This window comes from Halomarina ordinaria, from assembly GCF_030553305.1.
Taxonomy (GTDB): domain Archaea; phylum Halobacteriota; class Halobacteria; order Halobacteriales; family Haloarculaceae; genus Halomarina; species Halomarina ordinaria.
This window is the reverse complement of the sequence record NZ_JARRAH010000001.1, coordinates 2023810-2079858: the sequence shown is the minus strand read 5'-3', so window position 1 is coordinate 2079858 and position 56049 is coordinate 2023810. Positions and strand designations below refer to the sequence as shown.

Annotated in this window: 51 protein-coding genes and 1 tRNA gene (2 of these 52 cut by a window edge); 32 read left to right on the top strand and 20 right to left on the bottom strand. The window is 69.4% G+C overall.

Features of this window, described 5'->3' with window-relative positions:
- The 5 genes from P1Y20_RS11210 to P1Y20_RS11190 all read left to right on the top strand — a co-directional run.
- On the top strand, positions 1–518 hold the 3' portion of the coding sequence (locus P1Y20_RS11210; RefSeq protein ID WP_304448742.1) for a hypothetical protein. 127 nt of this gene lie to the left of the window's left edge; 518 of the gene's 645 nt are visible here — the last part of the coding sequence; its start codon lies off the left edge, out of view; the stop codon is at positions 516–518.
- Positions 519–557: 39 nt separating this feature from the next.
- On the top strand, positions 558–1109 hold the full coding sequence (locus P1Y20_RS11205; protein ID WP_304448741.1) for a poly(R)-hydroxyalkanoic acid synthase subunit PhaE: 552 nt from the start codon (positions 558–560) through the stop codon (positions 1107–1109).
- A gap of 5 nt (positions 1110–1114) precedes the next feature.
- Positions 1115–2698 carry a class III poly(R)-hydroxyalkanoic acid synthase subunit PhaC gene (gene phaC, locus P1Y20_RS11200; RefSeq protein WP_304448740.1) on the top strand — a complete coding sequence of 528 codons (1584 nt, stop codon included), beginning with the start codon at positions 1115–1117 and terminating at the stop codon, positions 2696–2698.
- Between the two features lie 137 nt (positions 2699–2835).
- The gene (locus P1Y20_RS11195; protein WP_304448739.1) at positions 2836–3576 is read left to right on the top strand and encodes a beta-ketoacyl-ACP reductase; all 741 of its coding nucleotides are present in this window, start codon (positions 2836–2838) and stop codon (positions 3574–3576) included.
- A 6-nt stretch (positions 3577–3582) separates the two neighbouring features.
- Positions 3583–4041: a TIGR00725 family protein gene (locus tag P1Y20_RS11190; RefSeq protein ID WP_304448738.1), complete on the top strand. Its 459-nt coding sequence runs from the start codon at positions 3583–3585 to the stop codon at positions 4039–4041.
- On the opposite strand, the gene P1Y20_RS11185 is transcribed toward P1Y20_RS11190, so the two are convergent.
- From P1Y20_RS11185 to P1Y20_RS11175, 3 genes are read right to left on the bottom strand one after another with little or no spacing between them, the layout of a single operon-like run.
- Positions 4038–5978 carry an ABC transporter ATP-binding protein gene (locus P1Y20_RS11185; protein ID WP_304448737.1) on the bottom strand — a complete coding sequence of 647 codons (1941 nt, stop codon included), beginning with the start codon at positions 5976–5978 and terminating at the stop codon, positions 4038–4040. The two genes, P1Y20_RS11190 and P1Y20_RS11185, sit on opposite strands and share 4 nt — an antisense overlap.
- Positions 5979–6029: 51 nt before the next feature.
- Complete coding sequence (locus tag P1Y20_RS11180; RefSeq protein WP_304448736.1) at positions 6030–7196, bottom strand: FecCD family ABC transporter permease; 1167 nt, start codon at positions 7194–7196, stop codon at positions 6030–6032.
- 1 nt (position 7197) lies between these two features.
- Positions 7198–8391 carry an ABC transporter substrate-binding protein gene (locus P1Y20_RS11175; protein ID WP_304448735.1) on the bottom strand — a complete coding sequence of 398 codons (1194 nt, stop codon included), beginning with the start codon at positions 8389–8391 and terminating at the stop codon, positions 7198–7200.
- Between the two features lie 203 nt (positions 8392–8594).
- Here P1Y20_RS11175 and P1Y20_RS11170 point away from each other — a divergent pair, with 203 nt between their 5' ends.
- Entirely contained in the window at positions 8595–9473 is an 879-nt protein-coding gene (locus tag P1Y20_RS11170) for an SDR family oxidoreductase (protein WP_304448734.1), read from the top strand.
- Here the strand turns inward: P1Y20_RS11170 and P1Y20_RS11165 are convergent, their stop codons facing one another.
- From P1Y20_RS11165 to P1Y20_RS11155, 3 genes are all read right to left on the bottom strand, one after another.
- Positions 9474–10976 (bottom strand): glutamate-cysteine ligase family protein, encoded by a 1503-nt coding sequence (locus P1Y20_RS11165; protein WP_304448733.1) that lies wholly within the window; start codon positions 10974–10976, stop codon positions 9474–9476.
- 56 nt (positions 10977–11032) lie between these two features.
- A complete protein-coding gene (locus P1Y20_RS11160) occupies positions 11033–11581 on the bottom strand; it encodes a zinc finger Ran-binding domain-containing protein (protein WP_304448732.1) in 549 nt (182 codons plus the stop codon).
- Positions 11582–11724: 143 nt separating this feature from the next.
- Positions 11725–11797 (bottom strand) — tRNA-Gln (locus P1Y20_RS11155).
- 129 nt (positions 11798–11926) lie between these two features.
- Between P1Y20_RS11155 and P1Y20_RS11150 the strand changes: the two genes are divergently transcribed.
- The 9 genes from P1Y20_RS11150 (at position 11927) to phoU (ending at position 22179) form a co-directional block, all read left to right on the top strand.
- Positions 11927–12496: an IMP cyclohydrolase gene (locus P1Y20_RS11150; protein WP_304448731.1), complete on the top strand. Its 570-nt coding sequence runs from the start codon at positions 11927–11929 to the stop codon at positions 12494–12496.
- A 2-nt stretch (positions 12497–12498) separates the two neighbouring features.
- Positions 12499–13005: a metallophosphoesterase family protein gene (locus tag P1Y20_RS11145; protein ID WP_304448730.1), complete on the top strand. Its 507-nt coding sequence runs from the start codon at positions 12499–12501 to the stop codon at positions 13003–13005.
- 462 nt (positions 13006–13467) lie between these two features.
- A complete protein-coding gene (locus tag P1Y20_RS11140) occupies positions 13468–16134 on the top strand; it encodes an alkaline phosphatase PhoX (RefSeq protein ID WP_304448729.1) in 2667 nt (888 codons plus the stop codon).
- Positions 16135–16164: 30 nt separating this feature from the next.
- The gene (locus P1Y20_RS11135) at positions 16165–16590 is read left to right on the top strand and encodes a hypothetical protein (protein ID WP_304448728.1); all 426 of its coding nucleotides are present in this window, start codon (positions 16165–16167) and stop codon (positions 16588–16590) included.
- A gap of 259 nt (positions 16591–16849) precedes the next feature.
- Complete coding sequence (locus tag P1Y20_RS11130) at positions 16850–17857, top strand: PstS family phosphate ABC transporter substrate-binding protein (protein ID WP_304448727.1); 1008 nt, start codon at positions 16850–16852, stop codon at positions 17855–17857.
- 65 nt (positions 17858–17922) lie between these two features.
- Entirely contained in the window at positions 17923–18858 is a 936-nt protein-coding gene (gene pstC / locus P1Y20_RS11125; protein ID WP_304448726.1) for a phosphate ABC transporter permease subunit PstC, read from the top strand.
- A 19-nt stretch (positions 18859–18877) separates the two neighbouring features.
- Positions 18878–20593, top strand: coding sequence for a phosphate ABC transporter permease PstA (pstA, locus tag P1Y20_RS11120; protein ID WP_304448725.1), 1716 nt, complete (start codon positions 18878–18880; stop codon positions 20591–20593).
- Positions 20594–20597: 4 nt separating this feature from the next.
- Positions 20598–21482 (top strand): phosphate ABC transporter ATP-binding protein PstB, encoded by an 885-nt coding sequence (gene pstB / locus P1Y20_RS11115; RefSeq protein ID WP_368662150.1) that lies wholly within the window; start codon positions 20598–20600, stop codon positions 21480–21482.
- A gap of 13 nt (positions 21483–21495) precedes the next feature.
- Entirely contained in the window at positions 21496–22179 is a 684-nt protein-coding gene (gene phoU, locus P1Y20_RS11110; RefSeq protein ID WP_304448724.1) for a phosphate signaling complex protein PhoU, read from the top strand.
- A 339-nt stretch (positions 22180–22518) separates the two neighbouring features.
- Here the strand turns inward: phoU and P1Y20_RS11105 are convergent, their stop codons facing one another.
- Positions 22519–23703, bottom strand: coding sequence for an aspartate kinase (locus P1Y20_RS11105; protein ID WP_304448723.1), 1185 nt, complete (start codon positions 23701–23703; stop codon positions 22519–22521).
- Positions 23704–23894: 191 nt separating this feature from the next.
- Between P1Y20_RS11105 and P1Y20_RS11100 the strand changes: the two genes are divergently transcribed.
- A complete protein-coding gene (locus tag P1Y20_RS11100) occupies positions 23895–24287 on the top strand; it encodes a hypothetical protein (protein ID WP_304448722.1) in 393 nt (130 codons plus the stop codon).
- 65 nt (positions 24288–24352) lie between these two features.
- Here the strand turns inward: P1Y20_RS11100 and P1Y20_RS11095 are convergent, their stop codons facing one another.
- Positions 24353–24988, bottom strand: a complete 636-nt coding sequence (locus tag P1Y20_RS11095) for a rubrerythrin family protein (RefSeq protein ID WP_304448721.1) — start codon at positions 24986–24988, stop codon at positions 24353–24355.
- 89 nt (positions 24989–25077) lie between these two features.
- On the opposite strand from P1Y20_RS11095, the gene P1Y20_RS11090 reads away from it, so the two are divergent.
- Positions 25078–25530, top strand: a complete 453-nt coding sequence (locus P1Y20_RS11090; protein WP_304448720.1) for a DUF6789 family protein — start codon at positions 25078–25080, stop codon at positions 25528–25530.
- 142 nt (positions 25531–25672) lie between these two features.
- On the top strand, positions 25673–27529 hold the full coding sequence (locus P1Y20_RS11085) for a cbb3-type cytochrome c oxidase subunit I (protein ID WP_368662149.1): 1857 nt from the start codon (positions 25673–25675) through the stop codon (positions 27527–27529).
- 122 nt (positions 27530–27651) lie between these two features.
- Here P1Y20_RS11085 and P1Y20_RS11080 read toward each other — a convergent pair whose 3' ends face one another.
- Positions 27652–28512, bottom strand: coding sequence for a sulfurtransferase (locus tag P1Y20_RS11080; RefSeq protein ID WP_304448719.1), 861 nt, complete (start codon positions 28510–28512; stop codon positions 27652–27654).
- 252 nt (positions 28513–28764) lie between these two features.
- On the opposite strand from P1Y20_RS11080, the gene P1Y20_RS11075 reads away from it, so the two are divergent.
- Both P1Y20_RS11075 and P1Y20_RS11070 read left to right on the top strand, forming a co-directional pair.
- Positions 28765–29550: a sulfurtransferase gene (locus P1Y20_RS11075; protein ID WP_304448718.1), complete on the top strand. Its 786-nt coding sequence runs from the start codon at positions 28765–28767 to the stop codon at positions 29548–29550.
- Positions 29551–29589: 39 nt separating this feature from the next.
- On the top strand, positions 29590–30138 hold the full coding sequence (locus P1Y20_RS11070; RefSeq protein WP_304448717.1) for a DUF1684 domain-containing protein: 549 nt from the start codon (positions 29590–29592) through the stop codon (positions 30136–30138).
- A 1-nt stretch (position 30139) separates the two neighbouring features.
- Here P1Y20_RS11070 and P1Y20_RS11065 read toward each other — a convergent pair whose 3' ends face one another.
- Positions 30140–30853, bottom strand: coding sequence for a class I SAM-dependent methyltransferase (locus P1Y20_RS11065; RefSeq protein ID WP_304448716.1), 714 nt, complete (start codon positions 30851–30853; stop codon positions 30140–30142).
- A 116-nt stretch (positions 30854–30969) separates the two neighbouring features.
- On the opposite strand from P1Y20_RS11065, the gene P1Y20_RS11060 reads away from it, so the two are divergent.
- Positions 30970–31398: a DUF2391 family protein gene (locus tag P1Y20_RS11060; protein WP_304448715.1), complete on the top strand. Its 429-nt coding sequence runs from the start codon at positions 30970–30972 to the stop codon at positions 31396–31398.
- A gap of 1 nt (position 31399) precedes the next feature.
- On the opposite strand, the gene P1Y20_RS11055 is transcribed toward P1Y20_RS11060, so the two are convergent.
- Positions 31400–32158 (bottom strand): PDDEXK family nuclease, encoded by a 759-nt coding sequence (locus P1Y20_RS11055; RefSeq protein WP_304448714.1) that lies wholly within the window; start codon positions 32156–32158, stop codon positions 31400–31402.
- Positions 32159–32274: 116 nt separating this feature from the next.
- Between P1Y20_RS11055 and P1Y20_RS11050 the strand changes: the two genes are divergently transcribed.
- Positions 32275–32703: a hypothetical protein gene (locus tag P1Y20_RS11050; RefSeq protein ID WP_304448713.1), complete on the top strand. Its 429-nt coding sequence runs from the start codon at positions 32275–32277 to the stop codon at positions 32701–32703.
- 16 nt (positions 32704–32719) lie between these two features.
- On the opposite strand, the gene P1Y20_RS11045 is transcribed toward P1Y20_RS11050, so the two are convergent.
- The gene (locus P1Y20_RS11045) at positions 32720–35062 is read right to left on the bottom strand and encodes a DEAD/DEAH box helicase (protein WP_304448712.1); all 2343 of its coding nucleotides are present in this window, start codon (positions 35060–35062) and stop codon (positions 32720–32722) included.
- A 60-nt stretch (positions 35063–35122) separates the two neighbouring features.
- A complete protein-coding gene (locus tag P1Y20_RS11040) occupies positions 35123–36604 on the bottom strand; it encodes an MATE family efflux transporter (RefSeq protein WP_304448711.1) in 1482 nt (493 codons plus the stop codon).
- Between the two features lie 143 nt (positions 36605–36747).
- Between P1Y20_RS11040 and lipA the strand changes: the two genes are divergently transcribed.
- Positions 36748–37689, top strand: coding sequence for a lipoyl synthase (gene lipA / locus P1Y20_RS11035; protein WP_304448710.1), 942 nt, complete (start codon positions 36748–36750; stop codon positions 37687–37689).
- Positions 37690–37696: 7 nt separating this feature from the next.
- Here the strand turns inward: lipA and P1Y20_RS11030 are convergent, their stop codons facing one another.
- The gene (locus P1Y20_RS11030) at positions 37697–38992 is read right to left on the bottom strand and encodes a DUF2238 domain-containing protein (RefSeq protein ID WP_304448709.1); all 1296 of its coding nucleotides are present in this window, start codon (positions 38990–38992) and stop codon (positions 37697–37699) included.
- A gap of 311 nt (positions 38993–39303) precedes the next feature.
- Between P1Y20_RS11030 and pdhA the strand changes: the two genes are divergently transcribed.
- From pdhA to lpdA, 4 genes are all read left to right on the top strand, one after another.
- A complete protein-coding gene (gene pdhA, locus P1Y20_RS11025; protein WP_304448708.1) occupies positions 39304–40404 on the top strand; it encodes a pyruvate dehydrogenase (acetyl-transferring) E1 component subunit alpha in 1101 nt (366 codons plus the stop codon).
- The gene (locus P1Y20_RS11020; RefSeq protein ID WP_304448707.1) at positions 40401–41399 is read left to right on the top strand and encodes an alpha-ketoacid dehydrogenase subunit beta; all 999 of its coding nucleotides are present in this window, start codon (positions 40401–40403) and stop codon (positions 41397–41399) included. Before pdhA ends, P1Y20_RS11020 begins: the two co-directional genes overlap by 4 nt.
- Before the next feature lie 3 nt (positions 41400–41402).
- Positions 41403–42911, top strand: a complete 1509-nt coding sequence (locus P1Y20_RS11015) for a dihydrolipoamide acetyltransferase family protein (RefSeq protein ID WP_304448706.1) — start codon at positions 41403–41405, stop codon at positions 42909–42911.
- Between the two features lie 123 nt (positions 42912–43034).
- A complete protein-coding gene (lpdA, locus tag P1Y20_RS11010; protein ID WP_304448705.1) occupies positions 43035–44459 on the top strand; it encodes a dihydrolipoyl dehydrogenase in 1425 nt (474 codons plus the stop codon).
- Between the two features lie 21 nt (positions 44460–44480).
- On the opposite strand, the gene P1Y20_RS11005 is transcribed toward lpdA, so the two are convergent.
- Positions 44481–44963, bottom strand: a complete 483-nt coding sequence (locus tag P1Y20_RS11005) for an SRPBCC family protein (RefSeq protein ID WP_304448704.1) — start codon at positions 44961–44963, stop codon at positions 44481–44483.
- 148 nt (positions 44964–45111) lie between these two features.
- Between P1Y20_RS11005 and pheA the strand changes: the two genes are divergently transcribed.
- The 3 genes from pheA to P1Y20_RS10990 all read left to right on the top strand — a co-directional run bounded on the left by pheA (position 45112) and on the right by P1Y20_RS10990 (position 47822).
- Entirely contained in the window at positions 45112–45918 is an 807-nt protein-coding gene (gene pheA, locus P1Y20_RS11000; RefSeq protein ID WP_304448703.1) for a prephenate dehydratase, read from the top strand.
- Between the two features lie 43 nt (positions 45919–45961).
- Complete coding sequence (locus tag P1Y20_RS10995; protein ID WP_304448702.1) at positions 45962–47335, top strand: serine hydrolase domain-containing protein; 1374 nt, start codon at positions 45962–45964, stop codon at positions 47333–47335.
- Positions 47336–47414: 79 nt separating this feature from the next.
- The gene (locus P1Y20_RS10990; protein ID WP_304448701.1) at positions 47415–47822 is read left to right on the top strand and encodes an Hsp20/alpha crystallin family protein; all 408 of its coding nucleotides are present in this window, start codon (positions 47415–47417) and stop codon (positions 47820–47822) included.
- 69 nt (positions 47823–47891) lie between these two features.
- Here the strand turns inward: P1Y20_RS10990 and leuS are convergent, their stop codons facing one another.
- Positions 47892–50546: a leucine--tRNA ligase gene (leuS, locus tag P1Y20_RS10985; RefSeq protein ID WP_304448700.1), complete on the bottom strand. Its 2655-nt coding sequence runs from the start codon at positions 50544–50546 to the stop codon at positions 47892–47894.
- A 196-nt stretch (positions 50547–50742) separates the two neighbouring features.
- Between leuS and P1Y20_RS10980 the strand changes: the two genes are divergently transcribed.
- Positions 50743–50958 (top strand): DUF7535 family protein, encoded by a 216-nt coding sequence (locus P1Y20_RS10980; RefSeq protein ID WP_304448699.1) that lies wholly within the window; start codon positions 50743–50745, stop codon positions 50956–50958.
- A 1-nt stretch (position 50959) separates the two neighbouring features.
- On the opposite strand, the gene P1Y20_RS10975 is transcribed toward P1Y20_RS10980, so the two are convergent.
- A complete protein-coding gene (locus P1Y20_RS10975; RefSeq protein ID WP_304448698.1) occupies positions 50960–51955 on the bottom strand; it encodes an ornithine cyclodeaminase family protein in 996 nt (331 codons plus the stop codon).
- Positions 51956–52040: 85 nt separating this feature from the next.
- Between P1Y20_RS10975 and P1Y20_RS10970 the strand changes: the two genes are divergently transcribed.
- Positions 52041–53519, top strand: coding sequence for a hypothetical protein (locus tag P1Y20_RS10970; RefSeq protein ID WP_304448697.1), 1479 nt, complete (start codon positions 52041–52043; stop codon positions 53517–53519).
- Position 53520: 1 nt separating this feature from the next.
- Here P1Y20_RS10970 and P1Y20_RS10965 read toward each other — a convergent pair whose 3' ends face one another.
- From P1Y20_RS10965 to P1Y20_RS10955, 3 genes are all read right to left on the bottom strand, one after another.
- A complete protein-coding gene (locus P1Y20_RS10965) occupies positions 53521–53961 on the bottom strand; it encodes an Ig-like domain-containing protein (protein ID WP_304448696.1) in 441 nt (146 codons plus the stop codon).
- Between the two features lie 153 nt (positions 53962–54114).
- A complete protein-coding gene (gene thsB / locus P1Y20_RS10960) occupies positions 54115–55785 on the bottom strand; it encodes a thermosome subunit beta (RefSeq protein ID WP_304448695.1) in 1671 nt (556 codons plus the stop codon).
- Between the two features lie 192 nt (positions 55786–55977).
- A protein-coding gene (locus P1Y20_RS10955) for a DUF7383 domain-containing protein (protein WP_304448694.1) crosses the window boundary here: on the bottom strand, positions 55978–56049 show its 3' portion. Its footprint extends 327 nt past the window's final position; 72 of the gene's 399 nt are visible here — the last part of the coding sequence; the start codon falls outside the window, past its right edge; the stop codon is at positions 55978–55980.

Here is a 56049-nt window from a genome sequence, read left to right as displayed (position 1 = left end):
GCTTCGAGGGGCAGGAGGAGGCCCAGCGCAACAGCGTCGAGCTGTCCCAGCGCGCCATCCACACGTACCTCGACGCCGTCGAGACGGCGATGCCCGGCGCGGGCAGCAACGTCAGCGAGGTGCGCCGTGCGGTCGACGAGCAGTTCCGCGCGCTCCTCGACGCCCACGCCGAGGCGTTCGACACGGCCGAGGAGGGCTTCGAGAAGGGCACCGAGAGCTACGACGAGTTCAGCGAGGAGTACCTCGAGGCGCTCAACGAGCAGCTCGACGTCCTCCTCGACGCCCACGAGGAGATCGAGGGCCAGACCGTCGACGCCTTCGAGCAGACGATGACCCAGTACGAGCGCCTGCAGGAGCAGATGGAAGACCAGGCCGAGGAGGCCCAGCAGCAGTTCGAGGAGCAGGCCGAGCAGTTCCAGGAGCGCTTCGAGACGCAGCTCGAACAGTTCCAGGACCAGGTCGAGCAGATGCAGCAGCAAGTCGAGACGCTCCAGCAGAGCGCCGCCGACCAGCAGTAAGACAGTAACACGGATTACCACACCCCACTACCCATGAGTATGAGCGACACGGACCCCCAGGAGATGCAGGAGCGTTGGACGCGGATGGTCGAACAGATGAACGACGCGATGGCGCGTTCGGTCGAGCAGAACCTCGAGGCGCAGGCGACGTTCATGGAGACGTGGGCCGACGCCATCGACGGCTCGATGCCCGACGAGGACACGATGGCCGAGAGCTTCGAGTCCTACGGCCGCGCCTACGAGGTGTGGATGGACGCCGCAGAGACCATGTACGAGCGCGTCGGCGACGCCGCCGGCGGCGAGGACGTCTCGTTCACGGAGTTCCGCGACATCTGGCTCCGCAGCGCCAACGAGGCGTTCAAGGAGGTCATGGGTACGACGGCGTTCGCCGCCGCCCAGGGGAACGTCGTCGAGGCCATGATGGAACTCCAGCAGGAGACCGAGGACGTGAGCCAGGAGACGCTCACGCGCATGGGCCTGCCCACCCGCGGCGACATGGACGAGGTCGGCGAGCGACTCGTCGAACTCGAGCGCCGTCAGCAGCGCGTCGAGGACAAGCTCGACCAGGTCCTCGACCACCTGGAGGAGTAATCCCGATGGCAGGCGAATCAACCTTCAACCCCTTCGCGCTCGCGATGAACACCCAGCGCGAGCTACTGGACGCGACGACCGGCGCCTTCGAGAAGGCGGACGTCGCCGACGAGCGCCTCGAGGAGATGGACTCGGTCGAGGTCGGCCAGACGCCGAGCGAGGTCGTCTACACCGAGAACAAGCTCGAACTGCTCCACTACGAGTCCCAGACCGACGAGCAGAACGAGGTCCCCATCCTCGTCATCTACGCGCTCATCAACAAGCCGTTCATCCTCGACCTCCAGCCCGACCGGTCGGTCGTGCGCCGACTGCTGGAGGCGGGCCACGACGTCTACCTCATCGACTGGAACGAGCCCTCCCGGCTCGACCAGTACCTCACGCTCGACGACTACGTCAACCGCTACATCGAGAACTGCGTCGACGTCGTCCGCGAGCGCTCGGGGCAGGACGCCATCAACGTCCTCGGCTACTGCATGGGCGGGACGCTGTCGGTGATGTACGCGGCCCAGCACCCCGAGAAGGTCAACGCCCTCGGGCTGATGGCCGCCGGCCTCTGCTTCGAGCGCTCGGGCGGCGTCCTCGAACTGTGGGGCGACGACGAGTACTACGACCCCGAGAACGTCACCGAGACGTACGGCAACATGCCCTCGGAGTTCCTCGACGTCGGCTTCGCGCTGATGGACCCCGTCTCGAACTACGTCTCGAAGTACGTCAGACTGTACGACAACATCGAGAACGAGGACTTCGTCGAGAACTTCGCCCGGATGGAGCGCTGGCTGAGCGAGGGCATCGACGTCGCCGGCGCGGCGTACGTCGAGTTCCTGGAGGACATCTACCAGGACAACAAGCTCTACAAGAACGAACTGGAGCTGGGCGGCGAACCCGTCGACATCGGGAACATCGACATGCCCATCATCCAGATCCTCGGCGAGTACGACCACCTCATCCCGCCGGGAGCGAGCAAGCCGTTCAACGAGGTCGTCGGGAGCGACGACGTGACGACCATCGAGTACCCGACCGGCCACATCGGCCTGTCGGTCTCCGGCAGTTCCCACCGCGAGGTGTGGCCGCAGGTCGCCGAGTGGTACCACGACCGCTCCGCCGAGGGGACCGCGGACGTGCTGGAGGCGACCGAGGAGGCCGCCGAGGACGCCACGGAGGTCCGCGTCGACCCGACCGAGGGCGACCTCGAGGAGGTCGCCGTCGAGGTCGAGACCGAGGACGACGGCGTCCAGACCGAACTCGTCGAGCGCGACGAGGAGGCGGTCGCGGAGGCCGTCGAGGAGGCGAGCGACGGTGACGGTGACGGTGAACCCGCAGCGGCGGCCGTCGACAGCGACGAGGACGCCGCGACCGCCGAGGACACCGCCGAGACCGCCGACCAGCCCGTGAGCGCCGCGGGCGAGGAGGCGGACGTCGAGTCCGTCGAGGGCATCGGCCCGACGTACGCCGAGCGCCTGCGCGAAATCGGCGTCGAGACCGTCGCCGACCTCCGCGAGACGGACGTCGAGACCGTCGCGGAGACGGCTGGCGTCGGCGTCTCGCGCGCCGAGCGCTGGTTCGACGCGCTCGACGAGGACGAGGAGTAGGCGAGACGAACCGTCCACTCCCCCGCGATTCTCTCACGTTCCGTCGACCAGTCGCGACCAGCTCGGACGCTCGACCGCTCCCCCGACCCCCGGTTTCGGGGCATAACGCTTTCTCCCCAGGGGCGTAGTGTGCTAACATGCTGAACGAACAGACCTGCGTGGTGACCGGTGGCTCGCGCGGTATCGGGAAGGGAATCGCCTGCGAACTGGGCGAGCGCGGCGCGAACGTCGTCGTCAACTACCGCACCTCGGAGGCGGAGGCGGCCGAGGTGGTCGACGAGATAGAGGCCAGCGGCGGGACGGCCATGGCGGCGCAGGCCGACGTCGCCGACCTCGACGCCGTCGCGTCGATGTGCGAGTCCGTTCACGACGCCTTCGGGACGGTCGACGTCCTCGTCAACAACGCCGGCATCACGGTCGACAAGACGTTCACGAACATGACCCGCGAGGACTGGGACCGCGTGATGGACGTGAACCTCGGGGGGATGTTCAACTGTACACACTGTCTGTTCGACGACCTGCTCGACTCCGACGAGGGTCGACTCATCAACATCTCGAGCGTGGTGGGCCAGCAGGGCAACTACGGCCAGGCCAACTACGCCACCACGAAGTCGGGGATGTTCGGCTTCACGCGGACCATCGCCCTGGAGATGGCGCGCTCGGGGTCGACGGCCAACTGCGTCGCCCCCGGCTTCGTCCGCACCGACATGCTGGAGCAGGTCCCCGAGCGCGTCCAGGAGAAGATCATCGAGCGCATCCCCCTCAACCGCTTCGCGGAGGTCGAGGACGTCAGCGGCATCGTCCGCTTCCTCGCCAGCCCCGAGTCGAGCTACATGACCGGGCAAATCCTCGCCGTCAACGGCGGCATGGAGTGGTGAGGCGAGGTGCGCGTCAGCGTCATCGGCGGGAGCCGAGTCGACGGGGCGACCTACGAGGCGGCCCGCGAGGTGGGCCGCCTGCTCGGCGAGCAGGGGCACACGGTCGTCTGCGGCGGCCTCGGTGGCGTGATGGAGGCGACGTGTCGCGGGGCCCGCGAAGCGGGCGGTGAGACCGTCGGCATCCTCCCGGGGACGGACCCGCGGCACGCGAACGAGTACGTCGGGACGGCCGTCGCGACCGGTCTCGGCAACGCGCGGAACGTCCTCGTGGTGCTGAACGGCGAGGGCGTCGTCGCCGTCGACGGCGCGGCGGGGACGCTCTCCGAACTGGGGCACGCCCTCGATATCGGTCGGCCGGTCGCCGGACTCGGGACGCACGAGGTGTCGCTGTCGGGGTTCGAGGCGGTCGAGACGCCCGCCGCGGCCGTCGAGTCCGTCGAACGGCGCGTCGCCGGACGCGACTAGTCGTCCGCGTCGCCGTCACCCCCCGACCTGCGGGTCGTCCGCGCGAGGAACGTCTCGGGGAGGGTCTCGAGGTCGCCGGCCTGGACGCCCCAGAGCGTCGCGTAGAGCCCGTCCGCGGCGAGGAGGCCCTCGTGCGTACCGCGTTCGACCACGCGCCCCTCGTCGAGGACGAGAATCGTGTCGGCCTCCTTCACCGTCGAGAGGCGGTGGGCGATGACGAACGTCGTGCGGTCGGCGGCGAGGCGGTCGAGCGAGCGCTGGATGAGCAGTTCCGTCTCGGTGTCGACGGCGCTCGTCGCCTCGTCCAGCACCAGGACCGCCGGGTCCTGCAGGACGACGCGCGCGATGGCGATGCGCTGGCGCTGACCGCCCGAGAGCTTCACCCCGCGTTCGCCGACACGGGTGTCGTACCCCTCGGGGAGGGCCTCGATGAACTCGTGAGCCTCGGCCGCTTTCGCGGCCTCGACGACCGCCTCGTGGGTGGCGTCGAACGACCCGTAGGCGACGTTCTCGGCGACGGTGCCGTCGAAGAGGAACGTGTCCTGGCTGACGTACCCCACCGCCGAGCGGAGGCTGTCGAGGGTGACGTCGCGCACGTCGTGGCCGTCGACGCGGACCGCCCCGCTATCCACGTCGTAGAGGCGCATGAGCAGTTTGAGCACCGTCGACTTCCCGGCGCCCGTCGGGCCGACCAGCGCGAGCGTCTCGCCGCCCTCGACCGTGAAGTGCACGTCCTCGAGGACGGTGCCCGCCGTCGCCGCGTCGGACCCGGGGGTGTCGGCGTAGCCGAAGGTGACGTCGTCGTACTCGACGCGGCCCTCGGGGTCGGTCAGCGCGACGGCGTCGGGGCTGTCCTCGACGTGGGTGGGGACGTCGTAGAGGCCGAAGACGCGCTCGGCGCTCGCGCGGGCGTTCTGCACCTGGTCGACGATGTTCGACACCTCCGCGAGCGGCGCGACGAAGCGCTGGGTCATGAACAGGAACGTGACGAACGTCCCGGCGGTGAGCGCGCCGGAGAAGGGACCGGGTGCGGTCCCGGAGAACAGCCAGTAGCCGCCGACGACGAACGTCGCGGCGAACGAGAGGCCCGCGAGCAGTTCCATCCCCGGGCGGTAGAAGTAGCTCAGGCGGAGGACGGCCATCGTGTCGTCGAAGACGCGGTGGGAGGCGTCGAACACCCGTTCGGTCTCGTAGTCCTCGCTACCGGTCGTCTTGGTGAGTTCGACCCCGCTGATGGCGTTCTCGATGCGGGTGTTGAACGCCGCGACGGCCGACTGCCGGGCGCGGTAGCGCGGCGCGATGGCGCGCATGAACCACGCGGTAAACAGCACGATGAGGGGGACGGCGACGAGCGTCACCAGCGCGAGCTGCCAGTTGAGCGTGAACAGCACGACGGCGATGCCGCCGACCATGATGACCAGTCGCGTCGAGTTCATCAGCGCGTTGTCGAGGAACACCTCGAGGTTGCCGGCGTCGTTGTTCAGGACGGCCATCACCTCGCCGGTCTGCTTGTCGTCGAAGAAGGACATGTCGAGGCGCTGCATGGTGGCGAAGGAGTCCGTCCGGACGGCGTGCATCACGTCGTGGGCGAAGCGGTTGGCCGCGACGCCGTACACCCAGGTGAACGCCGCCGTCACGGCGAACGAGCCGACGATGAGCGCCGCCGACAGCCAGAACTGCTCGGTGGCCCCCGTCGGCAGCCACGCGTCGGGGACGAGCGGCAGGGTGTAGGGGCCCGGGTCATCGGCGAACAGCGCGTCGATGGCCGCGCCGAGGACGACCGGCGGGAGGAGCGAGGCCGACTGCGCGACGAGGTTGGCGAGGACGCCGACGGCGAGCCACGCCCGGCGGGGGAGGCCGTACACCCGGAACAGGCGGAGGAGCGGGCGCTCGACGTCGGCCCGGTAGCGGTCGAAGACGCTCTCGTCAGCACGCATCGTCCGTGGAGAGCGGTGGCGGGCGCATCAATCCGCCGACCCGTCGGGCGGTCACAGCTCACCCAGTTGCTCTCGGGTGCGCATCAGGTAGAGGAAGTACGGTCCCCCGACGAGGCCGGTGACGATGCCGACGGGTATCTGCGCCGGCGAGTTGAACAGCACCTCGAAGGCGAGGCGCGCGCCCATGTCGGCGGCGGTCAGCAGCGCCGGTCCGGCGAACGCACAGCCGACGACCAGCCGCCGGTAGTCGCTCCCGACGATGGTCCGGACCACGTGGGGAACGATGAGGCCGACGAAACTGACGATGCCCGCGACGGCGACGGCGGCGCTCGCCGCGAGGACGGCCACCGACGCCAGCGCGAAGCGAGTGCGCTCGACGGACATGCCGAGCGCGGCGGCGGTCTGTTCACCGAGCAGGAGGACGTTCAGCTGGCGCGACCCGACGAGCGCGAGCGCGAACGCGAGCAGCGTCCACGGGAGCGCCGTGTGGAACTCGCCCCAGCCGACGCCGGTGAGCGACCCCGTCGTCCACGAGAGCGCCTGCTGGACGACCCCGATGTCACCCGCGAGGAAGAACAGCCCCGTCTGGATGGAGTTGAAGACGGTGCTCACGATGACGCCCGCGAGCACGAGGCGGACCGGGTTGGTGCCGTTCTTCCAGGCGATGGCGTAGACGAGCGCGAACGCGAACGCGCCCCCGCCGGCCGCGACCAGCGGCAGCACCGACGCGAGGCTGGAGAAGAGCACGAGCGCCACCAGCGCGCCGAGGCCCGCCCCGGCGCTCACCCCGAGGATGTAGGGGCTGGCGAGTTCGTTGCGCGTCACGGCCTGGAAGATGGCTCCCGAGACGGCGAGGCCGAGGCCGACGAGGACGCCGACCAGTACGCGCGGCAGGCGGAGCGTCCAGACGACGGTCGTCTCGACCGACAGCGGGTCGAGCAGGACGTCGATGGTGCCGGCGTACCCCGTCGCCAGCCGCATCCACCACTCCCCGAGGAGGAAGTAGAGCAGTCGGCGCGGGTCGGTGAGGACCGCCGGGTCGAACAGCGCGCCCCACGCCTGACCGAGCGACATCGTGTACGTCCCGAAGCTGACCTGGAGGAGCGCGCTCGCGAGCGTGATGAGGAGACTCCCGACGGCGAGCCCGAACAGCGGGTCGGTGACCCGCCCGGTCGCGCCCGGGCGCGTCCGACCGTCCGTCGCGGCGTCCCCGGCCATCTCAGAACGTCCCGGTGACGACGTCGCTCACCTCGCTCCGGTCGAACAGCTCGCCGGAGAAGGCGTCCGGGTAGTAGAGGCCCGCGAAGCGTTCGGTGAGGAACAGGTTGTGGATGGGGCCCGCGTAGATGGGTCCGCCGCGGAACACGCGCTCCTCCTGGACGGCGGTGAGTTCGCTCGCGACGCTGTCCTGTTGCATGTACGCGAGGACCGTCTCGCGGAACTCCTCCTCGGTCTTCGTCTCGTGACCGCGCACGAGGATGGAGTCGGGGTCGACCTCCAGCATCGTCTCGTAGTCGATGGTGCCGCGTTCGGTCGTCGAGAGGCCGCTGATGCCCGTTCCCTCCAGCGCGTCGTCGATGCCGAGGTCGTGGAACTGCTTCTTGTTGGTCCCCTCGCCCGAGACGCGGTACGGCGAGAACTCCTCGGGTTCGTCGGCGGCCGCGTAGGTGAGCAGGGCGTTCGGCCGCTCGTCCTCCCCCGGGAGGTTCGCCTCGACCTCCTCCAGCATCGCGTCGTGGACCGCGGCGAACGCCTCGTAGCGCTCCCCTTCCTGAAACACCTCGGCGACCTTCCCGAACGCCTCGTAGAGGGTGTAGTACTCGTAGTCGTGCCACTCGTCCGTGCGCCGGAAGATGGTGTTGCCGAAGAACGGCGCGACCTGGTCCGCGACGGCGTCGATATCGGACTGCTCGAGGCCGAACGAGCCGTTGTTCACCAGCCACTGCGGGTCCATCAGGTGGAGGTCGGCCCCGAGTTCGTAGAACACCTCGCGGTCGATGCCGTTGTCGACGAGCGCCGTGAGCGAGTCCGTGTCGACGCTCACGCCGTCGAGTTCGTCGTAGACGTCGGTGTAGTACCGTTCCTTGAGGCCGACCGAGAGCAACCCGTCGCCCCGCCCGAGCGCGACCGCCATGTCGGCGTAGCCCGGTTCGTAGGCGGCGAACGTCTCGGGGACCGCCTCGAACTCGACCTCGCCGACAGGGGCCATCGAGACGGTGTAGGGGGTCTCCGACCCGCCGGCCGTTTCGTTCTCGCCCTCGCCCGACTCGTTTCCGGTCCCGTTCGTCTCGCCCGACCCGTTGCCGCCGGCGGGGCCGCCCTGCCCCCCGAGACAGCCCGCGAGCGCACCGACCGCGAGGGTACCCGTACCAGTCAAGAACGTTCTGCGCGTCCGGTTGGTGTCGCCGTCCATAGGATTTTGGCCACCCTAAAACAGCAAAAAGGCACCGGTTTTTAGGTCGGCCGAAATCGTGTGAGTGGCCCGCACGACTCCGCTGGCGTCGTCGCGTGGGCGGGGCGAGAGCGGGGCGTGCGGGTCGCAGTGGGCGGACCGCAGCGTGTAGAGCGAGGTGGAGCGGGGCGGGCTATATGGAACCCCCCACTGTACTCGGGTGCATGGCAGACATGACCGCGGAGGAGGCGCTCGCGGAGTACGGGCCGAGCGAGATAACGGCCGACGACCTGCTCACCGTCCCCGACGAGGCGTTCACGGCGGAGAACGTGGCGCTCGTGACGGGGGCCGGCAACGGCATCGGCCGGGCGACGGCGCTCGCGCTGGCGCACAACGGTCTCACCGTCGTGGCGACGGACGTCGACGAGGAGGGACTGGAGGAGGTGGCGTCGAAACACGAGTCGCTCGACTCGCCCGGCCGACTCCGCACCGCGCCAGGCGACCTGACCGACGACGAGGAGATGGCGTCGGTGGTCGAGCGGGCGGCCGAGGAGGGGTCGCTTCGCTACCTCGCCAACATCGCCGGCATCCAGCACATCGCCTCGCTGGAGGCGTTCCCGATGGACCGGTACGACCTGATGCACCGCATCATGCTCCGGGCGCCGCTGTACCTCTCGAAGCGCTGTTTCCCCCACTTCCGCGACAACGCCGACGGCGTCGGCGCGGTCGGGAACATGTGCTCGGTCCACGGCCACTACGTCACGCAGGACAAGGTGGCGTACAACACGCTGAAGTTCGGCCTCCGGGGACTCACCCAGTCCATCGCGGCCGAGGGCGAGGGGACGGTGCGGGGGTTCTCCGTCTCGACGGGCTACGTGAAGACCGAACTCGTCGCGAAGCAGTTGCCGGACACGGCCGACAGCCGCGGCATCACGGTGGCGGAAGCGGTCGAGGACGTCCTGCTCGGGCAGGCGCGCGTCAAGGAGATGATGGAACCCTACGAGGTGGCGAACCTGTTCGTGATGGGGTTCTCGGAGCACGCGCGCTTCCTCGACGGCGGGGACGTCCTCCACGACGGGGGGATGACGCTCACCTACGAGTAGCTAGAGCCAGTCGCCGAACGACCCCTCGATGAGGGTGTCGCGCTGCTTGCGGATGTAGGCGGCCTGCATCCCCCAGATGGCCTCGGCGAAGGGGACGCCCGCGTCGACGGCCGCGCTGACGTGGTCGTGCTTCCAGCGGGCGGGCGTCATCTTCTCGTCGACGCGGTCGGCCAGCGGGCCGACGTAGCGGTCCACCTCGGCGTCGGAGAGGCCGCGCAGCGAGAGGCCGTCGCGGGCGTGGGCGAGCAGGTCGTCGTAGACGACGGCCGGGTCGGACGTCTCGTCGCCCGCGCCGGTGTACCAGGTGAGTTCGGCGTCGATGCCGTCGCGTGCGGCGGCGTAGAAGTTCTCCTCGGCCGTCTCCCAGGGGAGCGCGGCGACCGGGTGTTCGCGCTTCGGGAGGCTCTCGAGCAGGCCGGCGTACACCGCGAGCAGCGAGATGGTGTCGTGGACGGTCGGCTGGCCGGGAAGGGGGCGGAACTCGATGCGGGCGTTGGCCGCGGACCGGGTCGCCCCGTCGAACACCGGTCGCACCCACCGCCAGTAGGAGCCGTGTTTGTGCCGGAAGTGCGCGAAGCGGTCGTCGTAGCGCCCCGAGTCCTCGACGTGCATGGGGATGACCGTCGTGTCGGCGGCGATGTCGTCGATGGCGTCCTCGACGCTGTCGACGTCCGGTGGGAGACACACCTTCTCGCGGCCCTCGGCGTTGAAGATGGACTCGAAGACGGGGATGCGGTTCTCCATCCAGCACTCCTCCAGGACGACCTCGGGGGACTCGTCGTAGAGGTCCGGCGGGAAGAACGGCGAGTTGACGCCGAGGGCGAGCAGCGGGCCGGCGATGCGGACCGCGTACCGGAGGTACTCCGGGAGGTCGGCGGCGTGGGACACCTGGTAGTGGGGCTGGATGGACGTGATGAGGCTCTCGGGCATCACCGTCTTGGCGTCGAGGGCGACGTGGGGCACGTCGAGGCTCATCTCGATGCGCTCCTCGACGTTCGCCATCGCGTGGTAGCGGACGGCGTCGCTCATGTTGGTGGCGATGCGGACGCCGTCGTCCTCGACGCTGTCGGCGAGGTAGGAGGTGGCCGTCTCGCCGACCGGCGGCACCGTCCAGATGCCGTCGCTGACGAGGTGGATGCCGTGTGCGCGCGTCTCGCGGAGGGCGGCGTCGAGGCGCGCCTGCACCTCCGCGGCCTGCGAGCGCAGGCCGTACGTCGAGAACGGCTGGGGAGTGGTCTGCATCTCCGCGTTGTGCAGGCCGAGTTCCTTCTCGAAGCCGATGTACTCGAGCAGCGGGCGGGGGACGCGCTTCAGCGCGTCCGTCTCCGTGTCGACGCCGTAGAACTCGTACTCCAGCCCGAGGATACCCTGCGGGTTGTCGAACGTCCCCTCCTTGACGGCCGCCTTGAGCGCGTCGACCTCGTCGTCGACGCGCGCTTCGAACGCCTCCGGGTCGGCCGAGAGCATCGCTGTCACGCGGTCGGCGAGGTCAGCCCCTGACATAGCTACCCCCACGCCGCGGAGGGATTTCAACCTCGGGGTTCGGACCGAAGCCGCGGTCAGAAGCGGTCGACGCGCCCGCGCGTCCCGGCAAACATGAGCGCCGCCCCCACCGCGAGGACGACGACGCCGGCGAGGACGAGCAGGCGAGCGTTCGGCGGGAGGCGGCCGGAGGCGACGGCGGCGGCCGTCCGCGTCCCGATGAGGCCGCCGTAGAGGACGACGGCGCCGCCGACGACCGCCAGGAGGAGGCCCGCGATGGGGAGCGCCGCCCGGCCGGTCGAGAGCAGACGTCCCCGGAGGCCGACGGTCGTCTCGGGCGGGTCGAGGACGACGGCGACGCGTTCGAGCGTCGGCGCGCCGCAGCGGCTACACGGCACGGAGTTACGTGGGTGGTGCATCGAACAGTGAGGGCAGCGCCACTCGATGACGTCGGGAATCGGCGGGGGACGCCCGGCGGGGGTGACGTGGACGTCGTCGTCCGGCGGCGGGGGTCGACCGGCGCGTTCGTCGGACGGCCTCGACTCGGTGCGACGGCGCTCCATCGGTACAGACAGGACGGCCGCGACGATGAGTCGTTCGGTCGCGTCGGGCCGCGGCGGACCCACCGCGATGCGGTCGTGTCGAGGGCACCGTATCAGGTATCGTATATGACGTGAGGGCGTCGACCGGCGACACCGAACGACCCCTTCGTTTCGGGTGGAAACCGCCGGGCTACGGCTGTACTCGGGTGGAGACGAACCGCGAAGAGTAGTTCCACCAGGATTCGAACCTGGGTCGTCGGCCCCAGAAGCCGACAGGATTGGCCGCTACCCCATGGAACTGTGGCTGCACTGCGTGCGTACATCGTGGGGGTACTAAAACCTCGTGATTCCACGCAGTCGCTCGAACAGGGGCGCGTCGGGGACACCGGAGTAGAAAGAGGTAGGGGGCTTCCGGCCCGCCTCCCGCGTATGTACGTCGGTCGATTCGTCGTCGTCGGACCGGGTATCGGCGCCTACCGTGTCTCCTCGCGGTCGTTCCCCAACCGTCGGGTCGTCGAGCGCGAGGGGGCGCTGACCGTCGCGCCGACGCCGGACGCACCGGAGACGGACAACCCCTACATCGCCTACAACTGCCTGCGGACGGTCGGGGAGGAGGCCGTCGTCGGCAACGGCTCGCACGTCGACCCCGTCGCGGAGAAGCGCGCCATGGGCTATCCGGCGCGCGACGCGCTGGCGCTCTCGTTGCTCGCGCTCGACTTCGAGAAGGACGACTACGACACGCCGCGCATCGCGGGTATCGTCGCCGAGGACGAGGCGTACGTGGCGACGGTCCGCCGCGACGCGCTCGTCGTCGAGCGCGTCACCGAACCGACGCTCGTGGCGACCTACGAGGAGGACGGCCCGACGGCGTTCGACCTCGACGCGACCGACGCCGCCGGTGCGGCGCGGGCCGTCTACGACCACGAGTTCGAACACGCGGTCTGCGCCGTGGGCGTGACCGTCGGGGAGGGTGTCGAGACGGCCGTGGTCAACGACTGACGGTGCGCGTCGGCCTCCTCGCGGACGTCCACCACGACCGGGTACTCGCCGCCGGCGCGACGTTCGAGAGCGCGGCGGCGGGCGCCGGTCTCGACCACGCGCGGGCCGTCCTCAACCGCTCGCACGTCGAGTGGCTGGGCGCGCTCCCGGCGACCCTGCGGGCGTTCGACGGCCGGGTCCGCGTCGTCCACGGCCACCCCGACGACCCCGACCGGTACGTCTACCCCGACCTCTTCTCCGCGGCCCTGCTGGGCGAGGAGCGCGTGCTGGTGACCGGCCACACCCACGTCCAGGGGGTACGTCGCTTCCCCGAGGGCGTCGTGGTCAACCCGGGGAGCGTCGGCCAGCCCCGTGACGGCGACCCCCGGGCCGCCTACGCCGTCCTCGACCTCGACCGCGAGCGGGTGGACCTCCGGCGGGTGACCTACGACGTCGACCGAGTGAGGAGGGACGTCCGCCGGGCGGGTCTCCCCGAGTCGGTCGCCGGCCGACTGGAGCGCGGTCGGTGAGCGCGGAGCGACGTCCGTCGGCCCCGCAGTCGACCCCCGTACCGAGTGAAGGGTACGGGGATAACTGACAGGAATCGAGTACGAACGGCCGTCCGAACGCCCTGACGGTCGGGGTCGGAGGTCGGTTCCCGCGGCGCGACGCGGCGTCACCACACCCGTCGTTCGTCGGAACCCGCTCTACCGGCCGCCAGCGCGTTCCTCCTCCGGGGCCGTCGGAGCCGACGACCGAGGCGCAAAAGTTTATTTTTTAAAGATAGTGTCCGGACGAAGAATGAAAGAACCGTCAGAGTGTTGACCGGGAGCGGTAGGGTTCACTCAATAACGCTCTGCTAGCTCCGGTGTCGTACGTATTTTTTGACTGTCACCGAGTTCTATTTTCAAGTCAGTATGAATATTAGAAAAACCTTTTAACCGCAACGGAAGTGCCTAACACGCATCATGGAACTTACCAGGCGGAAGTTGATGGCTTCCTCGGTAGCCGCCGCGCTCGGGGCCAGCGTGGTGGGCGTTGCGAGCGGTGAACACTCGACGGAGGTCGAGGAGTCGGACACGCCGGGGGCGCCGAGCGTGAAGGGACACCTCAAGCGGTTCTCGACGACGGCGTACGGCGCCGAGGTGACGGGACCGTTCGTCTTCGAGGACGGCGGCCTGCTGTACAGCCTGCAGCACCCGAGCGAGGAGAACCCGGAGCCGTTCGACCGGGCCGGCATCGGCTACTTCAGCGGCTTCCAGTTCGAACTCGACGGCGACAACGACGACTTCGCCGAACTCTCGACCCCGCAGACGAGAGACGAACAGGGCGTCGTCCGGGCGGGCAACGGCGAGTACGTCCTGCTCGCGCAGGGCCGAGAGCCCATCAACGGCGGCGAGGAGCGCCTCGGCGTGACCCAGACGCCCGACGGCACCGACATCATCCGGGAGGACGCCCTCGACCCCCAGCGGGACGAACAGCCGTTCTTCCGGGGCACGCAGTACGGGCTGGCCGCGAGCAACCCCGACTGCAACCAGTTCGTCGCGACGAACGACGAGGGCACCGAGGGCTACCTCTTCACGAACTGGGAGAACAGCCCCGGGAACGTCTCCCGAATCCCGCTCAGCCAGGACGACGACGGCGAGTGGGAGGCCGACCTCGACGACGCGATCAACCTCGCGAACACCGACGCGTTCCGCGCCCTCGGCGGCACGCGAATCAACTGCTACGGCGACCTCTCGCCGTGGGGGACGATGATCTCCTCCGAGGAGAACTACGCCCACCCGCGCGTCTCGCTCACCCACACGGTCGGCGACATCGTGGAGGCCGGGAGCGGCGAGGGCCTCGTCGCCGCCAGTCAGTTCTGGAACCGCCCGAACCCCTCGGAGATTCAGGAGGCCGTCGACGGGTACTACGGCGACGACGCCTGGTCCGTCCAGGGCTACTGGGCGCTGACGGGCGTCGAGTTCCTCGCGTACTACCTCGGTGCCGAACCCGTCGACCAGGGCGAGGACGACGAGAACACCCAGACGCCCATCGGCGACGTCTACCCGAACCCGTATCGCTACGGCTACCACGTCGACTTCCGCGACCCGGCTGCCGACGAACCGCAGCCCGTCAAGTACTACGTGATGGGCCGCGCCTCCTGGGAGTCGCCGGACATCCTGACCGACGAGCGGACCGCCTACGGCTGCTCGGACGGCGACAGCAAGGGCATCTACAAGTTCATCGCCGACGAGCCGATTCCGAGCTACGACGACCCGATGGACGTCGAGGGGTCCCTCTACGCGCCGAAGATAACCAACGACGCGGCCTCGGTGGCCGACTCCGGGGAGCGGCACTCCCCGGCCGACGTGAACCTCGAAGTCGAGTGGCTCGAGATGGGCCACGCGAGCAACGCCGAGATAGAGCAGTGGATTTCGACCTACGACGACGTCACCCAGGTCCACTACCTCGAAGCGCACGCCGAGACCGACTGGCGCGAGGACCTCGAAACCGCCCTGGAGGAGGCCGACCGGGCGGTCGTCGAGGGTGGCAACCGGAGCTACATCTCGAACGACGAAATCGTCGAGTGGGCCGCACAGGTCGAGGAGCACGGTCCACGCGGCGTCGACGAGGACCTCCGGAAGGTGCCGTTCCTCGAGACCCGCGCGGCCGCCAAGGAGATGGGTGCCTCCATCGAGTTCAACAAGGCCGAGGGCGTCGACAGCGTCGACGGGGCCCAGCCCGGCGACTTCGTCTACTTCGGTATCTCCGAGTTCAACGACGACCTGGCCGACGACACGGGCGACATCCAGATGGACCGCGTCGACGGCGGCGTCGTCTACCGGGGCGAACTGGAAGCCGACTACAACGTCTCGACGCTCGAACCGGTCATCGTCGGCCCCGACTTCACCGACCCGCCCGAGGACGCCGACGACGCGCTCCGGAACATCGACAACGTCTACGTGATGGACGACGGCCGCGTCCTCTGCTGCGAGGACGGCTTCGGCGGTCCCGCCCGCTCGTACCCCAACGACGGGCTGTACGTCTACCAGCCGAACGTGCTGGTCGACGTCGAGTCGGTGACCGTCGCGCGCGGCGGGTCCGCCACCGCCGACGTGCGGGCGTCGTCGCTGCCGGCCGGGTTCTCCGGCGCGCGCCTCACCGTCAGCGTCGCCGACCCCAACGTGGCGGCCATCGGCGACGTCTCCTTCCCCGAGGAACTCGGTCTCGCGGAGGCCGAGGTGGCGAAGAGCGGTTCCTCGGCGACGTTCCGCGTCGCCGACGTCGGCGAGCACGTCCAGCCGGGCGGCCGCCGGGTCACGCTCGCGTCGCTCGACGTGCACGCCCGGGGCGCCGGGACGACCGAACTCGAGGTCGAGATACACGCGATGGACGACGAGGACGGCGACGCCATCGACGCCGAGGCGCGGACGGGCGTCGTCGCCACCGGCCCGCCCGCGGTCGTCGGCGACCACGCGCCGACCGACCCCGACGGCGACGGCCACTACGAGGACGTCGACGGCGACGGTGACGTCGACGACGACGACGTGCAGGCGCTGTTCGAGAACGTCGACGCGGAGGGCGTCACCGAGAGCGACGACGCGTTCGACTTCAACGAGAACGGCGACGTCGACTACGACGACGTCGTCAGCCTCGCGGAGGAGAGCGACTGAGGTCGACCACGACCCCACCACACCACCCACATGTCACAGTCAGAGAACCCGAGCGCCGACGGGCGAGACGAGTCGACCCACCGCGAGTACATCCTCGGCGTGCGCATCGTCGAGACGGCGTCCCCCGCCGGCGAGACCACCTACCGGTTCGAGGCGCCGCACCACGAGGGACGCACCTTCGAGAGCTCCGACCTCGCGGAGCTGTACGCCGACGTCTACTTCGACGTCAACGGCTTCGAGGAGGCCGGTACGGGCGACCGGGGCGTCCCCCCGACCGTCATCCAGGCCGGACGGGACACGCTGGTCGCGTACTTCCTCACCCAGCCGAACACGGACGTCTACTGGATCGCCTCGTTCTACGGCGAGAAACCCGAGAAGATAGAACGGTACGTCTCGCGCGTCCGCAAGCGCGCGAGGAAGATTCGAGCGGGCGCGAGGGACCGCGGCATGGAGTGAGTCCGAGCGGTAGCCCCGCTCCCGGAACCGACTCGCGGTCGACGCCGACGCCGAAGCGTCCCCGAACCCGCGCCGACCGGCGCCCCCTCCCTCCTCTCGCGTACTCCTTCTCGCACCCGGCCTGCGGCACACTCCCATAACGACCCCTCAATAGCGGTACGTAGCTCACTATATTGCTACCGCAAGAAAGCAGTAAATACGAATAAAATATATACTGAATTCGGAAGCTTCATATCGTGAACGGTGGGATACCCACGTGATGGCAGACGACTCCATTCGCGGCATCTCACGGCGGAAGTTCATCGCGGCGTCGGGCACCGCAGGCGCACTGGCACTCGCCGGCTGTACCCAGCAGAACACCGGTGGTGGCGGCGGTGGGGATGACAACGGTAGCGGTAACGGCAGTGGCGGCGGGTCGCTGTCGGGCGAGGTCATCATCACGGGGAGTTCGACGGTCTTCCCGGTGTCCAACGAGTTCGCGGAACTGTTCATGGACGAGCACCCCGACGTGAACGTGACCGTCGACTCGACGGGGAGCGGTGGCGGCTTCGAGAACAACTTCTGTCCCGGCGACTCGGACATCAACGGGGCGTCGCGTCCCATCACGGACGAGGAGGTCGAGAACTGTGAGTCGAACGACGTCACCCCCGTCGAGTTCCAGGTGGCCAGCGACGCGCTGACGGTCGCGGTCAACAACGAGGCCGACTGGGTCGACAGCATGACCTTCGACGAACTCTCCCAGATCTGGCGCGACGACGGCGCCCAGATGTGGTCGGACGTCCGCGACGACTGGCCCGACGAGGAACTCGAACTGTTCGGACCGGCGTCCACCTCCGGGACCTACGACTGGTTCAACGAGAACGTCATCGGCGAGGACTACCAACACACCGCCGAGCACGAACCGACCGAGGAGGACAACCTCATCGTCCAGGGTATCCAGGACTCCCAGTACGCGATGGGCTACTTCGGCTACGCCTACTACAGCGAGAACGAAGACTCGGTGAAGGCCGTCGAGATCCGCGAGGAGGAGGGCGACGACCCCGTCGCGCCGAGCCTCGACGCCGCCAGCGAGGGGACCTACCCGCTGGCCCGCCCGCTGTTCATCTACGCGAGCGAGGCGGCGGCGGAGCGCGAGGAGGTCGCCGCGTTCCTCGAGTTCTACATCGAGAACTCCGGGAACGACACCGTCGCCGAGATCGGGTACGTCCCGGCCGGCGACGACGTCATCGAGGAGAACATGGAGACGCTCGAGGAGATCTCCGGATAGCCTACGACCGTCTCGGCGGTCAGAATCGAGCCAATTACATATTTCCCTACGTCATGGACGACCAGATGAGTAACGAATCGACGCGCCTGCAGTTGACCGGCGGCGAACGGAGTCGCGTCGCTCGCGAGCGCGTCTACCGACTGGTGCTGTTCCTCTGCGCCGCGCTCTCCGTCGTGGTGACGGGGACCATCATCGTATCGCTCGCCGTCGACGCCGTCTCGTTCTTCCGGATGGTGAGTCCGGTCGAGTTCTTCACCGGGACGGAGTGGATAACCGCCAGAGAGCAGTACGGCGTCCTGCCGCTCGTCTCGGGGACGCTCCTCGTGACCGCCGTGTCGGCGCTCGTCGCCATCCCCATCGGGGTGGCGTCCGCGATCTACCTCAGCGAGTACGCGAGTCCGCGCGCGCGCTCGGTTCTGAAACCCGGCCTGGAGATCCTCGCCGGCATCCCGACGGTGGTCTACGGCTACCTGGCGCTCGTGTACATGACCGACCTGTTGCGCGCCGTCGGGTTCGACCTCGGGACGTTCAACGTCCTGAGCGCGTCGATTCTGGTCGGCATCATGATAATACCGATGGTGTCGAGCCTCAGCGAGGACGCCATGAGCGCGGTGCCGGACTCGCTCCGGCAGGCCGGCTACGGCCTCGGTGCGACGAAGTACGAGGTCTCGACCGGTATCGTCGTTCCCGCAGCACTCTCCGGCATCTTCTCGTCGTTCATCCTCGCGCTCTCGCGCGCTATCGGCGAGACGATGATCGTCGCGATGGCGATGGGGCTCCGGCCACGCCTGTTCGACTTCACCGACCCCATCGGGAGCCTCTCGCAGTCCGGTCAGACGATGACCTCCGCGATGGTACAGGCGGTCACGAGCGACGTCGGTGCCGCGTCGCCGACGTACAAGAGCATGTTCGCGCTCGGTCTGACGCTGTTCGCTATCACCTTCGCCATGAACCTCATCAGCAACCGAATCGCCGCACGGTATCGGGAGGAGTACCAATGAGTACCGGGGGGGGAGACTGATGGCGAGCGAAACCGTCTCCGAGACGACCACCAGTGACGCCGGCACCGAGCAGATAAGCCGGCTCCGGGGAACCCTCTTCGAGGGAGTGACCCTCGGCGCGACGATGTTCGGCATCCTCACCGTCGCCGGGTTGCTACTGTACGTCGCGAACGACGCGATTCGGCCGCTGAGCGCCGACCCCGGCTGGCACCTCGTGTTCTTCCTCACGCTCGTCGTGCCGTCGCTCGCGCTCGTCACGTACTTCTACACGCGTGACGGCAAGGCCGTCGACGTCGCCTACGCCAGCCTGGGCATCCCCGTCGTCGGACTGCTCGTCGGCGGCGGACTCGTCGTCCTGTTCATCGAGATAATATCGGCAGCGGAGTGGTTGGGGCTGGCGCTCGGTCTGCTCGTCGGTGCCACGCTCGTCTACGCTCACCGGCGCTTCAGGCCCGAAGCGGCCCTCGAACGACTGTTCGTCCTGCTGGCCGCGCCGCTGCTGGCGGTGGTCGGTATCCCGGCACTGTCGGTCGACTTCACCTTCGTGACGCCGGTGACCCGGACCGAACTGTTCGGCATCGCCTTCTCGACGCCGCAACTCCTGCCGGGGGTGCCGGACCTGTTCCTCGCGCTCCCGGTCCTCCCGCTCGACTGGATGATGCTCCTCGTCTCGGTGACGCTCCCGGCCGCGCTCGTGGCCGGTCGAGCCATCGCCGCCCGCCGCAACGACGAACGCGGCCTCGTCGAGACGGTCGTGGCGACGCTCGTCGTCGTCTCCGCGGGCGCGTACGTCACCCCGCTGGTCGGCCTGAGTTCGGAACACTGGGTCCTGCTCGCCACCGTCGTCCTGCTCCCGCTCGGGTTCTACCTCGAGGGCGTCGTCCGACGGCGCGAGGGACTGAGCGGACTGCTGTTCCCCGTCGTGGTCGTTGGAGGGGCGCTGCTGGGCGCCGTCCTCGCCGAGACGTTCGGCTTCGCCGGCCCGGACCCGTGGATAGACTGGGGCTTCCTCACGAGCGCGACGTCGACGACCCCGGAGGACGCCGGCATCTACCCGGCGCTCGTCGGGTCGGTGCTGATGCTCGTCGTCATCATCGCCTCCGCGTTCCCGGTCGGCGTCGGCGCGGCTATCTACCTCGAGGAGTACGCCCCCGACACCGGCCTCGTCGGGAAACTGGTGACGCTCATCGAGATAAACATCGGCAACCTCGCCGGCGTCCCGTCGGTCGTGTACGGTCTCCTCGGCCTCGCGATATTCGTCCGGGCGATGAGTCTCGGGTCCGGGACGGTCATCGTCGGCGGGTTCACCGTCGGGCTGCTCATCCTCCCCATCGTCATCATCTCCGCCCAGGAGTCGATTCGGGCGGTCCCCGACTCGATGCGGCAGGCGTCCTACGGGATGGGCGCGACGCGATGGCAGACGACCCGGAACGTGGTCCTCCCCGAGGCGCTCCCGGGGGTCCTCACCGGGACTATCCTGGCGCTCGGGCGGGCCATCGGCGAGACCGCACCGCTCCTGATGATCGGTGCGGCGGCGAGCGTCCGGACGACCCCCAACGGGTTCTTCTCCCGGTTCAGCGCGATGCCTCGTCAGATCTTCTCGTGGTCCTCCGAACTGCAGCCCGAGTTCCGATACGGCGTCCTCGCCGCCGGAGTGGTTACGTTGCTGGTCGTGTTACTGCTGATGAACGGGACGGCGATCGTGATTCGGAACAAGTACCAGCGAGGGAGCTAACACAATGTCAGAGAACATGTCAGAGGAAGAACGGACCGCACTGGACGACCGAATCGAGACCGCCGAGTCGAGCGACGAGGAGAAGCTCATCGAGACGTCGATTTCGACCGGCGAGACGACGACCACCGGGACGGTCGAGGAGGAGATCATCGAGGCCCGCGACATCGACGCGTACTACGGCGACCTGCAGGCGCTCCGGGGCGTCTCGATGTCCATCCCGACCAATCGCGTCACCGCGATGATCGGGCCTTCGGGGTGTGGGAAGTCGACGTTCCTCCGGTGTATCAACCGGATGAACGACCTCGTCGACACCGCCCGCGTGGAGGGTGAACTCCTGTTCGACGGACAGAACGTCTACGACGAGACCGTCGACCCCGTCGCGCTCCGACGGCGCATCGGCATGGTGTTCCAGTCGCCCAACCCCTTCCCCAAGAGCATCTACGACAACGTCGCCTACGGACTGCGCGTCCAGGGGAAGACCGACGACATGGACGAACGCGTCGAGCAGGCGCTTCGCGACGCCGCGCTGTGGGACGAGGTGAAGGACCAGCTCGACAAGTCCGGACTCGACCTCTCGGGCGGCCAGCAGCAGCGCCTCTGTATCGCGCGCGCCATCGCCGTCGACCCGGAGGTCATCCTGATGGACGAACCGGCGAGCGCGCTCGACCCCGTCGCCACCTCCCAGATAGAGGACCTCATCGAGGAACTCGCCGAGGACTACACCGTCGTCATCGTCACGCACAACATGCAGCAGGCCGCACGCATCTCCGACAAGACGGCCGTCTTCCTCACCGGCGGCGAACTCGTCGAGTTCGACGACACCCAGAAGATATTCGAGAACCCCGAGAGCGACCGGGTCGAGGACTACATCACCGGCAAGTTCGGGTGACTCGACGGCCGCGATGGCACGCGAAGACCTGCAGCGCCGCCTCGACGCCCTCGACGACGAGGTGGCCGAGATGGCCGACCTGGTCTGCGACCGCCTCCGACTCGCGCTCGACGCCCTCGTCGAGGACGACCCCGCAGGCGCGCGGGCGGTCATCGACGGCGACGGCGTGGTCAACGAGCGGTACCTCGACCTCGAACGCCAGTGTATCGACCTCGTCGCCCTCCAGCAACCCGTCGCGGGCGACCTGCGCTTCGTCGCCGCCTCGTTCAAGATCATCACCGACCTCGAGCGCATCGGCGACCTCGCCACCAACCTCGCCGGCTACGCGCTGGACGCCGACCGCGAACTCCTCCCAGAGGTGAACCTTGCGGACATCGGCGACCTCGCGGTCAGCATGGTCGAGGACGCCGTCGCCGCCTACGCCCGCCGCGACGACGGCTGGCTCTGTCACGAGGTGGCCGACCGCGACAACGAACTCGACGCGCTCTGCTCGCACGCGAGCACCGTCGTCGTCCGCGCACTCATCGACCACGAGGCGACCGACGGGGGAGGCCGCGACGAGGCCGAGGCGCTCATGCACGACGTCTCGGTCCTGTTGCTCACCGTGCGGGACCTCGAACGCGTCGGCGACCACGCCGTCAACATCGCCGCCCGCACCCTCTACATGACGACGAACAGCGACGAACTCATCTACTGACCTACCTTTCGCGGTGCGGACGGCGCCGCCGCTCCCTGACGGACCTGGACGAAAAGCACGTCGTCACCCCCTCGGTCGCTTCGCTCCTTCGGGGGGTCCTCGGCCCGCTCGCTCCCTCCGGTCGCTCGCGGTGAGAGAACGTTCAAGTCGGGAGAGGTGAGCGATGCTCGAAGGACTCGGCCACCGACTACCGAGCACACAGTAGCTCCATAGAGAGGTCTTAGCGAGGTATTTATCCTCGACGGGAGGACGCTAGGATGGCGCGTGCGTCCCCGACGGTCCGTCCACACTGTCGTTCCCTCACAACTCGGGTCGGCGCGCCTCCCCCCCTTCCCTGTCCTACGCGACGAACTCCTCCTGGATGATACGCAGCGCGTCCTCGCGGTCCTCCCAGCGGACGAACAGCGCGACGCTGGTGGCGCTCGTGATGACGTCGTGGATGTTGATGCGGGCGTCGGAGACGGGGTCGACGATGTGACGGACGATACCGGGGCGGTTGGGGAGTTCCCCGCCCGTGACCCGGATGACGGCGACGCCGTCGTCGACGGTGACGCTGGAGAGCGTCTCGTCGGCGACGACCTCCTCGTGGAGCACCGTCTCGGCCTGTTCGGCGACGTCGCGCTCGACGTAGTAGGTGATGGAGTCCATCCCGCTGGCGACGGCGTCGATGTTGATGCCCGCCTCGAACAGCGCCGTCGAGAGGCGCGCGAGCACGCCCGGTTTGTTGCGCATCGCTCGTCCCGCGATGGTGAGACAGGCGAGCGGTTCGTCCTTCAGGTCGATGAGGTTCTCGAACTGTCCCTCGATGCTCGTCCCGCCGCCGAGGAGGTCGCCGTGCTGGTAGTGGACGACCCGGACTCCGAGGTGCTCGGTCTTGTAGCTGAGCGCGCTCGGCGCGACCACCTCCGCCCCCCGGAACGAGAGGTTCCGGAGTTCGTCGACGGTGATCTGGCCCACGTTGCGCGCCCCCTCGACCACCGAGGGGTCGCCGGTCATGACGCCCTCGACGTCGGTGACGATGACCACCTCGTCGGCCTCCATGTAGTTGCCGAGCATGACCGCGGTGGTGTCGGAGCCGCCGCGTCCGAGCGTCGTCGTGTTGCCCGCGTGGTCCTGTGCGAGGAACCCCGTGACGACGGGGACGACGTCGCCGAGGCGGTCGGCGAGCGCCTTCGCGCGGCGCTTGGTCTCCTCGACGTCCACCTCCCCCCGGGCGTTGGTGACGACCGGCCAGTGCTCGCTACCCGGTTCGACGAACATCGCGTTCACGCCGCGGGCGCCGAGCGCCGCCTTCAGCATCCGGACGGAGGTACGCTCGCCCATGCTGACGATCTCGGCGCGGTCGGCCTCCTCGATGTCGAACGTGATGGAGTCGAGGAGGTCGTCGGTCGTACTCCCCATGGCGCTGGCGACGACGGCCACCTCGTGGCCCGTGTCGACGGCGGCCGCGATGGAGTCCGCCGCGCGGTTGATTCGGTCGCCGTTGCCGAGACTGGTCCCGCCGAACTTGGCTACGACGCGCACGGTACCCCCCCTCGTGCCCGCCGAGCGTTCGTGTGACTCATTGGCGTGGCTCTAGGCTGGCCCGGGCATAAACTGCGGGTATTCACCGAAGCCTTGCCGGTCCCGATAGTCACCGACGGCGGCAGGGCGGAAGCGACGGCGCGACGGCGACGGACCGGGGGTTTATCCTCGTGCAGTGTGGTACCACGAGTATGGACGTGCGGGACGCAGTCGAGGCGGACGCCGCTCGCCTCGCCGAACTCACCGAGTCGCCGGAGGACGTGATGCGCAACCTCGTCCACGACCGGACCGTTCGGGTGAGTGTCGAGGACGACGGCGACGGCATCGTCGGGTTCGTGAGCTTCGACGCGCAGGCCGGGACGGTCTACGTCACCCAGCTAGAGGGGCCGCCGGCGGCCTGTAGCTGCCTCCTCGAGGAACCGCTGCGCTTCGCCGAGAACGAGTCGATGGCGGTCGAGTTGCTCGTCGCCGCGGACGACCGCTCGACGCGCGACGCCGCGCGCGACGCGGCGTTCGAGGAGACCGGCACCGGCCCCCGCTTCGAGGGCACCGAGACGGTCCGCTACCGCTGGTCGCCGTCGTAGCGCGGGCCCCGCCGGCTCGCGCTCGCTCGAGCGCCGGCCGAGGGCGACGCGAGGGGAGCGGTCCCTCAGCAGACCGGCTTGGGGTTGACGCCGAGGTCGTTCAGCCGCTCGGTGTACTCCTCGTAGGCGGCCTGAATCGCGCCGCTCGCGGCCTCCAGCGCGCTCCCCCAGTCCTCGTCGCTCTCACAGAGTTCCGCGAGCAGGTCGACGCCCCGGTCGAGCTGGTCGTCGAGGTCACCGCCCATCTCGCGGAACGCCTGGCTCGACTGCGGGTCGGCCTGTCCGACGAAGAAGCCCACCAGCTGGTCCTTCGACTTCTCGGCGGCGACCGTCCGGCCGACGAACCCGCCCGCGCGGTCGAGGGTGTCGTCGAGGTCCCGGAGGTACCGCTGGATGGCGGGCGTCTCGTCGAGGTAGGGGTCGTCCCCGTCGAGGCGGGCGACGACCCGCTCGTAGTGGTCGCGCTCCTCGCTCGCGGTGGCGGCGAACGCCTCGCCGGCCGCGCCGTCTTCCTCCTCGGCCCACGTCTCGAACGTCTCCATGGCGGCGTGTTCGGCCGTGGCGGCCGCCCGCAGGACGGGAGCGACGTCGATGTCGCCACCGGTGTCGGCGTAGAGCGCCTTCGAGGAGCCGAGACGGGAGAGCGCGGTGCGGTTCTCCGAGCGGACGCGGTCGAGGAAGTCCTCCGACGTCGAAGTCATGGACGGGCGTACGAGTCGGGGGGGCTTGTAGCTTGTACTCGCCGCCGGGGGGCAGACCTTTCTCCCCCCGCGGCGTTGGGTCAAGCGATATGGAGACGAATCGGGTGACCGGCGCCATCGCGGGCGGGGTCGCGGGGACGGCGGTCCTGACGCTCCTCCTGATACTCCTCGAAGTGCAGACGCGAGAGCAGATACAGGCGTTCGACGTCATCGCTCGCTTCGTCGGGACGCCGGGCCAGACCACCGTCGGGTTCGCGCTGTTCGTCGTCGCCGGCGTGGTCGCGTGGCCCCTCGTGTTCGTCGCGATACGCGACTACATCCCGCGCGGTCCCGACCCCGCGGCGCAGGGGGCTATCTTCGCCATCGTGCTGTGGGTCGCGTTCGCGGTCGCCGGACGTGGCGACCTCTCGGGCCCCATCCTCATCCTCTACGCGGCGTACACGTTCTTCGCGCACCTCGCGTACGGCTTCACGATGGGCATCGTCTACGGTCACTTCCGCGGAGGGTCGCAGACGTCCCGGGAAGTGTACGCCCAGCAGTGAGCGAGGCGGGACGGCGACGCGGTGGCGGGTGGCCACGACACGCCTCCCGCACGGCGATTGTCGTTCCGAAACGGCGCCGCCTTAACGTATTTCCCGCTACGGTTCGAAGGGTGTGTACGGGTCCCCCGGACTCGACGCACTCATGGTATCCATCGATTCTATACCCGGCGTGGTACTCGGCGGTGTCCTCCTCGCGGCGCTCGTCGCGGTCGGATACCTCCGACGGCGGCGACGCACGATGGCCGACGGCGGCTACCCCACACCGAGCGAGCGCGAGACCGAACTGGAGACGGAGAAGCCGTTCGGCCTCGTGCGATGGTTCACCACCGTCGACCACAAGGACATCGGCATCCTCTACATCGTCTTCGGCGTCGTCGCCGCCCTCTGGGGCGGCACCGACGCGATGATGCTGCGCACGGAACTCATCACGCCCGGGAAGACCATCTGGGGGACCGAGACCTACAACGGGCTGTTCACCACCCACGGCGTGACGATGATCTTCTTCTTCGCGCTGCCGGTGTTCTTCGGCATCGCCAACTACTTCCTCCCGATGCTCATCGGCGCCGACGACATGTCGTTCCCGCGTATCAACGCCATCGCGTTCTGGCTGCTGCCGCCGTCGCTCGTGCTGGTTCGCGGCGGCCTCATCACCGAAATCATCGGGAAGCTACTGGAATCCGTCGGCCTCTCGGCGCTCGCCTACCCCCTGCTCGCGCTCACGCCCATCGACATGAGCTGGACGATGTACACGCCGATGTCGTCGTCACTGGCCAACCCACAGATAGACCTCGCGTTGCTCGGCCTCCACCTGAGCGGTATCGCCACGACGATGGGCGCCATCAACTTCATCGTCACCATCTTCGCGGAACGGGCGGACGACGTCGAGTGGGCGAACCTCGACATCTTCAGCTGGACGATGCTGACCACCTCGGGCATCGCGCTGTTCGCGTTCCCGGTGCTCGGCAGCGCCATCATCATGCTCTTTCTCGACCGGAACTTCGGGACCACCTTCTTCGCGCTGGAGGGCGGCGGTGCCATCCTCTGGCAACACCTGTTCTGGTTCTGGGGCCACCCCGAGGTGTACATCCTCGTCCTCCCGGCGTTCGGGCTGACGAGCCTCATCCTCCCGAAGTTCTCGGGGCGGAAGCTCTTCGGGTTCAAGTTCATCGTCTACTCGACGCTCGCCATCGGCGTCCTGAGCTTCGGCGTGTGGGCCCACCACATGTTCACGACGAGCGTCGACCCGCGCGTGAAGGCGTCGTTCATGGCCGTCTCCATCGCCATCGCCATCCCGAGCGCGGTCAAGACGTTCAACTGGATGACGACGATGTGGAGCGGGAACATCCGGCTCACTGCGCCCATGATACTCATCATCGGCGGCATCGGGACGTTCATCATCGGCGGGGTGACGGGCGTGTTCCTCGCGTCCATCCCCGTCGACCTCGTCTTCCACGACACCTACTACATCGTCGGGCACTTCCACTTCATCATCATGGGCATCATCGCGATGTCGATGGTCGCCGCCAGCTACTACTGGTTCCCCATCCTCACCCGGCGGATGTACGACCAGCGCCTCGCGCAGGTGCAGGCGGTGTTGCTCATCGTCGGCGTCACCGTCTCGTTCACCGCGATGCTCGTCATCGGCTACCTCGGCCTGCCCCGGCGCTACGCCTACTACCCCGCCGAGTTCACCCTGCTCCACCAGGTCGCCACCGCGGGCGCGTACATCATCGCGCTCAGCGTCTTCCTCTGGATCGTCAACTTCGTCCAGTCGGCGCGGACCGGCCCGCTGGTGATGGACGCCGACGTCTGGAACCTGAAGGAGAGCGGCCAGTTCACCCGCGAGTGGCAGTGGTTCGAGCGCCAACTGCAGGAGCGCCGCGGCTTCGAACGCAGCACGCCGCGGACGCCGGTGGCCGAGGACGGCGGTAGCGGTGGCAGTAGTGACGTCGGTGACGGCGGCGAGGGTGGCGGCGGGAGCGACGGACGCGACGACTGACCCCTCGGTTCTCCCCTCGTTCACCCGTGCGACCCGCGAGGGCGAGCGGCCGCCAAGTACCGTCCGCCGGGCGAGCGCCGCCGCTGGGGGCGGTGATAAACGGGAGGGTGAGAGACCGCAGTTCAGTTGCCGTCGCCGGTCTCGATGGGTGCGTTGACGAGGTTGCCCCACTCCGTCCAGGAGCCGTCGTAGTTGCGCACGTCGTCGTAGCCGAGCAGTTCGTGCAGCGCGAACCAGGCGATGGAAGAGCGCTCGCCGATGCGGCAGTAGGCGACGACCTCGCCGTCGCCGTCGACGCCCTCGCTCTCGTACAGTTCGCGCAGTTCGTCGGCGGACTTGAACGTGCCGTCGTCGTTGACCGTGGCGGCCCACGAGATGTTCGACGCGCCGGGGATGTGGCCGCCGCGCTGGGCGGTCTCCTGCAGTCCCGGGGGGGCGAGGATCTCGCCGCTGAACTCCTCGGGCGAGCGGACGTCGACCATCGGGACGCCCTGTTCCATGGCCTCCTCGACGTCGTCGCGGTAGGCGCGGATGGACTCGTCGGGTTCGTCGGCGGTGTACTCCTGCTCGGGGAAGTCAGGGGCCTCCTCGGTGAGCGGGTAGTCGTTGTCGAGCCAGTAGTCGCGGCCGCCGTTCATGAGGCGGACGTCCTCGTGACCGAAGTACTTGAACTGCCAGTAGGTGTAGGCGGCGAACCAGTTGGAGTTGTCGCCGTACAGCACCACGGTCGAGTCGTTCGAGATGCCGTGACTGCCGAGCAGGTCCTCGAAGTCCTCCTTCGAGAGGACGTCGCGCTGGGTCTGGTCCTGCAACTGGGTCTCCCAGTTGAACCCGATGGCCCCGGGGGCGTGACCCTCGTCGTAGGCCTCGGTGTCCACGTCGACTTCGACCAGTCGATACGCGGGGTCGTCGCTCTGGAACTCGTCCAGGTGCTCCTCTACCCAGTCGCAGGAGACGAGCACGTCTTTGGCGTATTCACTCATAATACGTGCGTGCATAACGCCACCAGCCGTATATCCGTATTACTGCCGGTAGGTTCCGCCGGACGTTGCCCCTCGCGGCAATACTTTCTCGTATCTCCCGAAGCACGCCTCGGCCGTGCCGAGCGAACCACACGCGGTGACGTATCGAGAGCGTGACCTGTCGCAGTCCGGAGAATCAAGGGGAAACGGTTGCCGTTATCTCCGAGCGGCCGGGTCTGCAGGCTTAAAGTGCCGCTCCGCGATAGCCCCGACATGGACATGCTCGTAGACCCGGAGTGGGTCGCGGAGCGACTCGACGAGGAGGGGGTGCGTGTCGTCGACGTGCGCGAGGCGTGGGAGTACGACGGCATCGGTCACCTGCCGGGCGCCGTGAGCGTCCCGTTCGACGCCTTCCGGTCGGCCGACGAGGGGGAAGCCGGAATGCTCCCCGGCGCGGCGGCGTTCGCCGACCTGATGGGGGAGGCGGGCGTGCGCCGCGAGGACCACGTCGTGGCCTACGACGACACCCACGGCGTCTTCGCCGCGCGCCTGCTCGTCACCTGCGAGCTGTACGGCCACCCGCGCGAGAAGCTCCACCTGCTGAACGGCGACTACAGCGCGTGGAGTCGCGAACAGGAGGTGAGCCGGGAGGCCCCCGAGGTGGCCGAGGCGAACTACGACGCCGCGTTCGTCGAGGACGGCCCGCTGGTGGGTATCGACGTCGTCGCGGCGGCCATCGACGACCCCGACGCGGTCATCGTCGACACCCGCGAGGAAGGGGAGTTCGACGCGGGCCACATCCCGAGCGCGGTGCGCCTCGACTGGCTGGAACTCGTCGACGAGGCGAGCCGCGGGCTGAAGTCCGACGACGAGCTACGAGCGCTCCTCGAGGAGCGCGGCGTCGTCCCCGAGAAGCGGGTCGTCCTCTACTGCAACACCGCCCGACGTATCAGTCACACCTACGTCGCGCTGCGCCACCTCGGCTACGAGGACCTCGCGTTCTACGAGGGGAGTCTCACCGAGTGGGAGCGCGAGGGGCGCGACCTCGTCACGGAGTGAGCCGCGGGGTCTTAGGCCCCGGCCCCCGAACCGCCGGGCATGACCGACGACTTCGACGAGGACGACTGGCGCGAGCAACTGGACGCGCTGCGCGAGGAGAAGGACGCGTTCTTCGCGGACCACCCGCAGTCGCCGGTTCCGCCCGAGCACCGCGAGGGGTTCGAGGGGCTCGCGTACTTCGACCCCGACCCATCGTACCGCGTCGACGCGCGCGTCGAGCGCCACGACGACCCCGAACCGGTGACGATGGAGACGACGAACGGCCCCGAGGTGCGCTACGAGCGCGTCGCCACCCTGCACTTCGACCTCGGGGGCGAGGAGCGGACGCTCGGTGCCTACCGGCAGGACCCGGACGACCAGCTGTTCGTCCCCTTCCGCGACAAGACCACCGGCCAGGAGAGCTACCACCGGGGGCGCTACATGGAACTCGACGTCGAGGGCGAGCTGCCCGAGCGCGTCCCGCTCGACTTCAACCTCGCGTACAACCCCTTCTGCGCCTACTCGGAGACGTTCGCCTGCCCGCTCCCGCCGGAGGGAAACTGGCTCGGGACCGTCGTCGAAGCGGGCGAGCGCGACGTCAAGTTCTGAGTCAGGGGACGACGCCCACCGTCAGGAGCGTCCCGTACACCCGGTAGCGTTCGACCATCGCCTCGCGCGTCTCCCACCCCTCGTGGGGGAACGCCGACTCGGGGGGTATCTCCGTCTCCTCGTCGGGGATGGTGTCCTGTTCGGCGACGTGAAAGCCCGCCTCGCGGAACGCCTCGCGGTACTCCGCGCGCGACCAGCGGGTCATCTCCACGTCGATGTCCTCCTGCCAGTCGTGGGAGTGGACGTTCTCCTCGTAGTAGTTCACCGCACAGAAGAACGTCCCGCCGGGTCTGAGGACGCGGCGCAGTTCCGAGAGGGTGAACGCCGGGTCGCCCGCGTAGTAGAACGCCTCCATGCTCCAGGCGTGGTCGAGGCTGTCGTCGGCGAACGGGAGGCCGACCGCGCCGGCCTCGCGTCGTGACTCGGGGACGCCGAAGTCGGCGACGACGTACCCCACCGCCGAATCGTCGGTGTACGAGCGGGCGTTGCGGGCCATCTCCGGCGCGCCGTCGAGGCCGTAGACCCGGCCGGCGCCGGCCGTCTCGCGGAGGGCGCGTCCGGCGTAGCCGCTGCCCGTCCCCAGGTCGAGGAGGTGGTCCCCCTCCTCGACGGGCATCCGCGCCAGCGCGTGCTTCGCGGTGTGCCAGTGGCGCTCTTCCATCCCCCTGTCCCGGCCGTCGGCGGCCCACGCGTCGAACTCGCGTCTGACACTCATGGTCGGGACGGCGCGCGCGAGGGGCAAAGGGCGACCGGTTCGGCGCGGGGGCGCGCGGAGAGCGAGCACGGGAACCGGAACGGGAGCGTTATGCCCGATAGCCGACTCGTCCCGGTATGGTCGGACCCGCCCGTCGTTTCAAGACCGCGGACGTCGCCCAGCAACTGGTCGGCGGCTTCCTCCTCGCGGGACCGTTCGTCGTCACCGAGGAGGTGTGGGTGCTGGCGGAGAGCATGAGCACCCTCCAGGGGTTGCTGACGACGGCCATCGTCTTCGGCATCGGCTACGGTGCGCTGTACAAGGCCGACACGCGCGACCCGGACCGGGAGGTTGACGTGGCGGGGATTCCGGCGCGCTTCCTCTCGCTGATGGCCGTGTCGTTCGGGTCGGTCATCGTCCTCGCGCTGGCGTTCGACGCGCCGTCGACGTTCCTCTCGGGACTGGACGTCGAGCGCGGCCGCTGGCTGGCCGTCACCGCGAAGGCCGTGAGCGTCGGGTCGGTGTTCAGCGTCGTCGGGGCCGCCACCGCCGACTCCGTCTTCTGAGTCAGGGGCCGGCGAACGTGTTACCCCCTGGCCGGTCGCACGTCGCGTCCAGACAGCGCACGCCGGAGGGCGTCTCGAACGCCGGGAGTCCGCAGGGACACGTCCCGCTCACGACCCCCTCGGGAATCACGAACGCCGTCTCGCAGTCGGGGTAGGCGTCACAGCCGGCGAGCAGGCCGCCGCGCCGGAGGACCCTGAGGTCGGTACCGCAGTCGGGACAGTCCCACGCGCGGTCGAAGGCCTCGCGGACCGCGTCGTCGAGCGACTCGCAGGCGCGGTCGACACACACCTCGAAGACCGCTCCACGCTCGACGCGCATCCGCGGGAGGCCGCAGTCGCAGCGCGCGTCGAGGACGACGGCGTCCGCGGGGAGGCCGTAGCGCGCCCCCGAGTCGAGGTTCACGACCGCGCCACGGGTGCGGACGAGCGCCCCGCCGTCGGGGGCGGTCCCGACGGGGGCGCCGGCCGGCCCGGCGGGGACGGTGTAATCGGCGAAGGACTCGTGGACCGTCACGCGGAGGAACTGGTCGCCGTCGCGCGCCTCGACGACCAGCGGGTCGTGCGTCACGGAGCGGGACTCGGGGCGTGTGAGCCACGCCACCGGCTGGTAGCCGTCGGCGTCGTGGACGAGGACGGTGTCGTCGGGTTTGAGCAGGCAGACGACGCAGCCGCGCTGGACCTGCTCGCGGGTGCCCTCGAACTCGGTGGTGCAGTCGCCGGCGACGATACGGACGGTCGAGGCGGGGTCGGACGGTGACACGGGGTCGCTGGTCCCGTTCTCGTACAAGAAGGCTCGCACCGAGGCGGCGGGACGAACGGAACCGGGCGACCGATTCCGACACGAAAGTTCAATTACAGGGACAGTCTCGTGACGGTATGAACCGACGTTCGTACCTCGCCGCCGTCCTCGGCGTCGGTACCGCGGGGAGCGGCTGTCTCGCCGGCGTCGGGGGTGAGACGGCGCGCATCGCGGACCTCACGCTCCTGAACCTCGACGACCGGACGCACCGCATCACGGTGGCGGTTGGTCGCGGGGACGAGCGACTGTACCGCGAGTCGTTCTCGGTGGCCCCGGTCGGCGAGGGCGAGGGCGACGACGGCGTGCTCGTCGAGGAGGCGTGGATGGACGACCCCGGGCGGTACGTGGTCCGCGCCTGGCTCGACGACGCGGAGACGCCCGAGGAACGGCGCGTACCGAGCGAGAACCGGGGCGGGAACTGTTACGGCGTCGTCGTCCGCGCTCGGGAGGGCGGGTGGCTCGACGTTCCGATGGAGGACGGCGCGGCCGGTTGTGGGGACGGGTAGCCAGTCGCTCCCTCGTTCACTCCACGCGCACGGTCCGCGAGCGGGTGACGGGCACGAGCGGCAGGTCGGGGAAGGTGACGGTGACGACGTACTCCATCTCGTCGGCGCTCCCGCCGAAGACGCCGACGGGGACCGTCGTCTCGCCGAGGTAGGTGGTCGAGTCGGTCATCTCGACGCCGTTGACGGTGACGGCGACGGCGGCGCGCGCCCCGCCCGCCGCGGAGCGCACGCGCACCTCGCGCATGTCGTTGCGGCCGCGGGCGACCGAGTCGGGGAAGTCGCCCCACGCCACCTCGACGGCGGGGAGACCGCGGGCGCTCTCGACGACGCGCTCGGCGACGCCTTCGGAGAGACCCGCCGCGACGAGGGCGTCGACGCCGGCGTCGACCACGTCGGCGGGCGTGGTGAGCCCCTCGCTCGCGAGCTTCTTCGCCCGGCCCGACCCCACGCCGTCGATGGCCGTCAGGCCGACGGCGTCGGCGCTGATGGCGTTCTCGACGCGGGCCTCGACCCGACGGGTGAGGTTCGCGGCGACGGGCGACTCGAAGCGTTCGAGGAACGCCCGCAGGGCGGCGAGCAGGCGGAGGGCGTTCTGCCTGATGACCCAGGCGTCGCTCTGGAGTTCGCCGGGCGTCGTCCCCGCCATGCTCGCGCGGAGGATGGCGAGGACCTTCCGGTGGCCCGCGTCGTCGACGTCCGCCGCCCGGCCGGTGAGGACGGCGTCGACGGCGTCGCGCTCCGACTGTCGGCAACTCACGCTGTCGAACTCCGCCGCGCCCGCGACGGCCGCGAGCACGTCCATCTCGCCGATGTCGTCGCTCCGCGCGAGGCGGGCGAAGCGCTCGGCGGTGTCCAGTCGGAGGTAGAACCGCGAGGTGAGCTGGCCGAGGGCGGTCCCCTCGACGCGCAGTTCGCTGTCCGTCTCGACGAACCCGCCCTCGACCAGCCGCGAGAGCGTCTCCCTCACTCGCTCCCGGAGACGGCCGCCGAAGTCGTAGGCGTCGGGGGCGCTGCGCGCGCGGGTGGCGTAGAAGGTGGTGTCGAGCCAGTCCATCACGTCGTCGAGGTCGTCGATGGTGCCCAGCGCGATTTCGGCGTTGAGGTGGGCGTCGAGGTCGGCGGCGAGGCGCGACTCTATCTCCTTGCCCTCCTTCAGCAGGCGACGGTAGCGGTCGGCGTCGGCGGCGTCGCAGACCACCCAGGCGTAGCCGGCGTCGTCGTACCCCGGGCGGCCCGCCCGGCCGAGCATCTGGAGGACGTCGAGGGGGCTCATGTCCACCTCGCCTTCGAGCGGGTCGTGGAGCTTCGTGTCGCGGATGACGACGCAGCGCGCCGGGAGGTTCACCCCCCACGCGAGCGTCGACGTCGAGAACAACAGTTGGATGTCGCCGCGTTTGAACCACGCCTCGACGCGGTTCTTGTCCTCCCGGGAGAGGCCGGCGTGGTGGAAGCCGACGCCGTCGAGCACCGACTGCCGGAGCGTCTTGTTCTGGAGGTCCGTCGCCTCGGTGTGGAAGTCGTAGTCGCCACGCGCGCCCATCGGGACGTCGCGACCGGCGAGTTCGTCGCGCGCCTTCTCGGCCGCCCGCACCGTGTCCTGTCGGGAGGCGACGAAGACGAGCGCCTGGCCCTCCTCGCGGATGTGAGGTTCGGCGATGTCGAGCGCGCGGTAGAGCCGGCGGTACTTGTCGGCGAAGGGGTTGTCGCCGTGGGCGTAGGTCCGGACGCCCGCCTCGAGGGGGACGGGGCGGTACTCGTCGCCGAACTCGAAGGTGGTCTCGGGGACGGCGTCGAGCCACGCGGCCACGTCGTCGACGTTCGGCATCGTCGCCGAGAGCGCGACGATGCGGGGGTCACAGATGCGTCGCAGGCGCGAGACGGTCACCTCGAGCACCGACCCCCGGCGGTCGGAGTCGAGCAGGTGGACCTCGTCGATGACGCAGCAGTCGACGTCGCGGATGAAGCCGTAGCGCGTCGACTCGTGTTTCCGGGTCGCGGAGTCGGCTTTCTCGGGCGTCATCACGAGGATGTCGGCGCGCTCGGCGCGCCGGGGGTTCAGGTCGCGTTCCCCGGTGACGACGTACACCGAGTAGCCGAGCGACTCGAAGCGCTCCCACTCGCTCTCCTTCTCGTTGGTGAGCGCACGGAGGGGGGCGAGAAAGAGCGCCGTCCCGTCGCGTTCGAGGGTCTTGCAGATGGCGAGTTCCGCGAGCGCCGTCTTGCCGCTGGCGGTGGGTGCGCTGACGACGACGTTCTCGTCGCGTTCGAGGATGGCGGGGAGCGCCTCCGACTGCATTCGATTGAACGACTCGAAGGGGAAGGCGTCGGCGAACTTCGGGAGGCGCTCGGTGACGTGCACAGGGGATGGGAGGGGCGAGCGATGAAAGGGGTTTCTCTCCGCGACAGTCGACTCGCCCTGTCAGTTCGGCGCGGCGCCCTCCGGCTCCGGGTCGAACCGGCCGTTCTCGGCGGAGTAGTAGTAGTAGAACGCGAGACCGAGGGCGGCGGCGACGTTCGAGAGCGTCACGGCCCAGAAGACGGCCGAGACGCCCCACGCGAGGGCGAGGCCGCCGACGAGCGCGAACGGCAGGCGCACCCCCCAGTACTGTGCGAGGCTGGCGAGGAAACTCGTCCGCGTCTCGCTCGCGCCGTTGAACCCCGCCTGGAAGAGGTAGGCGGCGCCGATGGCGGGGTAACCGAGCGCGAGCACGCGGAGGTACTCGACGGTGAGCGCGACGCCCGCCGCGTCGAGTTGCGGGGCGAGCACGACGACGATGAGTTCCGGGACGACCCACTGGACGACCCCGAGGAGGCCGAGGACGGTCACGGCGATGCCCGCCCCGTGCCACGTCGCCGTCCGGGCGCGGCCGACCAGCCCCGCGCCGAGGTTCTGGCCGACGACGCTCTGTGCGGCCTGCTGGAGGCTCAGCGAGGGGATGACCGCGACGCCGGCGACGCGGAAGCCGACGAAGTAGGCCGCGAGCCCCGCCGCGCCGCCGAGCGAGAACGCGAGGACCACCAGCGCGAGGTCGGCCACCTGCTTCGCCACCTGCTGGCCCGCCATCGGCAGACCGATGTCGAACAGTTCGCGCTGCTCGGCCAGGTCGATGCGGAACGCCGACCGCGAGGTCATCCCGCCGTTGCGGCCGGCGAGCAGGAGCGCCGCGCCGAGGAGGAAGCCCACGCCGTAGCCGACCCCCGTCGCCAGCGCCGCCCCCTCGACGCCGAGGCCGGCGAACCCGGTCGCGGCGTAGAGCGAGTCGGCGACGCCGCCGAGGCCGAGCAGGGCGAAGGCGGGGTTCTCCTCGAAGCCGAAGATGAAGATGGGGTCGAGGACGGCGTTGAGACCGATGGCGAGCACGTTCATGTAGAGCGCGACGCGGGAGTCGCCCCAGCCGACGAAGGCGGCCTCCGTCGTGTCCGAGAGCGTGATGAGCGGGAGGACGAGCATCAGGACGGAGAAGTAGGCGACGGCGAGCGGCCCGACCGACTCGCCGACCCCTTCCGGACGGACGCTCGTGATGAGGTCGATGAGCGCGGGGGCGAGGAGGATACCGACCACGCCGACGCCGACGCCGAGACCGAGCGCCGCGAGGAGCCCCGACCCGACCCCCCGGCGGGCGCCGACGACGTCGTCGGCGCCGATACGCTGGGAGACGAGGACCTGCGTGCCGACGAAGGGGATGAAGACGGCGAACCCGAAGACGAGCGCCTGGAGGGGGACGACCAGACCGACGGCCGCCACCGCGTCGCCGGCGTTGTCCAGGCGGCCGACCCAGAAGAGGTCGACGACCTGCTGGAAGACCTGGACGACGTTCTGAGCGAGCAGCGGTGCTGCGAGCACGAGCAGTGCACGCAGAACCGGCCCCTCGGTGATGTCGTCTGGCGAGAGGTCGAACATCTATCCCGGTTTTCACCGAGCAAGTATTTAATTTTTGCAATTTAAGTTTTGGAGACACCACCGACGGCGAGGGGGACGGGGCCGCCGTCGGGCACAACGGGACGAACCGCAGGCTTTAGTCCGGTGGTACCGAGATAGCGTCTATGAGTCACACGCGCAAGCCCGACTGGCTGAAGATGCGGCCGCCGTCGGGACAGCGCTTCACCGACATCAAGGGGGTGTTGCGTGACCGGAACCTCCACACCGTCTGTGAGGAGGCCAACTGCCCGAACCTCGGGGAGTGCTGGAGCGGGCGCGACGGGCCGGGGACGGCGACGTTCATGCTGATGGGCGACCGCTGCTCGCGGGGGTGTAACTTCTGTGACGTGAAGACCGGCGGGATGGAGCCGCTCGACGAGGCCGAACCCGCGAACGTCGCGGCGGCCGTGGCCGAGATCGGCCTCGACTACGTCGTGTTGACGAGCGTTGACAGGGACGACCTGCCCGACCAGGGGTCGCGCCACTTCGCGCGCACCATCCGCGAGATAAAGGAGCGCGACCCGGGGGTGCTCGTCGAGGTGCTCATCCCCGACTTCCGGGGCGACCCCGACTGCGTCGACCGGATAATCGAGGCCCGCCCGGACGTCATCGCGCACAACGTCGAGACCGTCGAGCGCCTGCAGTGGCCGGTGCGCGACCGCCGGGCGACCTACGAGCAGTCGCTCTCGGTGCTCGAACGGGTCGCGGAGCGTTCGTCCATCTACACCAAGACGTCGCTGATGCTCGGCGTCGGCGAGTACGACCACGAGGTGTACCAGACGCTCTCGGACCTCCGGGAGGCGGACGTGGACGTCGTCACCTTCGGACAGTACCTCCAGCCCTCGCGGCGCCACCTCGAGGTGAGCGAGTTCGTCCACCCCGACAAGTTCGACACCTGGCGCGACGTGGCCGAGACGGAGTTCGACTTCCTCTACTGCGCCAGCGGCCCCCTCGTGCGCTCGTCGTACAAGGCGGGGGAACTGTTCGTCGACGCGCTGGTGCGCGACGGTGCGAGCGTCGAGGAGGCGCGCGAGCGGGCGCGGACGGCGACCCAGGCGAGCGACTGAGTCGCCCTCAGCTCCGGCCGGCCGACCGACCGCCGAGCGACGACGCCAGCGCCCCCGCGACCCCCCGGAGCCGCGACGTCCCGAACAGCGCGACGAGGACGCCCCCGACCGTGTTGAACGTCAGGTCGAGGACGATGTCGCGCGCGCCGTACTGCGCGAGGACGGCCTCGCCGCCGACGAGGCTCGACAGGCCGCCGGAGGCGAACTCGAGGACTTCCCAGACGACGCCGAAGGCGAGGACGAAGACCACGACGAACGCGAACATGAACTCCGGCGGCACGGTCAGTCGGTCGTAGTGGAGGTCGAGCGCCCGCGCGCTCGCGTAGCCCGCGCCGGCGACGACCGACGCCGAGAGCGCGTGCGTCACCGAGTCGTACCAGCCGAACCACTGGTAGGGGCCGAGCGCCCCGACCGCGTGGAGGAACACCGCGAGCGTTATCCAGGCGGTGAGGCCGGCGTTCATCGGCAGGCCGACGTCCCGCTCCAGCGCGCCCGGGAGGAACGTCACCGCGAGCGGGATGCCCGCGTTGATGACGAGGCCCCAGCGGAAGGTGACCAGTGCGAACAGCGTCACCCCGACGAGCGCGACCTGCATCGCCCGGACGGCGAGCATGAGTCCCCGCCGGTCGTCGCCGTCGTCGTCGGTATCCGGGTCCCCGTCGTCCTCAGCGACGCCCTCGTCGTCCGAGCCGTTCGTCCCGTCCTCGCCGCCCGCGACGGCGTGGTCGTCGACCCCGAACCCGGCGGTCCCAGCCGACTCGTGGGAGGCGAGGTACGCCCACGCCAGCCCCCCGGCGAGGACGCCGACCGCCGTCGCCAGCGTGATGTCCCACATCAGCGCGACCTTGCCGACGAAGCCGGTGCCGAGGAGCGTCGCGACGGCGTAGCGAACGACGGTCCAGACGCCGGTCGCGGCCATCGTCAGCAACACGACCAGCGCGACGGCGACCCGCGGCGTCAGTTCGACCGACGAGAACACGTGGAGTTCGACGACGACGAGCAGCGCCAGCGCGGCGAGCGCGAGGTACGACGCCGCCTGGGTGACCGCCGCCGGCGCGCCCACGGCGAGGAGGAGCGCGGGGACGGCGACGACCGCCAGGACCTCCCACGGCGGCATCGCCGAGGCGTCCCGGTACGCGACCGCCGGGACGACCGCGACGGCCACGCCGGCGAGCGCGAGGACGCTCCAGAGCGGTTCCCCGAACCCGAGGCTCACCGCCGCCGCCAGCGTCAGGCCGGCGACGAGCGCCCAGGCCGTGGCCGCGTTCGTGCGGTCGTCGTCAAGCACCGTACTCAGCGCCATACCGCCTCCGCCCCCCGAGATGGCTCGAACACGCCCTGACCCTCACGACCGACGGGCATCAGCGTTACTCTGGGAGGGGGCACATCCATAACGGACAATCGTCCAGGAACGTCCCCGAGAACGAAAGCCGAACTGGAAGATTTCGACCGGTCGTCCGAGTCGTACCGTATTCGACCACCGATACCCGGAGATGTGGGACAGAAGTCGACCCCGTCGGGTCGCGGGTGGCAAGAATCAGCAGTAGAGAAACCTTTTTACGAAACTACTATACCGTCAGCCGCGGCAGTCGTTGGTATGTCATGGAGGGCGGTATGAGTACGCTCCAGCGTGACCCCCGCGAGCGCGTGCAGGTCCTCGACGAGGAGGGCCGCGTGCTCGAGGGGGCCGAGGTACCGGACCTCGACGCCGACTCGATGGTCGAGATGTACAGGCAGATGCGCGTCGCGCGCCACTTCGACCAGCGCGCGGTGAGTCTCCAGCGCCAGGGACGGATGGGGACGTACCCGCCGCTGTCGGGCCAGGAGGGTGCGCAAGTCGGTTCCGCCTTCGCGCTCGACGACGACGACTGGCTCGTCCCGAGTTACCGCGAACACGCCGCCGCCTACGCCCACGGCGTCGACTTCGCCGAGACGCTCCGCTACTGGATGGGCGACGAGCGCGGCAACCGGATGGCCGAGCAGAACGTCTTCACCATCTCCGTGCCCATCTCGACGCAGATACTCCACGCGATGGGGATGGCGTGGGCCTCGAAGCTCAAGGGCGAGGAGAAGGCGTTCATCTGTTACTTCGGCGACGGCGGCACCAGCGAGGGCGACTTCCACGAGGGGCTCAACTTCGCGGGCGTCTTCGACACGCCGAACGTCTTCTTCTGTAACAACAACCAGTGGGCCATCTCGGTGCCCAGAGAGCGCCAGACCGCGAGCGAGACCATCGCCCAGAAGGCCGTCGCCTACGGCTTCGAGGGCGTCCAGGTCGACGGGATGGACCCCCTCGCCGTCTACCAGGTCACCCGCGAGGCCGTCGAGAAGGCGAAGTCGCCGGGCGAGGAGCGCCGGCCGACGCTCATCGAGGCGGTGCAGTACCGCTTCGGCGCGCACACCACCGCCGACGACCCGACCGTCTACCGCGACGACGACGAGGTCGAGGAGTGGAAGCGAAAGGACCCCATCCCGCGTCTGGAGGCCTATCTCCGCGACGAGGGCATCCTCGACGACGAGCGCGTCGAGGGGATAACCGAGTCGGTCGAGCGGGAGGTCGCCGAGGCCATCGACACCGCCGAGTCCATCGAGCGCCCCGACCCGGCCTCGATGTTCGCCGACGTCTACGCCGAGATGCCCCGCCGCCTCCAGCAACAACTCGACTACCTCGAACAGCTCCGCGACCGACACGGCGACGAGGAACTCCTGGAATGAGCCAGCAACCACAGCAGACACAGAACCTCACGCTCGTCCAGGCCGTCCGCGACGGCCTCGCCGGCGAGATGGAACGCGACGAGAACGTCATCGTCATGGGCGAGGACGTCGGGAAGAACGGCGGCGTCTTCCGCGCCACGCAGGGCCTCTACGACCAGTTCGGCGGCGAGCGCGTCGTCGACACGCCGCTGGCTGAGTCGGGCATCGCCGGCGCCGCCATCGGCATGGCCGCCTACGGGATGCGCCCGGTCGCGGAGATGCAGTTCTCCGGGTTCATGTACCCCGCCTTCGACCAGATAGTGAGTCACGCCGCGCGCCTGCGCACCCGCTCTCGCGGGCGGTTCTCCTGCCCGCTGGTCGTGCGCGCCCCCTACGGCGGGGGCATCCGCGCGCCCGAACACCACTCCGAGTCGAAGGAGGCGTTCTACGCCCACGAACCGGGACTGAAGGTCGTCATCCCGAGTACGCCCGCCGACACGAAGGGCCTGCTCGCGTCGGCGATTCGCGACCCCGACCCCGTCATCTTCCTCGAACCGAAGCTCATCTACCGCGCCTTCCGCGAGGCGGTCCCCGACGAGACGTACACCGTCCCGCTCGGCGAGGCCGCCGTCCGCCGGGAGGGGACCGACGTCTCGGTGTTCACCTGGGGGGCGATGACCCGCCCCACCCTCGAGGCCGCTGAGACGCTCTCGGAGGGGGGTATCGAGTGCGAGGTGGTCGACCTCCGGACGCTCTCGCCGCTGGACGACGAGGCCATCGTCGAGTCGTTCAAGAAGACCGGGCGCGCCGTCGTCGTCCACGAGGCGCCGAAGACGGGCGGCCTGGCCGGCGAGATAACCGCTACCATCCAGGAGGAGGCGCTGCTGTACCAGGAGGCGCCCGTCACGCGCGTCACGGGCTTCGACGTCCCGTACCCGCTGTACGCCGTCGAGGACTTCTACCTGCCCGAGGCCGCCAGAATCGAGGACGGTATCCGGGAGGCCTACGAGTTCTGAGCCATGGGCATCCGAGAATTCAAACTCCCGGACGTGGGCGAGGGGCTCACCGAGGCGGAGATCGTCGGCTGGCTGGTCGAGGAGGGCGACGCGGTCAGCGAGGACCAACCGGTCGCGGAGGCCGAGACCGACAAGGCCGTCGTCGAGATTCCCTCCCCGGTCAACGGGACGGTCAAGGAGATCCGCGCCGAGGCCGGGGAGATGGTCCCCGTCGGCGACGTCATCATCGTCTTCGAGACGGAGGGCGGTGACGACGCCCCCACGGAGACGACGACGGCGGAGGCGGAACCCGTCGAGGCCGAGGAGACCGCCGCGGCCGAACGCGCCCCCGACGAGGAGGTGCCGACGCCCGAGGGGCGGGTGTTCGCCGCCCCGAGCGCCCGGCGCCTCGCGCGCGAACTCGGCGTCGACATCGGCGCGGTCGAGGGCTCCGGCCCCGGCGGGCGCGTCAGCGACGCCGACGTGCGCGCCCACGCCGAGGACGACACCGACGACGACCCCGCCGCAGTGGAAACGGAGGGGGTGAAGTCCGCGACGCGGAAGGTGACGGACGACGGTGCGGAGGCCGCGAGCGCGGACGCGGAGACGGGTACGAGTGCGGGGACGGTCGCGGGCGAGGCCGCCGACAGGGAGCGGACGCTCGCGGCGCCGGCCACGCGCAGACTCGCCGAGGAGCAGGGCGTCGACCTGAACGCCGTGCCGACCGACGAGGAGCGCGACGGCCAGCCGTTCGTCACGCCCGAGCAGGTCACCGCCTACGCGACGGCCCGGCAGGACGCGCAGGCGGCCGACGCTGCAGCACTCGGTGTCGCGGGCGAGGACGAGCGCGTCCCCTACCGGGGTATCCGGCGCACCATCGGCAAGCAGATGGAGCGCTCCAAGTACACCGCCCCGCACGTCACCCACCACGACGAGGTGGACGTGACGGCGCTCGTCGAGGCCCGGCGCGACCTGAAGGAGGTGGCCGCCGAGCGCGGCGTCTCGCTCACGTACATGCCGTTCGTCATGAAGGCCGTCGTCGCCGGGCTGAAGGAGTTCCCGTACCTGAACTCGACCCTCGACGAGGAGGCGGAGGAAATCGTCCTCAAGGGGGCGTACAACCTCGGCGTCGCCGTCGGCACGGACGCCGGTCTGATGGTGCCCGTCGTCGACGGCGTCGACCGCAAGGGGATGCTCCAGCTCGCCTCGGAGATGAACGACCTGGTGGAGAAGGCCCACGAGCGTAGCATCTCGCGCGAGGAGATGCAGGGCGGGACGTTCACCATCACGAACTTCGGCGCCATCGGCGGCGAGTACGCCACGCCCGTCATCAACTACCCCGAGACGGCCATCCTCGGGCTGGGTGCCATCAAGGAGAAGCCGCGCGTCGTCGACGGCGAGGTCGTCCCCCGCCACGTGATGACGCTCTCGCTCTCCATCGACCACCGCGTCGTCGACGGGGCGCAGGCCGCCGCCTTCACCAACCGGGTGATGGAGTACCTGGAGAACCCCTCGCTGCTGTTGCTGGAGTAGTCGGCCCCCGCCCCCGTTTCTCGTTCGCTCCGCGTCGGACGGCGAGCGGTGAGTACGTCCAGACGCGAGACCGCGCACCCGCAAACCCATACAGCCTTACCACGCGCGGCAAATATCGCGCGTATGGTCGTCGGAGACATCGCGACAGGTACGGACGTCCTCGTCATCGGCGCCGGGCCGGGCGGCTACGTCGCCGCCATCCGCGCCGCGCAACTGGACCTCGACGTGACGCTGGTCGAGAAAGAGACGTATGGAGGGACCTGCCTCAACCACGGCTGCATCCCCTCGAAGGCGTTCGTGACGGCGTCGAGCATCGCCCACGACGCCCGCGAGGGCGAGGCGATGGGTATCCACGCCGACCCCGCCGTCGACATGAAGGGGATGCGCTCGTGGAAGGACGACGTCGTCGACCAGTTGACCGGCGGCGTCGAGAAACTGTGCAAGGCAAACGGCGTCAACCTCGTCGAGGGGCGCGCGGAGTTCGCCGACGCGAACAAGGTCCGCGTCGCCCACGGGGGCGAGGGGCAGGGTTCCGAGTCCATCGAGTTCGAGCACGCCGTCGTCTCGACCGGGTCGCGTCCCGTCCAGATACCGAACTTCGAGTTCGACGGCGAGCACGTCCTCTCCTCGCGCGACGCCCTCGCGCTGGAGACGCTCCCCGAGAGCCTCGTCGTCGTCGGGGCGGGCTACATCGGGATGGAACTGGGCACCGTCTTCGCCAAACTCGGGACGGACGTGACCGTCGTCGAGATGCTCGACGGCGCCCTCCCCGGCTACGAGGACGACGTCGCGCGTATCGTCCGCAAGCGCGCCGAGAGCCTCGGCATCGACTTCCACTTCGGCGAGGCCGCCCAGGGCTGGGAACCCGCCGGCGAGGGCATCACCGTCCGGACGGAGGACGCCGACGGGGAGGTGAGCGAGTTCGGCGCCGAGAAGGTGCTCGTGGCCGTCGGGCGCACGCCCGTCACCGACACGCTCGACCTGGAGGCGGCGGGCGTCGAGACCGACGAACGCGGGTTCGTCCCGACGGACGACCGCGCTCGCACCAACGTCGAGCACGTCTACGCCGTCGGCGACGTCGCCGGCGAGCCGATGCTCGCGCACAAGGCGATGAAGGAGGGCCACGTCGCCGCCGAGCACATCGCGGGCGAACCCGCGGCGCTCGACCACCAGTCGATACCGGCGGCGGTGTTCACCGACCCCGAAATCGGCACCGTGGGTCTGACGGAGGCCGAGGCCGAAGAGGAGGGGTTCGAACCCGTCGTCGGGACGATGCCGCTCCGCGCCAGCGGGCGTGCGTTGACGCTCGACGACACCGACGGCTTCGTCCGTCTCGTGGCGGACGGCCCGAGCGGGTTCGTCCTCGGCGCGCAGATCGTCGCGCCGGAGGCGTCCGAACTCGTCGCGGAGGTCGGCCTCGCCATCGAGATGGGCGCGACGCTGGAGGACGTCGCCGCGACGGTCCACACCCACCCGACGCTCTCGGAGGCGGTGATGGAGGCGGCGGCGAACGCACAGGGGCACGCGATTCACACGCTGAACCGGTAGCTCGAATCGACGGCCGCTCGCTCACGCCGACTCGGCGAGGTAGCGGCGCCAGTCGTCGGACTCGGCGGCGTCTCGCACCGCGCGGTCCAGTCGGTCGAGGCCGTCCCGGAAGAACCGTTCGAGGTAGATGGCGTCGGCCGCCTCGCCCAGCCCACCGAGCGGCGACTCGAAGGTGAGGACGTCGCGCACGAGTGTCCCCCCGTCCTCTGGCTCGAAGAACCGGTCGTGGATGAGGCGCTCGAACGGGCCGTCGACCATCCGCTCGCGGAAGTGTCGCGGACGGTTGTACGTCGCGAGGCGCATCGTCAACGCGACGGACATACCGAGGAGGCGGGTCTGCCAGACGACGGACGTCCCGGGCGACAGGAGGTCGTCGCCGACGCCGGCGACGGCGTGGAGGTGGTTGTGCGTGAGGGCGTCCTCGCGGAGGCTGACACACCGGGTGAGGTCGAACACACGTTCCGGCGGCGCGGCGACGAACGTCTCGGCCCGTATCGTCGTCATCGCGTGCTGGCGGCCTCCGTCGGGGAGGGGAGCGTGAGTAATATCCCGGTCAACGTCGGAGTAACACCCCACACGGGAAAAAGCGTTCCGCCGGAGATAACAGGGTGACGACGACGCGCTTTTGCCGCCCACCGAACAACGGAGGGGCATGAAGGCACTCACGCTCGGCCCCGAGGGGACGTACTCACACCGGGCCGCGCGGGCGGTCGCCGACGAGGTAACGTTCACCGAGTCGGTGACCGACATCGTCGAACGGGTCGCGGCGGGACAGGTCGACCGCGGCGTCGTCCCCATCGAGAACAGCATCGAGGGGAGCGTCACCGAGAGCCTCGACGCGCTGGCGACCCGGGACGTCGCCGTCGTCGAGGAGATCGTCACCCCCATCCGCCACGCACTGCTCGCCCAGCGCGAGGACTTCGAGGTGGTCGCCAGCCACGCCCAGGCGCTCGCACAGTGCCGGAGCTACCTGGAGGAGAACTACCCGCACGCCGTCCGCGAGGCGGTCGCGAGCACCGCCCGCGGCGTCGAACAGGCCCGCGAGGACCCCGCCGTCGCCGGCATCGGCCACCCCGACAACGCGGGCGAGGGCCTGCGCGTCCTCGCCGAGGACATCCAGGACCGCACCTCGAACGCGACGCGGTTCGTCGTCGTCGCCCCGGAGGCCGAGCGCAGCGAGGCCGGCGGGAAGAGTTCGCTCGTCGTCTACCCGAACACGAACTACCCCGGCTTGCTCCTCCGACTGCTCGAACCGTTCGCCGAGCGCGACATCGACCTGACGAGCGTCGAGTCCCGCCCCAGCGGCGAGCGGCTCGGCGACTACGTCTTCCACATGGACATCGCCGCCGGCCTCTACGAGGAGCGGACGAAGGAGGCCGTCGCCGCCATCGAGGGCGTCGTCGAAGAGGGGTGGGTGAAACGGCTGGGGTCGTACGACACCCGGCACGTCCTGTACTGAACGCTCCCCCGACAGTTTTGTCGTGACGGTATCACGTCACGGTATGGCAACTGAGGAGGGCTCCCTGCCCCCGTCGACCGTGCGGGCCGTCGAGCGGTTCCTCGACGACTGGCTGGTCGAGGGGGGCGTACCGGGCGTGAGCGTCGCCGTCGTCGACCGCGAGGGGGTGCTGTACGCGAACGGCCTCGGCGCACGGCGCACCGACCCCCGACTGCCGGCGACACCCCGAACGGTGTACGGCGTCGGGTCCATCGCGAAGGTCGTCACCGCAGTCACCGTCCTCCAGTTGACCGAACGCGGGGCCGTCGCACTGGACGATGCCATCGCGAACCACCTGCCGGTGCTCCGGGACGCGCCGGGCGACCCGGTCACGGTCGGGGAACTGCTGTCGCACTCCTCGGGGCTGCCGCGCGGGTTCTTCGCCGAACGTGACTCCGTCGCGGACCGCGAGGACCTGTTCCGGCACGTCGACGGGGTCGCCGACGGGCGACTCACCGACGAGGGGCGCTACATGTACTCCAACGCCGGGTTCGCGCTGCTCGGCGAACTCGTCGCCGCCGTCGACGGGCGCCCGTTCCCGGTCTACGCCGAGGAGGAGGTCCTCGCCCCGCTCGGGATGGACCGTTCGACGTTCGACCCCGGGACCCTCCCGGACGACGACCTGATGACGGGCTACCACCCCGACGGTGACCCGACGAGCGTCGAGGGATTCGCGGACGAGTTCCGACACGCCGGTTCCTCGGGCGGCCTCCTCAGCACGGCCGAGGACCTCGCAACGCTGGTTCGGTGTCTGCTGAACGGCGGCGAACACGACGGAACGCGAGTGCTCGGGTCCGAGCGCGTCGCGGCGATGTGCACCCGCCAGTCGCCGCCCCTGCCGACCGCGGACGGGACGGCACCCGGCTACGGCTACGGACTGGAGGTGAGCGAGTTCCTCGGCGAACCCCTCGTCGGTCACCGGGGCGGCATCTACGTCTCCGGCGGGTACGTCGGCTCCCTCCCCGAACGGGGCTACGGTGTCGCCCTCGCGTTCAACACGACGGGGCAACCGGTCGTCTCGACGGGAAAAGCGGTGCTCGCGCTCGTCTGCGGGGAACGTCCCGAGGAGGCCGTGGACCTGCTCGACGCCCGCGAGCGCGTGACGGCGGTGACGGGTACCTACGGGACATCCCGTGGGGAGATGACGGTTCGCGTCGAAGCCGGGCCGCTCGGAACCGTCCGGGTGACGGTCGAGGAACGGGACCTCTCGTTCACCGCCTCGCCGGACGGGGATCGACCGGGGCGCTCGTTCTCGACGGCGATGGGCGGCGGTGTGCGGTGGCGGGCCGACTTCCGCGAACGCGAAGGGGCGACCGGACGGGGAACGGACCTGTTGCTCTCGACGGGGAAGTGGACGGTACGGCTCACGCGGGAGTGACGCCCACGTGCCGACGGTTCACGCCCACCACGCGCCCGCGGGCCGGCAATTTATTTCCGATGCCGCCGTACCGTCGCCCATGACGCGACGAAACCCGTTCGAGGACATCGAGCGCATGTTCGAGGAGATGAACGAGGGGCTTCGCGCCTTCGACACCGGCCTCACGCGGGGCGTCCCCGTCGACGTCGTGGAGACCGACGAGGGGTACGTCGTCACCGCCGACCTCCCCGGCTACGAGAAGGAGGACATCGACGTCCGCCTCTCGGGGACGACGCTCACCATCTCCGCCGAGCGCGCCAGCGAGGAGGAAGAACAGGACGGCGAGTACGTCCGCCAGGAGCGCAGTCGCGAGTCGGTCACGCGCTCGGTCCGCCTCGGCAGCCGCCTGGACGGCGGGTCGACGGACGCCACCTACAACAACGGCATCCTCACCGTCACGCTGGCGAAGGAGGACGCGAACGGCGGGGAGTCCATCCCCATCAACTGAGGGCGACTCGGTCCCGGTCGCGTTTTCGTTTTCGCACGATTCGTCCGGCGAGCGCGGCGGTTCGGCGGCTCAGTCTATCTGAATCGCCGGCCGACCCGGTCGGGCCTTCCCGGCGAGGTCGTCGCTCGCGTCCTCGCCCCGGGTGACCCGCACGTCGGCGCCGAACTCGCGTTCGAGCAGCCACGCGGCGCGTTCGAGCGTCTCGCGCTCGCGGTCGGGCGTGAGCGCGGGGGAGAGCGACTGGCGCTCGTCCTGCAGGTCCTGCCCGTAGGCGGCGGCGGCGTCGCCCTGCTCGCGAATCGACGCCTCCTGCATCAGTTCGGAGATGACGTTCGGCGCGTCGCTCTCGACGGCGATGTCGAGCGCGCGGTGCTTCCACGCGGGCGCGACGACCACCTCGATGCGTTCGGGGTCCTCGATACCGGCCACGTCGATTATCTGGCGGACGTCGCCCCGGGTGTTCTCGACCAGTCGGCGCTCACGCTCGTGGTCGGCCGTGTCGTCCGCCGGTTCGGGGAACGGCGCCTCGGCGACGAAGCCGTCCTCCCCCAGTGCCGCCCACAGTTCCTCACAGAGGTGGGGCGTGACGGGAGCCAGCAGGCGCACCGCGACGCGCAGGCCGCGCTCGAACGTCTCGCCGTGGACGGCGTCGGCGTACTCGCGGTAGTTGCGCAGCAGGCCGACCAGTTCGCGCGTCTCGCGCAGCGCGGTGTTGAACGTCAGCGTCTCGTAGTCCTCGCGGGCGACGGCGACGGTGGCGTCTATCTCGCTGTCGACGTACTCGGCGACGGCGTCCCGCGCACCGTCGGCGGCCGCGGCGTCGAACGACTCGACCGTCTCGTGCAGGCGCTGGAGGAAGGCGTACGCCGACTGGACGCCCTGGTCGGTCCAGTCGAAGTCGCGCTCTGGCTGGGCGGCCTCCATCGTGAACAGCCGGGCGGTGTCGGCGCCGTACTCCGAGACGATGGCCTGCGGGGAGACGACGTTGCCCTTCGACTTCGACATCGCCTCGCCCTCCAACTGGACCATCCCCTGTGCGAGCAGGTTGGTGAACGGTTCGCGGTGGTCGAGGCCCTCGTGGTCGGCCAGCACCTTCGTGAAGAACCGCGAGTACAGCAGGTGCATCACGGCGTGTTCGATGCCGCCGACGTAGCGGTCGACGGGCATCCAGTCGTTGGCCCGCTCGCGGTCGAACGGTGCGGTGTCGAGGTCCGGTGAGACGTACCGCAGGAAGTACCACGAGGAGTCGACGAACGTGTCCATCGTGTCCGTCTCGCGGGTGGCCTCGCTCCCGCACTCGGGACAGGTCGTCGCCTTCCACTCCTCGGCGGCGTCGAGCGGGTTGCCCGTCGTGTTGATGAACGCGGGGAGTTCGACCGGCAGGTCGTCCTCGGGGACGACGACCGGGCCGCAGTCGTCGCAGTGGACGACCGGGATGGGCGTCCCCCAGTAGCGCTGGCGGGAGATACCCCAGTCGCGCAGGCGGTACTGGGTCGCCTCCTCGGCCCCCTCCGTCCCCTCGGTGATGCGTTCGCGGGCCGTCTCGCTGTCGAGGCCGTCGTACGCCCCGGAGTTGACGAGGACGCCGTCGTCGGTGTAGGCCGCCTCGCTCACGTCGGGGGCCTCGGGTGCGTCGCCCTCACCCTCGCTGGCGGGGGCGACGACCGGCACGATGTCGATGCCCATCTTCGTGGCGAAGGCGTGGTCGCGGGTGTCGTGGGCGGGCACGCCCATCAGCGCGCCCGTCCCCACGCCCGAGAGGACGAAGTCGGCGACGTAGACGGGTATCTCCTCGCCCGTGACGGGGTTGGTCGCGGCGAGGGCCGTCTCGACGCCGTTGGGTTCGTCGCCCTCCGGGTCGGCCTCGTGTTCGACGAACTCGCGGACTGCCTCGTCCGTCTCGACCAGTTCCTGCGTGATGGGGTGGTCGGGCGCCAGCGCGAAGAACGTCGCGCCGAAGGCGGTGTCCGCGCGCGTGGTGAAGGCCTCGACGGTGCCGTGGCTGCCGATTTGGAAGGGCAGGCGGGTGCCGTACTGGCGGCCGATCCAGTTGCGCTGCATCCCCCGCACGGAGTCGGGCCACCCCTCCAGTCGGTCGATGTCGTCGACCAGTTCGTCGGCGTACTCCGTTATCTTCAGGAACCACTGCGAGAGTTCCCGCGTCTCGACGGGCGTGTCGCAGCGCCAGCAGAGTTCGGCCTCGCCCTCGACCTGTTCGTCCGCGAGGACCGTCTCGCAGGAGGGACACCAGTTGACCTCGGCGTCGCGGCGTTCGACGAGGCCCTCCTCGTGGAAGCGGGCGAACAGCCACTGGTTCCAGCGGTAGTACTCGGGCGTGCAGGTCGTCACCTCGCGCTCCCAGTCGTAGCCGAAGCCCATCGACTCCATCTGCCCCTTCATCGTCTCGATGCAGTCGAAGGTCCACGTCGCCGGGTCGGTGTCGCGCTCCTTGGCGGCGTTCTCGGCGGGGAGGCCGAACGCGTCCCAGCCCATCGGGTGGAGGACGCTGTCCCCGCACATCCGGCGGTAACGGGCGTAGGCGTCCGTGATGGTGTAGTTCCGGACGTGCCCCATGTGGAGCTGTCCCGAGGGGTAGGGGTACATCCCGAGGACGTAGGTGGGGTCCTCGGCGTCGTCGGGGACGTGGTACACCCCGGCGTCCGTCCAGCGGTCCTGCCACTTCTGTTCTAGCTCGGTGTGGTCGAAGCCTCGTTGTTCCTGCATAGGGAGAGGGAGTTGCCTAGGCTACTCGGCCCGAGGTTCTTTAAGTTGTCATTCGACCCGGGGGTGACAGGTCGGGGACGAGCCGCGTCGCGTCGGGGCGGACACGGCGTGTGTCGAACGGTTGGACCGACGTAGTGGGGACCAGGCAGCCGGGCGCAGCGTGCAGGCTATATCCGTGCGTTGCCTCCCGTCAACTATGAGCCAGGAACCCGAGAGCGACGGGCTGGCGACGCGCGCCATCGACACGGTCACGCCCGGGTACTTCGGACGGCGAGACGTCGAGATGGACGCCATCGGCTGGGCACTCTTCCTCGGGCTGGTGATACTGCTCGTGCCGCTGTTGCCGTTCCTCGTCATCGTCTGGGCCATCTCGAAACTGTTCGAACAGGGGGCGTCGCGGCGGACGGGGTGACCTACCTGAGCCGGGTGTCGACGAGGTCGAAGGGATAGCCGGCGCCCGCCTCCTCGGCGTGCTCGTAGACGACGTGTGCGGTGGCGACGTCCTGGATGGCGAGGCCCGTCGAGTCGAAGACGGAGATACCCGTCTCGGGCGTGCGCCCCTCGCGTTTCCCGGCGACGATTTCGCCGACCTCGGCGTCGATGTCGTCGTCCGTCAGGACGCCCTGCGAGTAGGGGACGTTGATCTCCCCGGAGTGCGTCGTCTGGGAGTGGTCGTCGATGACGAGCGTCGCGTCCAGCAGGACCGCGTCTTCGAGTTCGTGCTTCCCGGCGGCGTCGGCCCCCATCGCGTTGACGTGGGTGCGCTCGCCGACCCACTCGCGTTTCACGATGGGGCTCTCGACGGGCGTCACGGTGGAGAGGACGTCGCAGGCGGCGGCCTCCTCGATGCTCCCCGCCCGGACGTCGAAGTCGTCGCCGAAGCGGTCGCGGAAGGCGGCGACCTTCGACTCGTCGAGGTCGCTGACGACGACGCGCTCGATGGGCCGGACCTCGCTGATGGCCTCCAGTTGGGTGTACGACTGGACGCCCGCGCCGACGATGCCGAGCGAACGCGCCCCCTCGACGGCGAGGTGGTCGGTGGCGACGGCGGCCGCCGCCCCCGTGCGCAGGCGCGTGACGCTCGTCCCGTCCATCACGGCCAGCGGGAAGGCGTTCGTCGGGTCGGAGTAGATGATGGTGCCGAGGACGGTGGGCAGGTCGTACGACGCCGCGTTGTCGGGGTGGACGTTGACCCACTTGATGCCGGCGGCGTCCCAGTCGCCCGCGTCGAGGTAGGCGGGCATCGACCGGAAGTCCCCGTTGTACTGGGGCAGGTCGATGTACGACTTCGCCGGCATCTGTGCGTCGCCGCGCTCGTAGGCGGCGAAGGCGTCCTCGACCGCACCGATGACCTCGGACAGCCGCGCGTTCGCCACGACGTCCTCGGGGTTCAACAGCAGCGTCTCCATGGCGGCAATACTTTCCGCCCGCTACTTAACGTGTCTGAAGCGTCCGGCGGGCAAGACTTTTCTCGAACGGTACGACAGTACGTCCATGCGACAGGTCCTCCTCCCCCTCTCCCTCGCCCTCCTCTGCGTCCTCGCCGGGTGCAACGGCCTCGCGCCGGGACTCGGCGACGGCGGCGAGGTGCCGGACGTGGAACCCGCCGACGTCCCGCGCGACATGTACGGCGGCACCGTCGCGCCGGGACTGACCGAACACGAGGTGGTGAACGCCTCCGCGCTGATGCGAGCGCACGCCTCGGTCGTCGAGAACCGGTCCGTGACCGTCGACCAGCGACGGTACTGGGCGCGGGGCGACGAGGTCCGACAGAACTCGACCGTGACCTATCGGTACGACCCCGACGCGGAGCGCCAGGCGGTGGAGAGCGACCGGATGACGGGTCGAGGCTCCGACGTCGGGATACGGCTCTGGACCAACGACTCGACGACGGTCGTCCGGGAGCGTCGTGGCGGCCGGACTCTCGAACGCCGACAGAGCCGCGACGGCGGGTGGCACTTCCCCAGCGGGCACACGGGTCAGTTGTGGAGCGTCCTCGACGGCGCACGCGACGTCTCGGTCAGCGCACTCGCCACCGAGGGCGAGTACGACCGCTACCGCGTCGACGTACTGGACGGGCGAGAGGGGACCACCGAGTTCGTCGTCGACGAGCGCGGGTTCGTCAGCGAGTACACGGTGAACCGGTCGACCAGGGCGGACGAGGTCGACCGCACGAGCGTCGAACTCACCGACGTCGGCCGGACGGACGTCGGCCGCCCCGGGTGGGTCGACGACGCGCTCTCGACCATCGCGGCCCGCGAGTACGTCGCTCCGGGGGTGGTCGAGGACCGCGTCGTCGACACGAACGCGCTCAGGCAGGCACACCGTGAGTCGCTCCGAAACGAGTCGGTCACCGTCGTCCGGGAGGACGTCCGCCGGACCGTCGACGGTGACCTCCTCGACCGGACGGCCGAACGCGACCGCCTCAGTGCCGACCGGGAGCGCTACTACCGCAACCGGACCAGCACGAGTCGCAACCGGACCTGGGAGACGCACCACTGGTCGAACGGGTCGGTCGGCTACTCCCGACAGGTGTCCCCCGAGGGAGACGTCAGTTACCCCGAGGAGGTCATCGGGAACGCACGGAGCGCTCCCACGCCGTCGTTCTCGACCTGGCTCCCGTACGCCGAGGAGACGACCGTCACCGAACTGGACGACGGTCGGTATCGCGTGGAGGCGACCGGCGTCCCCGGGTACGATACCGGGGCACGTCCCGCGGCGTCCTCGGACGCCAGCGTCTCGTTCGTCGTCGGCGAGGAGGGCTTCGTCGAGACGTACGAGGAGTCGTACGTCCGCGACGAGGGCGACCGGACGATTCGCGGGCGGGAGGAACTCCGCTACCGCGACCGGGGCGAGACGACGGTCCCCACCCCCGGGTGGCTCTCCGAGGCCGCGGACGAGCGTCCCGTCGTCGTCGAGGACGACCCGGAGCGCGTGAGCGAGAACGGAACGAACGGGGAGCGCGAGCGATGAGTCAGGACTCCTCGGCGACGAAGTCGATGGCCGGGACGCCGTTCGTCTGGACGACGACCCGGACCGTCCGGCCGCCGTCGCGGTCGAGGACGACCGCCTTCCGGTAGGGGTCGCCGTCCACCTCGACGGTGAACCCGAAGTCGGTCAGGCCCGTCGGGCGAAACGGGAGCGTCTCGACGTAGCGCGTGCGCTCGCCGCCGTCGAGGGTGAGCGTCGTCTCGAAGACCGTCGCCCCGTCGGCCTCGACCTCGACGCGCAGGTCGTGACGCTCGGCCGCGGCGTTCACGAGCACGAGCGTCGCGCTCCGCTCGACCGACTGCGCCGCCGGTTCCGCGTCGGCCGTCGACCCCGACGACGGGTCGGTCGGCGAACCGACACAACCGACGACGCCGAGCGCCGTCGCCAGCGAGAGCGAGACGAACGTCCGGCGAGAGGGGGACATGCGACCCGTTACTCCACGGGGTAGCATATGTATTCCTACTGGACAGACATCAGAAAAACGAGTTCGGGTCGCCCGACGGGGCGAGCGGTCGGCGGTCGGTGCGGTGCGAGTGGGTGCGGGTCGTGGAAGGCGTGGGTGGTGACTACCCGAGCGTCACATCGCGCCGCCCATGCCGCCCATACCGCCCATGCCACCCATGCCGCCGGGGGCGCCGCCCGCTTCCTCGTCGTCGTTGCCGCCGGTCGAGAGGTCGCCCGCCGCGATGATGTCGTCGATTTTGAGGACCAGGTTCGCCGCCTCGGTGGCCGAGGAGAGCGCCTGTTCCTTCGCGTGGGCGGGTTCGACGACGCCCGCCTCGAAGGTGTCCTCGACGTCGCCGCTGAAGACGTTCAGGCCCGCGCGGACCTGCCCGTCCTCGTGGGCGGCGCGGAGGTCGACGAGCGTGTCGATGGCGTCGAGGCCGGCGTTCTCGGCGAGGACGCGCGGGACGAGTTCGAGCGCGTCGGCGAACGCCTCGACGGCGAGCTGTTCGCGGCCCTCGACGGAGTCGGCGTAGTCGCGCAGACGCCGGGCGAGTTCGACCTCGATGGCACCGCCGCCGGCCAGCACGCGGCCGTCGGAGACGGTCTGGGCGACGACGTCGAGCGCGTCGGTGATGCCGCGCTCCAGTTCGTCGACGACGTGGTCGGTCGAGCCGCGCAGCAGGAGCGTCACGCCGTGGCTGTCGTCACCCTCGACGTAGAACAGCTCGTCGGCCTCGTCGCGGCTGACGCGGCCCTGGCCGAGGTCCTCCTCGGAGGCGCTGTCGAGGTCGCTGACGACGCGCGCGCCGAGGACCTCCTTCAGGAACTTCACGTCGGACTTCTTCACGCGACGGACCGCGAGGATGCCCTCCTTCGCGAGGTAGTGCTGGGCGAGGTCGTCGATGCCCTTCTGGCAGAAGACGACGTTCGCGCCCGTGGCCTTGATCTGCTCGACCTTCTCCTTCAGCTGTTTCTCCTCGTTGTCGAGGAAGCGCTGGAGCTGGTCGGGGCTGTCGACGGAGAGCTGCGTGTCGACGTCGGCCTCCTCGATCTCGATGGGCTCGTTGATGAGCATGACCCGGCCCTCCTCGACGGAGTCGGGCATGTCGGGGTGGACGGGGTCCTTGTCGATGGCCGCGCCCTGGAGGAGTTCGGACTCGCCCGCGGCGCGCCCGGTCTGGGTCTCGAGGTTGACGTACTCGAGATCGACGACGTTCTCGCCGTCGGGCCCCTCGACGGTGACCTGCTGGACGGCCTCGACGATGAGCCGTCCGAGGAGCTCCTTGTTGAGTTCGGCGCCCTTGCCGGTCATGGAGGTCTCCGCGACCTTCCGGAGGAGTTCCTCGTCGTCGGTGTCGACCTGCTCGGCGATGTCGTCGACCTCCTCGCGGGCCCGCTGGGAGGCGAGGTGGAAGCCCTTGATGATGGCCGTCGGGTGGATGTCCTGTTCGAGGAGGTCCTGGGCGTTCTTCAGGAGCTCGCCCGCGATGGCGACCGCGGTGGTCGTGCCGTCGCCGGCCTCGTCCTCCTGGGTCTCCGCGACCTCGACGATCATCTCGGCCGTCGGGTTGTCGATGTCCATCTCCTGCAGGATGGTGACGCCGTCGTTCGTGACGGTGACGTCGCCCATCGAGGAGACGAGCATCTTGTCCATCCCCTTCGGACCGAGGGTGGAGCGTACCGCCTCCGCGACCGCCCGCGCCGCCTGGATGTTGTGAGACTGCGCGTCGCGGTCTTTCATCCGCTGGGCGTCGTCGCCGAGGATGATCATCGGCTGACCCATTCGCTGTCGCTGGCTCATAATCGAGTCGAACGTTGTTTGTGCTTCTATATAAAAGCACGCGTTTTCGGCTCGCGTGTGCTATCACGATGCACGGTCCGAACCCACTCGAAACCCCCCTCGACGTCCGACACCGCGTTCCTTCTGCCCGTGACCGAAACTCGACGTACGCCGGGACGAACCGTCCGTAGCCGGCTCTTTAAATAGTGAAACTCACTCGACCGGCTCGCGCCAGGTGACGCGGACCGTCCCCACGGCGAAGGCGTCGTCCGAGTCGGGGTCGCG

Coding starts and splice junctions, on each gene's coding strand:
- P1Y20_RS11040 (WP_304448711.1), bottom strand. CDS start 36,604: ATGTTCGACCTCTCGCCAGACGACATCACCGAGGGGCCGGTTCTGCGT.
- pstA (WP_304448725.1), top strand. CDS start 18,878: ATGGCGAGCGAAACCGTCTCCGAGACGACCACCAGTGACGCCGGCACC.
- pdhA (WP_304448708.1), top strand. CDS start 39,304: ATGAGTACGCTCCAGCGTGACCCCCGCGAGCGCGTGCAGGTCCTCGAC.
- P1Y20_RS10990 (WP_304448701.1), top strand. CDS start 47,415: ATGACGCGACGAAACCCGTTCGAGGACATCGAGCGCATGTTCGAGGAG.
- leuS (WP_304448700.1), bottom strand. CDS start 50,546: ATGCAGGAACAACGAGGCTTCGACCACACCGAGCTAGAACAGAAGTGG.
- P1Y20_RS11075 (WP_304448718.1), top strand. CDS start 28,765: ATGGACATGCTCGTAGACCCGGAGTGGGTCGCGGAGCGACTCGACGAG.
- P1Y20_RS11050 (WP_304448713.1), top strand. CDS start 32,275: ATGAACCGACGTTCGTACCTCGCCGCCGTCCTCGGCGTCGGTACCGCG.
- pstB (WP_368662150.1), top strand. CDS start 20,598: ATGTCAGAGAACATGTCAGAGGAAGAACGGACCGCACTGGACGACCGA.
- pheA (WP_304448703.1), top strand. CDS start 45,112: ATGAAGGCACTCACGCTCGGCCCCGAGGGGACGTACTCACACCGGGCC.
- P1Y20_RS11100 (WP_304448722.1), top strand. CDS start 23,895: ATGGACGTGCGGGACGCAGTCGAGGCGGACGCCGCTCGCCTCGCCGAA.
- P1Y20_RS11165 (WP_304448733.1), bottom strand. CDS start 10,976: ATGTCAGGGGCTGACCTCGCCGACCGCGTGACAGCGATGCTCTCGGCC.
- P1Y20_RS11070 (WP_304448717.1), top strand. CDS start 29,590: ATGACCGACGACTTCGACGAGGACGACTGGCGCGAGCAACTGGACGCG.
- phoU (WP_304448724.1), top strand. CDS start 21,496: ATGGCACGCGAAGACCTGCAGCGCCGCCTCGACGCCCTCGACGACGAG.
- thsB (WP_304448695.1), bottom strand. CDS start 55,785: ATGAGCCAGCGACAGCGAATGGGTCAGCCGATGATCATCCTCGGCGAC.
- lipA (WP_304448710.1), top strand. CDS start 36,748: ATGAGTCACACGCGCAAGCCCGACTGGCTGAAGATGCGGCCGCCGTCG.
- P1Y20_RS11170 (WP_304448734.1), top strand. CDS start 8,595: ATGGCAGACATGACCGCGGAGGAGGCGCTCGCGGAGTACGGGCCGAGC.
- P1Y20_RS11205 (WP_304448741.1), top strand. CDS start 558: ATGAGCGACACGGACCCCCAGGAGATGCAGGAGCGTTGGACGCGGATG.
- pstC (WP_304448726.1), top strand. CDS start 17,923: ATGAGTAACGAATCGACGCGCCTGCAGTTGACCGGCGGCGAACGGAGT.
- P1Y20_RS11020 (WP_304448707.1), top strand. CDS start 40,401: ATGAGCCAGCAACCACAGCAGACACAGAACCTCACGCTCGTCCAGGCC.
- P1Y20_RS11150 (WP_304448731.1), top strand. CDS start 11,927: ATGTACGTCGGTCGATTCGTCGTCGTCGGACCGGGTATCGGCGCCTAC.
- P1Y20_RS11065 (WP_304448716.1), bottom strand. CDS start 30,853: ATGAGTGTCAGACGCGAGTTCGACGCGTGGGCCGCCGACGGCCGGGAC.
- P1Y20_RS10975 (WP_304448698.1), bottom strand. CDS start 51,955: ATGGAGACGCTGCTGTTGAACCCCGAGGACGTCGTGGCGAACGCGCGG.
- P1Y20_RS11185 (WP_304448737.1), bottom strand. CDS start 5,978: ATGCGTGCTGACGAGAGCGTCTTCGACCGCTACCGGGCCGACGTCGAG.
- P1Y20_RS11135 (WP_304448728.1), top strand. CDS start 16,165: ATGTCACAGTCAGAGAACCCGAGCGCCGACGGGCGAGACGAGTCGACC.
- P1Y20_RS11015 (WP_304448706.1), top strand. CDS start 41,403: ATGGGCATCCGAGAATTCAAACTCCCGGACGTGGGCGAGGGGCTCACC.
- P1Y20_RS10970 (WP_304448697.1), top strand. CDS start 52,041: ATGCGACAGGTCCTCCTCCCCCTCTCCCTCGCCCTCCTCTGCGTCCTC.
- P1Y20_RS11195 (WP_304448739.1), top strand. CDS start 2,836: ATGCTGAACGAACAGACCTGCGTGGTGACCGGTGGCTCGCGCGGTATC.
- P1Y20_RS11095 (WP_304448721.1), bottom strand. CDS start 24,988: ATGACTTCGACGTCGGAGGACTTCCTCGACCGCGTCCGCTCGGAGAAC.
- P1Y20_RS11005 (WP_304448704.1), bottom strand. CDS start 44,963: ATGACGACGATACGGGCCGAGACGTTCGTCGCCGCGCCGCCGGAACGT.
- P1Y20_RS11085 (WP_368662149.1), top strand. CDS start 25,673: ATGGTATCCATCGATTCTATACCCGGCGTGGTACTCGGCGGTGTCCTC.
- P1Y20_RS11180 (WP_304448736.1), bottom strand. CDS start 7,196: ATGGCCGGGGACGCCGCGACGGACGGTCGGACGCGCCCGGGCGCGACC.
- P1Y20_RS11090 (WP_304448720.1), top strand. CDS start 25,078: ATGGAGACGAATCGGGTGACCGGCGCCATCGCGGGCGGGGTCGCGGGG.
- P1Y20_RS11080 (WP_304448719.1), bottom strand. CDS start 28,512: ATGAGTGAATACGCCAAAGACGTGCTCGTCTCCTGCGACTGGGTAGAG.
- P1Y20_RS11130 (WP_304448727.1), top strand. CDS start 16,850: ATGGCAGACGACTCCATTCGCGGCATCTCACGGCGGAAGTTCATCGCG.
- P1Y20_RS11060 (WP_304448715.1), top strand. CDS start 30,970: ATGGTCGGACCCGCCCGTCGTTTCAAGACCGCGGACGTCGCCCAGCAA.
- P1Y20_RS11030 (WP_304448709.1), bottom strand. CDS start 38,992: ATGGCGCTGAGTACGGTGCTTGACGACGACCGCACGAACGCGGCCACG.
- P1Y20_RS11140 (WP_304448729.1), top strand. CDS start 13,468: ATGGCTTCCTCGGTAGCCGCCGCGCTCGGGGCCAGCGTGGTGGGCGTT.
- phaC (WP_304448740.1), top strand. CDS start 1,115: ATGGCAGGCGAATCAACCTTCAACCCCTTCGCGCTCGCGATGAACACC.
- P1Y20_RS10980 (WP_304448699.1), top strand. CDS start 50,743: ATGAGCCAGGAACCCGAGAGCGACGGGCTGGCGACGCGCGCCATCGAC.
- P1Y20_RS10965 (WP_304448696.1), bottom strand. CDS start 53,961: ATGTCCCCCTCTCGCCGGACGTTCGTCTCGCTCTCGCTGGCGACGGCG.
- P1Y20_RS11175 (WP_304448735.1), bottom strand. CDS start 8,391: ATGGACGGCGACACCAACCGGACGCGCAGAACGTTCTTGACTGGTACG.
- lpdA (WP_304448705.1), top strand. CDS start 43,035: ATGGTCGTCGGAGACATCGCGACAGGTACGGACGTCCTCGTCATCGGC.
- P1Y20_RS10995 (WP_304448702.1), top strand. CDS start 45,962: ATGGCAACTGAGGAGGGCTCCCTGCCCCCGTCGACCGTGCGGGCCGTC.